At 64.7% G+C, this 54633-nt stretch carries 58 protein-coding genes, 1 tRNA gene and 1 pseudogene (2 of these 60 running past the window's edge); 14 read left to right on the top strand and 46 right to left on the bottom strand.

Annotation, left to right across the window (positions count from 1 at the left end):
* From fliP to ACX80C_RS10325, 6 genes are all read right to left on the bottom strand, one after another.
* Positions 1-745, bottom strand: the 5' portion of a protein-coding gene (fliP, locus tag ACX80C_RS10350; protein WP_459326410.1) for a flagellar type III secretion system pore protein FliP. Its footprint begins 29 nt before the window's first position; only the first 745 of its 774 coding nucleotides appear in the window; it begins with the start codon at positions 743-745; its stop codon lies off the left edge, out of view.
* Between the two features lie 62 nt (positions 746-807).
* Entirely contained in the window at positions 808-1395 is a 588-nt protein-coding gene (fliO, locus tag ACX80C_RS10345) for a flagellar biosynthetic protein FliO (RefSeq protein ID WP_459326382.1), read from the bottom strand.
* Entirely contained in the window at positions 1396-2106 is a 711-nt protein-coding gene (gene fliN / locus ACX80C_RS10340) for a flagellar motor switch protein FliN (RefSeq protein WP_459326381.1), read from the bottom strand.
* Positions 2107-3090: a flagellar motor switch protein FliM gene (locus tag ACX80C_RS10335; protein ID WP_459326380.1), complete on the bottom strand. Its 984-nt coding sequence runs from the start codon at positions 3088-3090 to the stop codon at positions 2107-2109. It lies immediately after the preceding gene.
* Between the two features lie 90 nt (positions 3091-3180).
* The gene (locus ACX80C_RS10330) at positions 3181-3615 is read right to left on the bottom strand and encodes a protein-tyrosine phosphatase family protein (RefSeq protein ID WP_459326379.1); all 435 of its coding nucleotides are present in this window, start codon (positions 3613-3615) and stop codon (positions 3181-3183) included.
* 236 nt (positions 3616-3851) lie between these two features.
* Entirely contained in the window at positions 3852-4214 is a 363-nt protein-coding gene (locus ACX80C_RS10325; RefSeq protein WP_459326378.1) for a hypothetical protein, read from the bottom strand.
* A gap of 107 nt (positions 4215-4321) precedes the next feature.
* On the opposite strand from ACX80C_RS10325, the gene ACX80C_RS10320 reads away from it, so the two are divergent.
* Positions 4322-5290, top strand: a complete 969-nt coding sequence (locus tag ACX80C_RS10320) for an N-acetylglucosamine kinase (RefSeq protein ID WP_459326377.1) — start codon at positions 4322-4324, stop codon at positions 5288-5290.
* Between the two features lie 140 nt (positions 5291-5430).
* Here the strand turns inward: ACX80C_RS10320 and ACX80C_RS10315 are convergent, their stop codons facing one another.
* The 4 genes from ACX80C_RS10315 to ACX80C_RS10300 are packed head-to-tail and all read right to left on the bottom strand — an operon-like array spanning position 5431 to position 8482.
* On the bottom strand, positions 5431-6534 hold the full coding sequence (locus ACX80C_RS10315) for a lactonase family protein (protein WP_459326376.1): 1104 nt from the start codon (positions 6532-6534) through the stop codon (positions 5431-5433).
* Between the two features lie 29 nt (positions 6535-6563).
* Positions 6564-7373, bottom strand: coding sequence for an OmpA/MotB family protein (locus ACX80C_RS10310; protein WP_459326375.1), 810 nt, complete (start codon positions 7371-7373; stop codon positions 6564-6566).
* On the bottom strand, positions 7370-8191 hold the full coding sequence (locus ACX80C_RS10305; RefSeq protein ID WP_167990717.1) for a motility protein A: 822 nt from the start codon (positions 8189-8191) through the stop codon (positions 7370-7372). Before ACX80C_RS10305 ends, ACX80C_RS10310 begins: the two co-directional genes overlap by 4 nt.
* Positions 8192-8482 (bottom strand): flagellar FlbD family protein, encoded by a 291-nt coding sequence (locus tag ACX80C_RS10300; RefSeq protein WP_459326374.1) that lies wholly within the window; start codon positions 8480-8482, stop codon positions 8192-8194. It lies immediately after the preceding gene.
* Positions 8483-8632: 150 nt separating this feature from the next.
* Here ACX80C_RS10300 and ACX80C_RS10295 point away from each other — a divergent pair, with 150 nt between their 5' ends.
* Positions 8633-9487 carry an AraC family transcriptional regulator gene (locus ACX80C_RS10295; RefSeq protein ID WP_459326373.1) on the top strand — a complete coding sequence of 285 codons (855 nt, stop codon included), beginning with the start codon at positions 8633-8635 and terminating at the stop codon, positions 9485-9487.
* Positions 9488-9557: 70 nt separating this feature from the next.
* Complete coding sequence (locus ACX80C_RS10290) at positions 9558-10151, top strand: hypothetical protein (RefSeq protein ID WP_459326372.1); 594 nt, start codon at positions 9558-9560, stop codon at positions 10149-10151.
* Positions 10152-10201: 50 nt separating this feature from the next.
* Here ACX80C_RS10290 and ACX80C_RS10285 read toward each other — a convergent pair whose 3' ends face one another.
* Positions 10202-11056, bottom strand: a complete 855-nt coding sequence (locus ACX80C_RS10285) for an isocitrate lyase/PEP mutase family protein (protein ID WP_459326371.1) — start codon at positions 11054-11056, stop codon at positions 10202-10204.
* A gap of 1009 nt (positions 11057-12065) precedes the next feature.
* Here ACX80C_RS10285 and ACX80C_RS10280 point away from each other — a divergent pair.
* On the top strand, positions 12066-13625 hold the full coding sequence (locus tag ACX80C_RS10280; protein WP_459326370.1) for an HNH endonuclease signature motif containing protein: 1560 nt from the start codon (positions 12066-12068) through the stop codon (positions 13623-13625).
* Positions 13626-13899: 274 nt separating this feature from the next.
* Here the strand turns inward: ACX80C_RS10280 and ACX80C_RS10275 are convergent, their stop codons facing one another.
* From ACX80C_RS10275 to ACX80C_RS10185, 19 genes are all read right to left on the bottom strand, one after another.
* The gene (locus ACX80C_RS10275; RefSeq protein ID WP_459326369.1) at positions 13900-14205 is read right to left on the bottom strand and encodes a hypothetical protein; all 306 of its coding nucleotides are present in this window, start codon (positions 14203-14205) and stop codon (positions 13900-13902) included.
* Positions 14206-14252: 47 nt separating this feature from the next.
* Positions 14253-14678, bottom strand: a complete 426-nt coding sequence (locus ACX80C_RS10270; RefSeq protein ID WP_459326368.1) for a hypothetical protein — start codon at positions 14676-14678, stop codon at positions 14253-14255.
* A gap of 170 nt (positions 14679-14848) precedes the next feature.
* A complete protein-coding gene (locus ACX80C_RS10265; RefSeq protein WP_459326367.1) occupies positions 14849-16024 on the bottom strand; it encodes a flagellar hook protein FlgE in 1176 nt (391 codons plus the stop codon).
* A gap of 23 nt (positions 16025-16047) precedes the next feature.
* Positions 16048-16491, bottom strand: coding sequence for a flagellar hook capping FlgD N-terminal domain-containing protein (locus ACX80C_RS10260; RefSeq protein WP_459326366.1), 444 nt, complete (start codon positions 16489-16491; stop codon positions 16048-16050).
* 15 nt (positions 16492-16506) lie between these two features.
* A complete protein-coding gene (locus ACX80C_RS10255) occupies positions 16507-18066 on the bottom strand; it encodes a flagellar hook-length control protein FliK (RefSeq protein WP_459326365.1) in 1560 nt (519 codons plus the stop codon).
* Positions 18063-18791 (bottom strand): C40 family peptidase, encoded by a 729-nt coding sequence (locus tag ACX80C_RS10250; RefSeq protein WP_459326364.1) that lies wholly within the window; start codon positions 18789-18791, stop codon positions 18063-18065. Before ACX80C_RS10250 ends, ACX80C_RS10255 begins: the two co-directional genes overlap by 4 nt.
* The gene (locus ACX80C_RS10245) at positions 18778-19203 is read right to left on the bottom strand and encodes a flagellar FliJ family protein (RefSeq protein ID WP_459326363.1); all 426 of its coding nucleotides are present in this window, start codon (positions 19201-19203) and stop codon (positions 18778-18780) included. The genes ACX80C_RS10250 and ACX80C_RS10245 overlap by 14 nt, the downstream gene beginning before the upstream one ends.
* Entirely contained in the window at positions 19200-20555 is a 1356-nt protein-coding gene (locus ACX80C_RS10240) for a FliI/YscN family ATPase (protein WP_459326409.1), read from the bottom strand. The genes ACX80C_RS10245 and ACX80C_RS10240 overlap by 4 nt, the downstream gene beginning before the upstream one ends.
* Before the next feature lie 5 nt (positions 20556-20560).
* Positions 20561-21232, bottom strand: a complete 672-nt coding sequence (locus ACX80C_RS10235) for a FliH/SctL family protein (RefSeq protein ID WP_459326362.1) — start codon at positions 21230-21232, stop codon at positions 20561-20563.
* Positions 21222-22322 carry a flagellar motor switch protein FliG gene (gene fliG, locus ACX80C_RS10230; protein ID WP_459326361.1) on the bottom strand — a complete coding sequence of 367 codons (1101 nt, stop codon included), beginning with the start codon at positions 22320-22322 and terminating at the stop codon, positions 21222-21224. Before fliG ends, ACX80C_RS10235 begins: the two co-directional genes overlap by 11 nt.
* Complete coding sequence (gene fliF / locus ACX80C_RS10225; RefSeq protein ID WP_459326360.1) at positions 22319-23923, bottom strand: flagellar basal-body MS-ring/collar protein FliF; 1605 nt, start codon at positions 23921-23923, stop codon at positions 22319-22321. The genes fliG and fliF overlap by 4 nt, the downstream gene beginning before the upstream one ends.
* Positions 23923-24216 carry a flagellar hook-basal body complex protein FliE gene (gene fliE / locus ACX80C_RS10220; RefSeq protein WP_167990681.1) on the bottom strand — a complete coding sequence of 98 codons (294 nt, stop codon included), beginning with the start codon at positions 24214-24216 and terminating at the stop codon, positions 23923-23925. The genes fliF and fliE overlap by 1 nt, the downstream gene beginning before the upstream one ends.
* Before the next feature lies 1 nt (position 24217).
* Entirely contained in the window at positions 24218-24610 is a 393-nt protein-coding gene (locus tag ACX80C_RS10215) for a flagellar basal body rod protein FlgC (RefSeq protein ID WP_459326359.1), read from the bottom strand.
* Positions 24610-24951, bottom strand: coding sequence for a flagellar basal body rod protein FlgB (locus ACX80C_RS10210; RefSeq protein ID WP_459326358.1), 342 nt, complete (start codon positions 24949-24951; stop codon positions 24610-24612). Before ACX80C_RS10210 ends, ACX80C_RS10215 begins: the two co-directional genes overlap by 1 nt.
* Before the next feature lie 289 nt (positions 24952-25240).
* Positions 25241-25546 (bottom strand): hypothetical protein, encoded by a 306-nt coding sequence (locus ACX80C_RS10205; RefSeq protein ID WP_459326357.1) that lies wholly within the window; start codon positions 25544-25546, stop codon positions 25241-25243.
* Entirely contained in the window at positions 25533-25973 is a 441-nt protein-coding gene (fliS, locus tag ACX80C_RS10200) for a flagellar export chaperone FliS (protein ID WP_459326356.1), read from the bottom strand. The genes ACX80C_RS10205 and fliS overlap by 14 nt, the downstream gene beginning before the upstream one ends.
* On the bottom strand, positions 25970-27358 hold the full coding sequence (gene fliD, locus ACX80C_RS10195) for a flagellar filament capping protein FliD (protein WP_459326355.1): 1389 nt from the start codon (positions 27356-27358) through the stop codon (positions 25970-25972). Before fliD ends, fliS begins: the two co-directional genes overlap by 4 nt.
* Before the next feature lie 143 nt (positions 27359-27501).
* Positions 27502-28677, bottom strand: coding sequence for a flagellin N-terminal helical domain-containing protein (locus ACX80C_RS10190; protein WP_459326354.1), 1176 nt, complete (start codon positions 28675-28677; stop codon positions 27502-27504).
* Positions 28678-28784: 107 nt separating this feature from the next.
* Positions 28785-29594, bottom strand: a complete 810-nt coding sequence (locus ACX80C_RS10185; protein ID WP_459326353.1) for a sigma-70 family RNA polymerase sigma factor — start codon at positions 29592-29594, stop codon at positions 28785-28787.
* A 216-nt stretch (positions 29595-29810) separates the two neighbouring features.
* Between ACX80C_RS10185 and ACX80C_RS10180 the strand changes: the two genes are divergently transcribed.
* The 4 genes from ACX80C_RS10180 to ACX80C_RS10165 are packed head-to-tail and all read left to right on the top strand — an operon-like array spanning position 29811 to position 32939.
* Positions 29811-30296 (top strand): flagellar protein FlgN, encoded by a 486-nt coding sequence (locus tag ACX80C_RS10180; RefSeq protein ID WP_459326352.1) that lies wholly within the window; start codon positions 29811-29813, stop codon positions 30294-30296.
* Positions 30293-31693 (top strand): flagellar hook-associated protein FlgK, encoded by a 1401-nt coding sequence (gene flgK, locus ACX80C_RS10175; protein WP_459326351.1) that lies wholly within the window; start codon positions 30293-30295, stop codon positions 31691-31693. Before ACX80C_RS10180 ends, flgK begins: the two co-directional genes overlap by 4 nt.
* Positions 31694-31695: 2 nt before the next feature.
* Positions 31696-32571: a flagellar hook-associated protein FlgL gene (gene flgL / locus ACX80C_RS10170; protein WP_459326350.1), complete on the top strand. Its 876-nt coding sequence runs from the start codon at positions 31696-31698 to the stop codon at positions 32569-32571.
* Entirely contained in the window at positions 32568-32939 is a 372-nt protein-coding gene (locus tag ACX80C_RS10165; protein WP_459326349.1) for a flagellar assembly protein FliW, read from the top strand. Before flgL ends, ACX80C_RS10165 begins: the two co-directional genes overlap by 4 nt.
* A 213-nt stretch (positions 32940-33152) precedes the next feature.
* Here ACX80C_RS10165 and ACX80C_RS10160 read toward each other — a convergent pair whose 3' ends face one another.
* Positions 33153-33992 carry an aldo/keto reductase gene (locus ACX80C_RS10160; RefSeq protein ID WP_459326348.1) on the bottom strand — a complete coding sequence of 280 codons (840 nt, stop codon included), beginning with the start codon at positions 33990-33992 and terminating at the stop codon, positions 33153-33155.
* Positions 33993-34102: 110 nt separating this feature from the next.
* Here ACX80C_RS10160 and ACX80C_RS10155 point away from each other — a divergent pair.
* From ACX80C_RS10155 to ACX80C_RS10145, 3 genes and pseudogenes are all read left to right on the top strand, one after another.
* Positions 34103-34246: pseudogene (locus ACX80C_RS10155) on the top strand (hypothetical protein); the annotation flags it as partial.
* Positions 34247-34257: 11 nt separating this feature from the next.
* Positions 34258-34629 (top strand): RNA polymerase sigma factor, encoded by a 372-nt coding sequence (locus ACX80C_RS10150; protein WP_459326347.1) that lies wholly within the window; start codon positions 34258-34260, stop codon positions 34627-34629.
* Entirely contained in the window at positions 34626-35729 is a 1104-nt protein-coding gene (locus tag ACX80C_RS10145; protein ID WP_459326346.1) for a hypothetical protein, read from the top strand. The genes ACX80C_RS10150 and ACX80C_RS10145 overlap by 4 nt, the downstream gene beginning before the upstream one ends.
* Here the strand turns inward: ACX80C_RS10145 and ACX80C_RS10140 are convergent.
* The 11 genes from ACX80C_RS10140 to ACX80C_RS10090 all read right to left on the bottom strand — a co-directional run bounded on the left by ACX80C_RS10140 (position 35726) and on the right by ACX80C_RS10090 (position 46023).
* Positions 35726-36184, bottom strand: a complete 459-nt coding sequence (locus ACX80C_RS10140; protein WP_459326345.1) for a hypothetical protein — start codon at positions 36182-36184, stop codon at positions 35726-35728. The two genes, ACX80C_RS10145 and ACX80C_RS10140, sit on opposite strands and share 4 nt — an antisense overlap.
* Positions 36185-36201: 17 nt before the next feature.
* Positions 36202-36879, bottom strand: a complete 678-nt coding sequence (locus tag ACX80C_RS10135; RefSeq protein ID WP_459326344.1) for a bacterial proteasome activator family protein — start codon at positions 36877-36879, stop codon at positions 36202-36204.
* Positions 36880-36902: 23 nt separating this feature from the next.
* The gene (locus ACX80C_RS10130; RefSeq protein WP_459326343.1) at positions 36903-37148 is read right to left on the bottom strand and encodes a hypothetical protein; all 246 of its coding nucleotides are present in this window, start codon (positions 37146-37148) and stop codon (positions 36903-36905) included.
* Between the two features lie 111 nt (positions 37149-37259).
* The gene (locus tag ACX80C_RS10125; protein ID WP_459326342.1) at positions 37260-37436 is read right to left on the bottom strand and encodes a YbdD/YjiX family protein; all 177 of its coding nucleotides are present in this window, start codon (positions 37434-37436) and stop codon (positions 37260-37262) included.
* Positions 37436-39742: a carbon starvation CstA family protein gene (locus ACX80C_RS10120; protein WP_459326341.1), complete on the bottom strand. Its 2307-nt coding sequence runs from the start codon at positions 39740-39742 to the stop codon at positions 37436-37438. The genes ACX80C_RS10125 and ACX80C_RS10120 overlap by 1 nt, the downstream gene beginning before the upstream one ends.
* 127 nt (positions 39743-39869) lie before the next feature.
* Entirely contained in the window at positions 39870-40109 is a 240-nt protein-coding gene (locus tag ACX80C_RS10115; protein WP_459326340.1) for a hypothetical protein, read from the bottom strand.
* Positions 40110-40334: 225 nt separating this feature from the next.
* Complete coding sequence (locus ACX80C_RS10110; protein ID WP_459326339.1) at positions 40335-43076, bottom strand: ABC transporter permease; 2742 nt, start codon at positions 43074-43076, stop codon at positions 40335-40337.
* A 2-nt stretch (positions 43077-43078) separates the two neighbouring features.
* Positions 43079-43801, bottom strand: a complete 723-nt coding sequence (locus ACX80C_RS10105) for an ABC transporter ATP-binding protein (RefSeq protein ID WP_459326338.1) — start codon at positions 43799-43801, stop codon at positions 43079-43081.
* Positions 43798-44418 carry a PadR family transcriptional regulator gene (locus ACX80C_RS10100; protein WP_459326337.1) on the bottom strand — a complete coding sequence of 207 codons (621 nt, stop codon included), beginning with the start codon at positions 44416-44418 and terminating at the stop codon, positions 43798-43800. Before ACX80C_RS10100 ends, ACX80C_RS10105 begins: the two co-directional genes overlap by 4 nt.
* 76 nt (positions 44419-44494) lie before the next feature.
* Positions 44495-45025, bottom strand: a complete 531-nt coding sequence (locus ACX80C_RS10095; protein WP_459326336.1) for a tetratricopeptide repeat protein — start codon at positions 45023-45025, stop codon at positions 44495-44497.
* A gap of 26 nt (positions 45026-45051) precedes the next feature.
* Positions 45052-46023, bottom strand: a complete 972-nt coding sequence (locus ACX80C_RS10090) for an NAD(P)H-quinone oxidoreductase (protein WP_459326335.1) — start codon at positions 46021-46023, stop codon at positions 45052-45054.
* Between the two features lie 77 nt (positions 46024-46100).
* Here ACX80C_RS10090 and ACX80C_RS10085 point away from each other — a divergent pair.
* Positions 46101-46188, top strand: a tRNA-Ser gene (locus ACX80C_RS10085).
* A gap of 67 nt (positions 46189-46255) precedes the next feature.
* Here ACX80C_RS10085 and ACX80C_RS10080 read toward each other — a convergent pair.
* Genes ACX80C_RS10080 through ACX80C_RS10065 form a run of 4 tightly spaced genes read right to left on the bottom strand, consistent with a single transcriptional unit; the run spans position 46256 to position 50271 of the window.
* A complete protein-coding gene (locus tag ACX80C_RS10080) occupies positions 46256-47101 on the bottom strand; it encodes an ABC transporter ATP-binding protein (protein ID WP_459326334.1) in 846 nt (281 codons plus the stop codon).
* Positions 47098-48171: a FecCD family ABC transporter permease gene (locus ACX80C_RS10075; RefSeq protein ID WP_459326333.1), complete on the bottom strand. Its 1074-nt coding sequence runs from the start codon at positions 48169-48171 to the stop codon at positions 47098-47100. The genes ACX80C_RS10080 and ACX80C_RS10075 overlap by 4 nt, the downstream gene beginning before the upstream one ends.
* A complete protein-coding gene (locus ACX80C_RS10070) occupies positions 48168-49211 on the bottom strand; it encodes a FecCD family ABC transporter permease (RefSeq protein WP_459326332.1) in 1044 nt (347 codons plus the stop codon). The genes ACX80C_RS10075 and ACX80C_RS10070 overlap by 4 nt, the downstream gene beginning before the upstream one ends.
* Before the next feature lie 13 nt (positions 49212-49224).
* The gene (locus ACX80C_RS10065) at positions 49225-50271 is read right to left on the bottom strand and encodes an iron-siderophore ABC transporter substrate-binding protein (protein ID WP_459326331.1); all 1047 of its coding nucleotides are present in this window, start codon (positions 50269-50271) and stop codon (positions 49225-49227) included.
* A gap of 150 nt (positions 50272-50421) precedes the next feature.
* Here ACX80C_RS10065 and ACX80C_RS10060 point away from each other — a divergent pair, with 150 nt between their 5' ends.
* Positions 50422-50910 carry a septum formation family protein gene (locus ACX80C_RS10060; protein WP_459326330.1) on the top strand — a complete coding sequence of 163 codons (489 nt, stop codon included), beginning with the start codon at positions 50422-50424 and terminating at the stop codon, positions 50908-50910.
* A 415-nt stretch (positions 50911-51325) separates the two neighbouring features.
* Positions 51326-54633: the 5' portion of an ExeM/NucH family extracellular endonuclease gene (locus ACX80C_RS10055; RefSeq protein ID WP_459326329.1), read on the top strand. The gene runs 1165 nt beyond the window's last position; 3308 of the gene's 4473 nt are visible here — the first part of the coding sequence; it begins with the start codon at positions 51326-51328; its stop codon lies off the right edge, out of view.

The raw sequence follows: 54633 nt of genomic DNA, 5'->3' as shown, positions 1-54633 counted from the left end.
TGATCAGCCCCCACCCGTCCACCAGGACGAAGAGCAGGATCTTGAACGGGAGCGAGATCATGACCGGCGGGAGCATCATCATGCCCATCGACATCAGCGCGGCGGACACCACGAGATCGATCACCAGGAACGGCACGAAGATCACGAACCCGATGATGAAGGCGGCACGGAGCTCGGAAATCATGAACGCCGGGATGAGGGTGGTGAGGGGGACATCGGAGGGGTTCGCTGGATTATCAATGCCCGCCGCCCGGGTCATGAGCGCGATGTCCTCCTCGCGAGTGTGCGCGAGCATGAAGGTCTGCAGCGGTCCGGCGCCGTCCTCCAGTGCCTGCGTGAAGGTGGTGTCCCCGTTGACGTAGGGCTGCACCGCGATCTCGTTGATTTCGGTCAGCACCGGCGCCATGATGAACAGCGACAGGAACAGGGCCAGACCCGCGAGCACCTGGTTGGGCGGGATCGACGGCAGGGACAGTGCGTTGCGGGTCATCGCCAGGACCACGAAGATCTTGGTGAACGAGGTCATCATCAGCAGGAGCGCCGGCGCCACCGACAGCAGTGTGATGCCGATGAGGGTAAGGACAGCGGCGCTCGGACCGCCGTTGATCCCGTTGATGTCGATGGACAGCCCGTCCTCCCCCGGCTCAGCGGGAACGGTCGGGTCAACCGGCGGTGCGGGCGGAAGCGGTTCGACGACGCCCGCGTGGGCCGGTGCACCGTTGGCCGCGAGGAGCAGGACGATCATGAGTACGCCGGCGAGTAGCAGGACTGCGCGGCGCACGGATACTGCCCGGAGTACCGGGACTCTCACCCCAGCCCCTGCCGGAAGGCATTGGCGGTCTGCTTCCAGGTTTCCGGTGAGAGGATTGAGCCCGCGAGGGGCGAGGTCGACGACGGCGCTTGCGGGTTGCGTGCGGCTCGGCGCCCGCGCTGCGTCTGATTCGTGCCGCGCCCGCCCTGGCCCGTGCTGCGTCCACCCTCACGTTGAGTGCTGAGATAATCGCCCTTAGCGGACGCTATTCCGCCATTATCTCCACACTCAGCGGGAGTTTGTTGCGCGCTCGAGCGGGACGCAAGGGTGAGGACCTTCGCGAAGGCGGTGGCGGCCTCGTCGTTCTCTGCATGTGGGACCGCAGTCAGCGCGGCCGGAGCGTCGCTGGTGTGCAGCACGTTCACGGACTGCTCGGTCACCCCGAGGAGGAATCGTTGCCCCTCCGCCTCGACGATGACCACCGATGCCTTGGGGCTGATCCCGTGCCTGGCCACAACGTTGACCGGGCTGACCTTGCCCCCGCGGCGCTGCGAGCGGGAGATCCTGCGGTGCATGTACCAGAGCAGACCGAGGACGACGGCGAGGGACAGCAGCACCCTCAGCGCCAGGATCACGGCGTCCATTTAGAGCGGGCCCTCGGAGACGTCGAGGATCTGGGTGATTCGGACGGCGTAATCCTGGTCGACGACCACCACCTCGCCGTGGGCGATCAGCCTCCCGTTCAGCAGTACGTCGGCGGGAGCGCCTGCCGAGCGGTCGAGTTCGATGACGCCGCCCGGCTCAAGGTCCAGCACGTCGCGGACCGACATGCGGGTGCGGCCGATCTCCACGGTCATCGCCATTTCGACGTTGCTGATCCGGCTGAGCCGGCCCGCGGCGTTACTCGCGGCCGAGCGGCGGGTGTGGTCCTGTGCACGGACGCGGATGGCAAACCAGGCGCGGGTGGCGCCGTCGTCGTCGTTCAGTTGGAAGAGGTGGGCGTCCGGCGCGGAAAGCAGCGCGGTTGCGTCGCCGGTCTCGGCGTCGCCAAGGACACCGTCACCGAGCGCTCCGGCCGCTGCCTCCAGCGCGGGCGTGAGAACATCCGCAGCTGAGATGAGGGTCGAATCCGTTCCGGCGGCGTGAGCGAGGAAGGACGAGTCGGCGAGCGCGATCGCCATCTCGGCTGAGTGCGCGCCCACAAAGGAAACGACGACGGCGGCCGCCGCGGCTGCCGCCGGTACCTGCGCCCCATGCGCGGACACGGCGCGCACCGGGCGCGGAGTCGGGAGCAGGGAGGCAAGGGCGTCAGCGGCTGCGCCTTCGCGGCGGGCAGAGGCGGGTGCGGTGGTCATTCAGGCGTTCTCCTCGGTATTCACGACGACGCAGGCGAGCCGGGATCCGGAGGATCCCACGGCCGCGTGTGCCAGCCGGTGGCCATTGACGACGACGTTGAGTGGGCGGTGCTGTGGGTGCGGCAGGGAGAGCAGGTCGCCGACGGCGAGGTCGAGGACATCGCTGGGCAGAACACCGACGGGCGCGAGCTGCAGCGAAACGTCGACCGGAACGTTGACGAGCTGCGCTTCGAGGAGGTCCCGGGCATTCTCGGTGGTTGCCGTCGGGTTCGCTTCGCCGAGTTGCGGGATGAGCAGGTCCGCGGGAATGGCCACGCTGGCCCGGCAGGCGCTGTCCCCCACCCGGATCTCGAACTGCGCCACGATCATGAGGTCCGCGGTGGCAGCCGCCTGTGCGAACTGGGCGTTGTACTGGACCGAGTGGAAGCCGAGTTCTGTGGTCAGCAGCGAGCCGAGCGAATAGTGGAGACCCTCAAGCGCGTCATCCATGAGCTTCTGGACGAGGGCGTGCTCAATGGAGGTGAACCTGCGCTCCCCCGGGAGGGCACTTCCCTGGCCGCCGAGCATGTGGTCGATCCAGTGCAGTGCCGCCGCGGCGGGGAACTGGATGACTGCTTTCGCCTCAACCTGATCCGTTGCGCACAGCACCATGGCCGTGGTGGGCGGCAGGGAGGCAGCGTACTCGTTGTAGGACTGCATGAGCACCTGTTCCGAGGTGATCTGGCAGATGAGGCGTATCTTCGCGGTGAGCTGTGTGGCCCATTGGCGGGCGAACGTCTCGAAGGCGACCTCGAGGACGCGGGAATGTTCACGGGCGAGGGTGGTGGGGCGGCGGAAGTCGTAAACGTGGATCGGCTTCTCGGGCGCCCTGTCCACCGCTTCTTGGGACCCTCCCTCGGGCATCGGCGCATGCACGCCCGTCCCCGCCGTTTCCGGGCGCGGTTCTGCGGGCACGCCAATAGCGGGGTGTTCCTGGACCGTCACGCAGGGCACTATCGGCAGGCGAGCGCAGTTCGTTAGGTGGTGGTGTTCTTTATAAGGGCCTCATCACGACGACGGCGGGTACCTGTTGCGTCAACTGGCCCTGAAACGCCTCACATGTTTCCGCTGCCAGGGAGTTTCGACGGCGCGGGCGTTGTAGTTTTCCCGCACGAAAGTGACCGCTTCGCGTGCCGGGACACCGTCCAGGACTGCGATACAGGCGAGCGCGGTTCCGGTCCTTCCTCTGCCGCCCCGGCACGCGATTTCCACGCGTTCGGCTGCAGCACGATTCCAAGCTTCTTCGAGGACCTGGCGCGCTCTGGTTCGATCTGCGGGTAGACGGAAGTCGGGCCATTGGATCCAGCGGCTCTCCCAGATCATTGGGTCCGGTTCCCTGTCCAGCAGGTAGACGGCGAAATCGGGGTGCGGACCGGGCGGCGTCGGCTGGCTAAGTGCACGACCCCTGATCAAGCGGCCGGAAGGCAGGTGAAGCACTCCGGGCGACGTCGGTTCCCACAAACCGTTCATGGGTTCGAGACTAGCGGCGGTTGTCATGAAATCGCGTCGATGCCGGCGGGGATGTGTGTGTTTGGGAAATGCCTCGTCTGCACTCGTTGCCTGCAGTGCCTGCAGAGCCTGCACTTTTCGAAAAGGGATAGTGCCACCTTCCGGCGTTTGCGCCAGCGGATTGTCGGCGTCGGCGCTGGCGTCGGAGTCCGCGTCGGATAATTGCGGTTCAGCCTTCCGGCGGTTCCCAGCCCAGTTCAATGCATGCTGCGCCAGAGCGCTTCACTTTCGACCGTCATCGCGTCAGTGTCCTCGGTCTCGATCGCTTCAAGGAAGGATCGGGCGGCAACGGGCACGGCGCCCTCCTCTGCGCTCGCGAGACTTTCTGTGATGTTCCGTTTGGCCCGACTCAAGAAATCCGTCGGCCTGCCCGTACTGATCCAGGACGCGTTGGTATTGCAAATGTCCGCGTGTGCGATCGGCGGTCCCGGCTTCCCGCATGCAGCCACCGTCAACAGGACACCGGCAAGTACAAAATGCGGAACGCGAGGGGCCAGCACCCGCCGTTTAGTGGGTGATCCGTTTGACACCGGTTCTATAGTCAGGCGGTCAGGCTGCATCTCGGGTGCTCCTGCTCGATGAGGGGCTCTGGTTAATAGTTACACTGTCCTACGACCGCACAGGCATCACAACCAGGCGCTGTTACAGCGCCCAGCGAGGACCGATCATGACTAACCGGGGTATCTGCGGCGTCGACATCGGCGGTACAGGGTGCCGCGCCATTGCCGGAAATATCGCACACGAAACCGGCGAACCGGTGCGGGTAGACGGCGGCGTGCGCATCGGACCTGAAGGCATCAGGATCCCGGAACTGCTCGACGTCGTCGGGCAAGCTGTGGAAGCCGCCATACACGCGGCCGGGGTGGAGCGACTAGATGTCCTCGCCCTCGGGCTTGCAAGCGTGCAATCGCTCATGGACGACCCGACACCCCTTCACACCGCACTCGCCGAGAGATTCGGCGTTCCCTTGACCATTGTCGCCTCGGACATCCTCACCTCGCATGTGGGCGCGCTGTCGTTCGAGCCGGGCGCTGTACTGGCTGCGGGCACGGGGACCAATGCCCTCGGAACCGACTTCGCATCGGTGTGGCGGCGCGTCGACGGTTGGGGCCATCTCCTCGGTGACACCGGGGGCGGCGCCTGGATCGGCAGGCAGGGACTCGAATCCGCATTCCGCAGCTTCGACGGACGGGGTGGATCCTCGCTTCTCCTTGAGGCGCTCCGGGCCCGGTTCGGCTCGCCGGAGATTCTACTCAAGGACGTGTACACGCGGCCGGACCGGTCGAAGATCCTTGCTTCCTTCGTTCCCGACATGGCGAAACTGGCCGACGACGGCGACACCGACAGCGCACGGATCTTCCGAGCCGCCGGACGCGAGCTGGCAACCACCGGAACTGCCGCCGTCGGCGACGGGATACCCCCGCGACTCGCGCTGGTGGGCGGGCTGTTCGACGCGACTCCGCTTCTCATGGAAGCGCTGAGAAGCGAACTGGACGCGCAACGCCCGGAGGTCGAACTGATCCCGGCGCGTGGTACGGCCATCGACGGCGCGTTTGCCTTGGCAGGTTCAGCAGCGGCTGACCCCGGTACGGCACTGAACCATCCGCCGTACGTGACCTCCCGCAGGCACGAGTAGCAGCAGCCTGCGCCCTGCCGTCCGCGATTCCGTGCAGGTCTGCGCCGCTCAGCAGCGTGTCGTAGCGGGACACGCCGAGAGTTGCGGAGCATTGCTCGGCATACCTGCGCGGAACGGGCGTGCACCCGCCCCGGTGCAGCTTATGCCGGCAGCACGCAGGCCGGCACGGGCAGCTCCAGTGACTCGACCTGAACCGCCCGCCCGGACGGATCACACCGGAGCACGTCCAGCGTTGACGAGTACTGGTTCGCGACGACCACCAGGTCCGCGGCGCCGTCGGCGGCGGCAACCACGGCGAAGTGCCGCGGCCACTGCCCGCCGATCGGGCTGTCAGCGAGGTGGGTAAGAGTCGCGCCCTCCCCCACCGCGAACGCCGACAGCACATCAGGTCCGCGGGTTGCGGCGTACAGCAGGTTCGCCGTGGCGGAGGAAACACCGACTCCGATATGCGATGGCTGACTCGGCTTGTCCTCGGAAGCCTGCGTCATGAGCGCGGCCTGACTGGACAGCACAGCACCATCCGGAACCGAGAGCACGTGCAGCCTGGCGTCCAGTTCTCCAACGACGACGACGGCACCCTCCCGCGCACCGGCACCCTCGCCGGCACCCTCGCCGGCACCGGCACTGTCGGCCCCGCCCGGCAGCGCGACCGCATGCCGGGGCCCGGTTCCGGGCGGCAGAACCGCGGCAATTCCGTCCGGACCGGCGGAGTTGAAGCGGCGAAACTCATCGGTGCCGAGGTCGCTCACCCACAGTTCACCCTGACCAGCGCCGGACACGACTTCGTGGACGAAGTGCGCGTGCGGGCCCTCCTGCCGGTCCTTGTTCACGCCGGAACCCGAGTGTTGGTGCGCTTGAAACTCCCCGGTTGGGACGCCGTCGTCGTCGAGGGAAATCTGCGTCACTACGCCGTCGCCGTAATTGGCAACCCAAAGCGTGTGCTGCTGCGCCTGGACATGGCAGGGCGAGCTGCCGCCGGTGGGGACGGTGCGCAGGTGCGTCAGCCCGCCGTCGTCGTGCGCGAATGCCGAGACCTCGCCCTGGGCCGTTTCGGCGACCGCGTACAGCACCGGGCTGGAAGGGTGGAAGGCGAGGAAGGAGGGCGACGGCGTCGTAATGGCCAGGCTGGCATCGCTGAGTTTCCCGGTCCGTCGGTCCAGTGTGACCTGCCAGATTCCTTCGCCGGAACCCGGCTCAGTGCCGTTCGCGGGGTAGGTGCCGATCCATAGCTTCGCGGTTTCCATGGCGACCATTCTGCCCCACTTCTGGGAAGCTACGGCGTTTCCCCGACAAGCTCGGGAATCAGCGCGCGTACATTTTCGGGCTGGTTGGACAGCGCAACGATGTCCACGCGCCGGTTCAGCTGCAGCTCCTCCTCGGTCATGCCGGCGGCCAGCGGACGAGACTCGCCGAACCCGACGGCGGCGGCCCGGTTCGGCTGCAGGCCGGACTTGCCGACCAGGTGCCGGACGACGTTCACGGAACGCTCCGTGGACAGCTCCCAGTCGAGCGGTTCGGGCGATCCGTCAGGCAGTTTCGCGGTGTGGCCTTCGACGGAGACCTTGTATTCGGTAGGCGTGAGCGCGGGCCCGATGATGTCCAGCACGTCGACGGTCTGCGGTGTCAGCACCGCACTGTCCGGCAGGAAGAACGTCTTCGAGCTGACCAATCGAACGGTGAGTCCACGTTCGTCGATCTCGTAGCGGACGGCGTCCTGCAGGTTCTTCTCCGTAAGGCCGGCGTCGATTTTCTCCTGCAGTGCGCGCAGGTTCTCCACCTCGATCATCGCCAGATCCAGGTCGGTCAGCTCCGCGGCCGGCCCTTCCTCGTTCACACGTTCTGGAGGAACCACGATGCCCTCAGCGGTATCCACTGCGGCCACTTCGACGGCGCCGAATCCCGTCGCAAGAGAGTTGCGCAGCTGCTCGAACTTCTTCTGATCCACCGTGGACATCGCGAACAGGACAATGAACATGCACATCAGCACGGTGACCATGTCCATGTAGGAGGCCATCCACCGTTCGTCGGGATGCTCCTCGCCCTCGTCAGCAGAACGACGACGGCGTCCGGGCCGCGGACTCATGCCGCTTTCGCGGCGGGCGGCTGATCCGCCTTCCCGCTCTTGGCTTTGTCTTTCGCCTTGGACTTCGAACGCGCGTGGTCCGGAACCATGGCGAGCAACCGTTCGCTGAGCAGGCGCGGCTGGCTTCCGGCCTGGACGGCGAGGATACCCTCCATGAGGAGGTTCATGCGGTCGGCTTCGAGGTCGGAGAGCCGCTTGAGACGGGTGCCGATCGGCAACCAGAGGAAGTTCGCGGAGAGCAGGCCCCAGAGTGTGGCGACGAACGCCGTCGCAATCATGGGCCCGAGCGTGTCCGGGCTGGAGAGGTTCTCGAGGACGTGGGTCAGCGAGACGACGGTCCCGATGATGCCGATGGTCGGCGCGTATCCGCCCATGCTCATGAAGAATTTGGAGGCTGTGCGGTCTGACTGCTGTTTGGTGTGGATCTCGTCTTCGAGGAGGGTTCGGAGTTCTTCGGAGTCGGTGCCGTCGGCGACATTCTGCAGGGCATTGCGCAGGAACGGGTCCTTGACGTTTGTGGCTTCCTGCTCCAGGGCGAGAAGCCCTTCGCTGCGGGCCTTCTCCGCGAACCCGACCACGCTGTCGATGACCTGCTGAGGTGGGGTTGGTTTGCCGATGAATGCGCGGGGCAGGGCCTTCACCGCGATGATGAAGTCCTTCAGTGTTCCGCCCGCTATTCCGACCGCGATTGTCGCGCCGAACACCAGAACCATGGGAGCCGGCAACAGGATGGCCTCGACGTGCGCGCCCTCGAGTTTGATCATCGCGAAAAGCGCCCCGAACGCTACAACGAGGCCGATGATTGTGGCCGGATCCATCTACTGCCTCCCGGGCCGCAGCGGGACGGCGGCCGTCGTCGTCGTTCCTGTGCCCGGCACGAGACCGAGTGCGCGCGGTGCTTCGGTTCCGGTGGGGAGGTCGCGGGCAAGTCTGATGATTTCCGCGCGGTAGGACGCGATCATCCCGATGACCTGGTCCATGGATTCCCGCACCACGAATTGGGCTCCGTCCACCAGTACCAGTGTGGTGTCCGGGCTGGCGTGGATCCTCTCGATGAGGTCGGGGTTCACCGCGAACTGGCTGTCATTGAGCCGGGTGACAACGATCATGGGCACGTCCTGGGCAGTTTGGATAAGGCCCCTGATGGCCTCAGCCTTTACTGTCGGACGGCGGCGCCTTTTTGTAAGCCCCGCGGGACTGATCTGTTTGGGCACGGATTGTCGGGTGCTGGGCAGCGCCGCCCCGATAGCGTGATTGGTATGCAGGACTGGAACCGGGCCATCGAGCTCATCGAAGCGGATCTGACGGCGACGATCGACGTCGGCGCGCTGGCGCGGGTCGCCCTCACCTCGGAATATCACTTCCGGCGCATGTTTGCTTCATTGGCCGGCATTCCGCTGTCGGAATACATACGACGACGACGGCTCACGGCGGCGACTGCTGAGATCCTCGCCGGTGACCCGGTATTGGATGTGGCCGTTCGCTACGGATATGGGTCCGCGGAGGCTTTCACCCGGGCGTTCAGGACTGTGCACGGGCTGACGCCGTCGGAGGCGCGGCGCCCTGGGGCCGTACTGCACTCACAGCCCCAGTTGAGATTTCATCTTCGAGTTGAAGGGAGAAGCAATATGAAACACCGCATCGTCAAGAAGGAAGCCTTCCGGCTGATCGGAGTTCGGACGCGTGTAGGGCTCGTCTACGAGGGGCCCAATGCGGATATCGAAGAGTTCGAGCGGAGCCTTGACCCTTCGGTCCGGTCGCGGTTGGCTGATCTCTCGGATGGTGAGCCGACGGGATCTCTCGCTGTGACGGACAACATCGAGGAACCGGGTACAGAGGGCAGCGTGTTGGATTACTGGCGGGCTGTCGCGAGTTCACAACCGGCGCCGGACGGGTTCGAGTCGCAGGAGGTTCCGGCCGGTATGTGGGTGGTGTTCGAGGCCGAAGGGAAGTTCCCGGAAGCCCTTCAGCATCTCTGGGCCAACGCCGCTACCGAGTGGTTCCCGGCCAACCCCTACCGGTGGGCGCCCGGGCCGCAGCTGCTGAGCGTGCAACCAGAGCCCGACGGCGTCAGCGGGCGCGGGCAGTTGTGGTTGCCTATTGAGGCGGCCTAGTTCCTCCGGCGGGTAGGCTCGTGCCGATGTCATGCTGACGGCATCGGCACGGGCGCAGGGGGAGCTTGGAATGGCTGACGAGTCTTACACGTGGTACCAGCGGCTTCTGCTGTACTTCTCGACGACCAAGCGGAAGGTCTCTGCGGTCGTTGTAGCTGTGGCTATTGTGCTGGGGCTTGTGTATTTTGACTTCGGATCTCACCTCTTCACGTACGTGATCGTTGGTGTCCTCGCCGTGCTCTTCACGCAGGGTGCGCTCCTTCGCCGGCCCACCAAGTTACCGCCGGACATCATGCTTGACCATGCCACCAAACGTTTCACCAAGAACCAGTCCTGGCCGTCCCCGAAGGACAAGACGGAGGCGCTGGAGAGCCTTCAGGAAGCGTTCACCCAGCCGGGCGTGACCACACGGACCTTCAACGACAGCCTGTGGATCGAAATGGACAAGGATTGGGACCCAGGGAAGAAGCTAAGGCATGCCGAGGTGGCAAAACATCTGAAAATCCTTCCGCCGGCGCACTTCTTTGTGGCTTCCGACGGCGCAGGGAGCACCATCACCGCCTACAGCCATGACAACCGCCTCGTGGGAATGTGGGATGTCATGCAACTCTCTGACGAAATGGCGGATGCCGCCGTCGAGCTCGCGAAGGATGCTACTTCCTGATTGTCGCCTTGCCCTGGTTGTCGTCTCTCGCGGTCATTGTCGTCTTGCCATCACTGTCGTCCCGCCAGCGCGGAGTTGAAGGTGGAGAAGTCGAGTGCCGGTTGCAGTGCGTCGTAGGTCCCGGTTGTGAGTAACTCCCCGGCCGAATCCTCAATGAGTGCGTAGGCCGCGAGCGCACCGGCCATTCCGATCGTGACTCGTCCGGCGCCTGATTTCAGCAGCTCCCCTGTCGTGGGGCTACCCGGTGTGACCATAACGTTCAGCGGTACGCTCAAATTTTCGGCGAGATGTGTGACCGTGGGGAGGTCGGTTACTCCGGGGACGAAGATGCCGTCAGCACCTGCTTCGACGTAGCGGGCAGCGCGGCTCAGTGCTTGTTCGATAGGGTCCCCAACACCGAGCAGGACGGCGTCGATTCGTGCATTGATGAAGAGCTGAGCTCCTGTGCGGTCCGCTGCGCGGCGAACGGTAGCTATGCGTGCCGCCTGCGTTCCTGCGTCCAAGAGCTGTGCGGCCCGAGAGTCCTCGACGTTGATTCCGGCGACTCCGAGGTCGAGGACCCGGTCAATTAATCTATTTAGACCTGCGTCCTCAGGGTAGTAACCGTTCTCTAGGTCGGCGGTGACGGGCAGATCCGTTGCTTTGACGATGTTACTGAGGGCAGCTATCGCTTGGTCCGGGTGAAGGCAGCCGCCGTCGGGCACGCCTGCGGCCCATGCGATGCCGGCGCTCGTCGTCGCAATCGCGGAGGCACCGGCGCGTGCGATACAGATGGCTGATGCGGCGTCCCACGCGTTGGGTAGAACGAGGTCTTTCCTGTCGCACAACCTTCTAAATACTTCGACCTTATCGGGTTGCCTGGGTGAGCGGTTGCTGGCGAGTGGCGCGTCTTGTTGGGAGATCATGAATTCATCACAGCAGGAGGGGCGTTCTCGGGCTGGCGGAAATCAGACGACACCACTCGGATGGGCCGTTCAGGTGCGCTGGGAGGAATCTACCTGTTTACGCAGGCCTCTTTGCTCGCGTCCGCTTTGTCGCGCTCTTTCCACGGCAACAACACGCTGCTCAGCAAGCACAGGACACCGCCAACCCACAGCGCCATCTGACCGCTTGTGATCGCTGCCAACGCGCCGCCTGCCGCGATAAAGATTGGCTGCACTGTCCGCGAGCTGATCGACCAGGCAACACCCACTCGGGCCATGTAGCGCTCGCAGCGCTGAAGATCACAGCGGCGGTCGCCCGGATCGCCGCAATGACGCACAGGTGAGTGAAAGTGAGGCCATCCGCGATAACAGCCGCTGGGATGGACAGTAGCGAAACGAACCGAAGAAGGTCGACAGCGATCATGGTCGGGCGCTTGGCTCGGTGCTCAATCGAGGACCCCAGCGGCAAGGAGACGGCCGCTGCGGATAGCGCACCCACTGCCGCGAGAAGTGACACCTCCAGCGCTGAAGCACCCAAGACGAGGACTGCGATGAGGGGAAATACTCCCATGCTTACGGCGGTGCCGAGAGAGCTGGCTGAGTAGGCTGCCCATAACCACCCGAAGTCCCGGCCGTGCGGCGCGCTGTTCATTCCGACCACGCTATGGCGAACGCGTGGCCCCGCAATGGAAGCGGGTGCTTCGAGCGCGCCTCGAGGCGGGTCGCGGTTCCTGTTGTGTGTTGACATTAACGGTCGGAGCGCCTCCTAACGGACCTTCAGATTGCTCGAGATTCGGATGTTCGCTGTGGGCATAATCTGGTCGCTCTTACCGGACCGAATTCCGTCAGTGGCAGGTGATGGACTGAAGTCATGAACGGATCAGCGACTACGGGAGCCGGTTCCCCTGCCGGGGAGGCCGGGGGTACTACCTGTGCGTGCCCGCGGGATGCTGGTTGTGATGGTCTGTTCTGCGCCGGCCGGGATTCCTTCATGAACGGTTCCTCCACGGACGATTACTCCACAAACGATGCCCATGTGGGTGATTCCTTCGTGGACGGGTCCGGTGTCAGCTCCTCGGCGGATGAGGATGCACCCGAAGGTGTCGAAGCCGCCGGACCGGAGGCGCTGGTACGGCAGCTCATCGAGCAGAGTCCACGGCTACAAGGGTTACCGGACGCGTTGGACCTGCTGAAAGCTGCTGACCGGCTCACCTCGTGGGTTGCCGCGCAACAGGCGGAACTGATCGCCCAGGTCCACCACCACGTGAACGGGCACGAGATGTTCCGCACCGGCCAACAGCACCCAGGGACAGGTTTCACCTACACCGCCCAAGAGATCGCACCCCTGCTGCGGGTACCGGGCCGGACAGCGCAGCAGATCCTCAGCGAAGCGCTCACCCTGTGTAAGGATCTACCGGCCACCTGGGAAGCCCTCGAAGCCGGAACTCTCAGCCCCGCCCAAGCCCAAGTGATCGTGCAGGAATCCGGGACCATCCCCACCGAAGCAATACCGGATTACGAGGAGCAGATCCTGGACACCGCCGCCACGTTGACCCGTCCCAAACTGGTCCAGCGGTGCCGCCGGCTACGAGAGGAACTACACCCGGAGTCGATCACCGAACGCCGCAAACGCGCGGTGAAGGACCGCGCCGTCACCCTCCAACCGGAGCAGGACGGTATGGCCTGGCTCGGCGCGTACCTGCCCGCGGAACAGGCGCACGGGATCTTCAACCGGGTCAACACCGCAGCCCGCTCCCTCCAGGGTCCGGACGAGGCTCGTACCCTCACTCAGCTCCGTGCAGACGTCTTCACCGACGTCCTGACCCACACCTGCACCGGAAACCCGAAGAACGGCACCGGCCACCGCGGCATCGGGGCGAACGTGTTCCTCACCGTCCCCGTCATGACCCTCCTCGGACACCGTCGGGAAGATTGGCAAAACGCCTCACCCGCCGACACCGGCGGCGCGGCGGGAAGCACTCGGAGGGAGCACACGAAGGACGGGGCGCGAGGCGCCGCGGACACCACCGCCAGTCACCACGACGGCCACGCGCCGGGCGAAGCATCAATCCTCGCCGACCTTGAGGGCAGCCCACGTGTCGGCGCCCCCGACCTGGAGGGTTGCACCAACGGACTGCTGGACGGATACGGGCCCATCGACCCGGAAACAGCCCGAAACCTCGCAGCCCACGCACCCAGCTTCACCAGAATCCTCGTCCACCCCGAAACCGGTGCCGTGCTCAGCGTCGGCAGGGAGAAATACCGTCCACCAAAGCACCTGCAGGACTGGGTACGGATCAAACACCCCACCTGCGTCCATCCCGGATGCAACCGATCCGCCTGGACCTCAGAGATTGACCACACCACCCCCTGGAATCACGGCGGCACCACAGAATTGGGCAACCTACGGCCTCGGTGCAAACTCCACCACGCCCTCAAAACCAACGGCATCTGGACAGACTTCACAACAGACCCATCCGGTGCAGTACACAGCACCTCACTCGCCGGCAAAACCTACACCACGCTCCCCGAACCACCACCACCCTTCTAGAGAACGAGTAGCCACGCGCGGGACGAATGGGACGAGAAGCGCCTTCAGTGATGCGCTTCGTCCTGCCTCAATGCCCTGCCGATACGGACAAGGGGCTAAGTGAGCGTTGAGTCATGTTCACGCTCCGTGCAACTGGCAGGCCTTCACCCGTTGACCAACGGCACCGCGTCAACACCCGCCAGCTGATCAGGTGGCTATCACCCGGCCCGACCAGCTGTGATGATCCGGCTGCCGCGTCCCGCCTGGAACACGACAGGCACATGCTCGCGATCAGCTAGTGAAGGTCCGGGCCGGCGTCGTCGTCGTCCTCGTCTGGGGCGCCCAACGCCTGCAACCGCTTGTCCCAGTACTTCATCACCAGCGCGGCTGACACCAGCGCCGCAGAGAACGGCAGCAAGGCAACGCTGCCAATCATGGACAGCCTCGTCAGAAAGAAGAAGAACCCGTTCGACGCTTGGAAGGAGACGGCACCATATTGGAGCAGCAGATAGTCGCCGACGAGAATGATGAGAAGCCCTAACACCCCCAACACAATTCCGACGGTCAACGTCCGTTTGTGGAGCCGTGCGGCGTCGTTCATGGGTTCCCCCTACTTCTAGTCGTACACACGAATCAGTACAGCAGGCGTCAGACCCGCGCTGGCTCCGTCGACTTCCTAGTCTTCTCAAACATCGAACCAGTCAGCGCGAACAACAGCGGAACAGTCAACATCACCGGTCCCTGTCCTTCGACACCACCGGTCCAGTCCGTAGCCACTGACCAGTCCGTGGCCGCCGCAGCGATTCCCACGATAGAGCCGATAGCGAAAAACCAGGTGCCCTCCATCAACCGTGCCGGCCCGAGGCCCACTCTGCGAGCAACCACAGCGCCGAAGCCTACGACCGTCGCTATCGCCCACCAGAGCAGGAACAGGTCAGCAAGCTCCTCAGAACGGGCGAATCCCTCCCGCCCTCGGTTGACGGAATACAGCGACGCAACCATAACGACGACAAGAGCCAAAAACGCCGCATTCAATGCCTTGCGTCCAGAACTTAGCGTCTGATGCGTCATCATTTACTCCGATTCCCCGCAGTTGGGCCGATGCTGACGCCCCCATTCGTCCCGGCGCACAAGCAATCGACGGCTTAAGTTCCTTCAGCCTTACGCCTGCTGCTCACTTTGTCAGCCCTGGAGAGCCCCCAACACCCGAACGTTACTGAACGGTAATGCCATAGACGGCGTAACTAGCGCTTCAGGTTCGACAGCTCCTGCAACACCTCATCCGACGTCGTGATGATGCGCGCATTCGCCTGGAAGCCGCGCTGCGCCACGATCAGGTTGGTGAACTCCTGCGACAGATCGACGTTGGACATCTCGAGCATTCCTCCGGCCAGCGATCCCAGACCGTCCTCACCCGCTGCGCCTACCGCGGCATCGCCGGAATTTTCAGTCACCCGGTACGACGACGATCCTGCCTTCTCCAGGCCCGCCGGGTTCACGAAGCCAGCCAGTGCAATCTGACCCAACGGCTGCCTGCCGCCGTTGCTGAAGGAACCGATCAGCGTCCCATCCTCGGACAGGCTGAAGGACTCCAGCGTCCCCGCGGGCCGACCGTTCTGCGACTCGATCGACACTGTGGACAGCTCCGCATACCCGGTCAGCGCACCCAGGTCCACGCCGATACCGCCAAGCGCCAGGGTCCCTCCGCCGGTCAGGTTACCGCTCGCGTCAAAGGTGATCGCCCCGGTGCCGCTGGCACCGCCGCCGTCGTTACCCGCGACATCCCAACCCGCCGCGGTCTTCGTGAAGGTGAGCGCCAGGGTGCGTGGATCGCCGCCGCCGTCGTACACTTCAATGTCCTGCACCAGGGAAGTTCCAACGGCCGCGTCGGAGGGCAGATTGCCCGTCACGACTGCAGCGTTGGTGGCCGCCGCGGGCGAGACAGCATCGCGCGGCACCGTGATGTCGCCGACGGCGGCACCCGGGTTGATCTGCCCGTTCACCGCCGACCGGCCCTGCACAATGCCGCCATCCGGGGCTACGAGACGACCATCGGCGTCGAACTCGAAAGCACCCGCACGGGTGTAGAGCGTCTCGTTGCCGGAGCGGGTGATGAAAAAACCGTCGCCGGCGACCATCATGTCCGTGGCCCGGCCGGTAGCCTGCGCCGAACCCTGCGCGAAGTTGGTCGAGATTCCGGCAACCTGCACACCGAGACCAACCTGCGCCGGGTTGGTGCCGCCAACAGCTGCCTGCGGCCCGCCCGCCCCCTGCGTCAGCTGGGAAAGGGTGTCCTGGAACTGTGTGGAGGATGACTTGAAGCCCGCGGTGTTCACGTTGGCGATGTTGTTGCCGGTGACATCGAGCATGGTCTGGTGCGAACGGAGACCGGAGATTCCGGAGTACAGAGAGCGAAGCATGAGGAACGCCTTTCGGAGCGAGGTTAGACGAGAGTTTGAGGTTCGACGGGAAGCGTGTCGCCAACGATTCCGGCAATGGCGTCGAGCGCTATCGCCTCACCGTCGACGGTCACGATCGGGACAGGCCCGGCGTAGGAGACGGCGGTCGCGGTGCCGGTGAGGGTCTCGCCGTCGTCGTCGAGGTAGCTGACCTCACGGCCAATCAGGTCCGCGGCAGCCGAGCGCATACTGAGGAAGAACCCCTCCTCAGTGAGGGAGGCAACCTCGTTCATCTTCTCCATCATCGCCAGCTGGGTGGTCTGGGCGATCATGGCATTGGTGTCCATGGGCGAACTCGGGTCCTGGTTCCGCAACTGGCTGACCAGCAGGGACATGAACACCTCGCCGTCCATCGCCTGCTTCGGCGAACGCTCCGCAGCCCCGGGTTGGAAGCTGGGAGGAGCGGCGCTGACTGGATCAACGGGCATAGAAGTTTCCTTTCGTCACGCCAGCAGGTCGATGGTTGAGGTCGAGTGCCACGTTCGCACCGTCCGTTCTGGTTGGGGTTCGTCGGGCTGTGCAGGACTGGCGGTCTGGTGGCGGAGGTCGAAGTCGCGGCGCTCCCGCCTGCCGTCGGCGCCGCCTGATCCGGTGTCGGTGTCCGCATTCTGCGACGAAACATCCACGGTCGCGGACGCAGCGCCCCCGAATTCCCGTCGCAGTTCGGGCAAGACGGCCTTGAGCGCCTCACGCCCGGCGTCGTTCGGAGCGAACAGTTCCACGCGCATTCCGTCATGCGTCACGAACGCCTTCACCGTGACCGGACCAAGGTTCTCCGGCGCCACCTGGACTGTGATCGCGTATTCCCCGGGCGCGGCCTGGGCGAGTGAGAATGCAGGCTTCAGGATCTGTCCGGCCAGGGACGGGTACGACGACGGCGCCGCCCCCTGCGCGGGCCGCGCACCTTCCGCCGGCGTGGGCGCGGCCTCGGAAGACACCTTCGCGATGAGCGCTGCGACCTGAGGATCGGCCGGCTTTACCTCTACGTGAGCAGGCGCGGCGCTAACGGGGTTCGGCGGTACGTGTGTTTCTGCCGGTGCCGCGGTCGTACTCGCTGGAGGCGCGAGCTGTTGGTCGGTTGGGTTCAGAGCTCCGGCCGGGGAGGCCTGAGCTGAAGCCGCTGGAGTGGAGGATGCTGGCGACGCCGCCGACACGGTCGGGGTGCTGGACCCGGAACCGGCATCCGCTACCGCAGCGGAGAGCGCGCCTGCACCGATACCGGACGCGGCGTTGCCGGTCGCGGTCGCGTTGGCTGGCAGAGGTCCGGGGGCCGGTGCAGTGTTGGACGCAATGCTGGAAGTAGATGAGGCCCCCACCACGCTCGTGCTTCCGGCTGCAGGGGCAGTACCGGACGCAGGCTTGGTGCCAGACGCCGCGCCCGACGAAGACTGGTCAAGCGCAGCAAGCTCGCTGGCCGCAGGCGAACTGCCGGGTGCTGTTGACCCACCGGATCCGACCGCAGAAGTTCCGTTCGGCATCCCTCCCCGCTGCCCTACCTGAGCACCGGAGGACGCACCGTTCACAGCGCCCGACCCGGTCGCGGTGGCCTGAAGCGGGTGAGAACCAGCAGCGTCCGAAGTCGCGGCGGTCCCGGTCGGCGCACCCGTAAGAGCTCCGTCGGCACCGTGCGCGTCGCCACCGTTGGAAGCCGCCGACCCAGCCGACCCAGCCGAATCAGCCGTCGAAACCGCACCCGGCGCATGAGCATCGGAACGTGTCCGCGCGGATTCCAACGAACTACCCACCCCGGAGTGCACCGAACCGCCGGCCTGCTCTGCGTCGTCCGCTTTACCGGCAGCATGGCGCGCAGCAGCATCCGCAGCATCACGGTACCCAGCTGATGAGGCGGGTTCGCGCTCGGGGCGGATGCCGCCGTCGTCGTGCAGGTGATCACGCTGCCCCACGTGCGCCGCAAACGTCTCCCCGAAAGCGTCCCCGGGCGTGCCCGGCTTCGATGCCGCGGGAACCGTCGTCTTGGCGAGCGAACCGGCTACCGGCATCATGGCGTGCCGCCAGTCACGAGTGCAGCCTGTGCGGCAGCGGCGAGGGCTGCGGCGTCATCGGCCGGGAGGATACGGCGGATAGCGGTGACATTGGCGTCGGTCTCCCAGGCGTCGCGAACGGCGATCGTGTCCCCGGGCTGCGGAGCATCGATCGCCTTGCCGTTGCCAAGGTAGATCGACACGTGACCGCCGTCGAAGCTGAAGAGCAGGTCACCCGGCCGGGCATCAGCCATCGACGCAACCGCCGTACCTTCCTTCATCTGATCCCACGTCACCCGCGGGAGCTCAATGCCGATATCCCGGAACGCACGTTGCACAAAACCCGAACAGTCCAGCCCGACGGCGGGGTCCGTCCCGCCCCAGACATACGGCAGGCCTTCGTACTGCATGGCGGCGTCGATCAGCTTCTGCGCGTCAACCCCGGCGGGGCTTTCGGGCCCCTGAGGAACGAGCGCGGCAATCGCCCCCGCAAGATCGGGAACCCCAGCTAGGTCCGGAGCCGCGGATGAACCGGGAGCCGCGCCTAGACCCGCACCGGTCCCGTTCAACGCCTCGGCCAGACCAAGGACCGGAGCGGCGGAGGCACGCGGGGAGGCCGTTGCAGCCTGCGCCGCGAGCGCTTCCGCGAATGCCGCACCGGAGTTCGCCGACCGAACCGGCGTGGCGAGCTGGGTGAGTGTGGACTGGATCTGCTGGACCCGCCCCACGGTGTCAGTGAGCGTCATTCTTCCCCCGGGTACGTGATGCGAGTTCGTCGAGTGTCTTCTGTTCGGTGCGCAAGTCCTCCGCCGAGACCTCGGCCGCGTGTCGTTCTTCGAGCTTCTCGAGCCCGATCGTTTGAGTGCGCGCGGCGTTGAACGCCTCCTGGGCGCGGGCCGCCTCGGAACGGAGCCCATCCTCGACGGCGGCGAGCTCCGTCAGCATCCCCCGGGCAGCGGATCGTGCGGCGGCGATGGCGTGCAGTGCGGCTGTGTCGGCGATGTGCGCGGTGCTGCCATCGAGCGCCACGAGGGCCTGCCGTCGTCGTGCGCTGCTTTCGCGCAGGCGGCCGTTCGCTGCCGCGAGGTCCGCGGCTGCCTGGTCCTGGCCGACCTGGCGCAACCGGAGCAGCCCAGCGAGCGGGAAGCGGCGGTTCATTGCAGCACCCCGCTGTTCGCGACAACTCGGTTGAGGCGGTCCCAGGACTGCACGGCGGGGCTCTGCTCAGCCATGCCCTGCTGGAGGAAGGAGTTGATCGCGTCCTCATGTTCCAGTGCGGCATCGACCAGGCGGTTGGTACCTTTCTGGTACGCCCCGACGTCGATCAGGTCCTGCGCCTTACGCCGCGCGGCGAGCATCTTGCGCAACGCCGACGCCGTTCTGGCCTGCTCGGGCGAAGTCACCCGGGATGCCACCCGGGACACGGAAGCGAGCGGATCGATCGAGGGAAAATGGCCGGCGACGGCGAGCGCACGGTCCAGCACCACGTGACCGTCGAGGATGGAGCGGGCGGTGTCGGCAATGGGTTCGTTGTGGTCATCGCCGTCCACCAGCACCGTGTAGATGCCGGTTACTGATCCGGTGGCACCGGTACCCGCGCGTTCCAGCAATTGGGCGAGTAGCGAGAAGGTCGACGGCGGGTACCCGCGGGTTGCGGGCGGCTCACCGACGGACAGGCCGATCTCGCGCTGCGCCATCGCAACCCGGGTGAGCGAATCCATCATCAGCATGACGTCTCTGCCTTCGTCGCGGAACGATTCGGCGATGCGTGTGGCCACGAATGCGGCACGCATCCGCATCAGTGCGGGCTCGTCCGACGTCGACACCACCACGATCGAACGGGCGAGCCCCTCCGCACCGAGATCGTCCTCGAGGAACTCCCGCACCTCGCGGCCGCGCTCCCCCACCAGCGCAATCACCGAAACGGCGGCATCCGTACCGCGGGCAATCATCGACAGCAGCGACGACTTCCCCACACCGGATCCCGCGAACAGGCCCATGCGCTGGCCCTTCCCGACCGTGGTCAGTGTGTCCATCGCCCGCACACCCAACTGGAGCGGTTCGGTGATGCGTGTGCGCTGAAGTGCCGGCGGCGAGACATTATCGAGCGGGACAGCCCCAAGTCCGGCACCTCCTGCGAGCGGGCCCTTCCCATCGATCGGCTCGCCCATGCCGTTCAGTACCCGCCCCAGCAGGCCGCGTCCCGTCGGCACGGTGAAACGCTTGCCCGTGGCACGGACCGGCGTCCCGGCACGAATGCCCGTGAGCGATCCAAGGGGCATGCAGCGCACACCGGTCCGCGAGGTCGCGACCACCTCGGCCGGGATACCGGCGGCATCTCCCACGGTCACCAGGTCCCCAATCGCGGCATCCAGCCCGACGGCGTCGACCCCCAGCCCCACAATGGACTGCACCATGCCAAGGCGCTCGGGCGCCGCCGCCGCCTTCGCGGCGTCGAGCCGGTCTGCGAGCCCTTCCGGGAGCGGTTCAGGGAGCCGTTCAGCAAACACTGTTCTCACCAGCGCGCTCCGTTCCCGGAACTTTCGTGCACCTCTGGCGAGTTCCACGACGGCGAAGCCACCTCAGCTGCACGAAAGTTCCCAAGGAGCGCTTCCTTTGCCCGCTGCAGCGCAGTGCCGATCCGCGCGTCGAGGTAGCTCTCGTTCGTCTCGGTCATGGCGTCCCCGCGGGCCAGCGACGCATCCGGTACCAGTTCGACGCCGGCGGGATGCTCCACCCCTGACAGTTCGGCAAGATCCAGCGGGTTCAGGCGAACCCTCAGCGCAGCACCGGAGTCCACTCCCGAAAGCGCTCGGCTAACTGCGGCCCGCGGTGCGGTGCTTCCCCTGTCGAGTTCGACGCCGATGATCGCCTCAGCCAGCTCGAATGCCGCGACCGCGAGCGCATTCATCGAAGCCGCCGACGACGCCGCGAGGCGCCCGTTCAGCGCATGGGTGGCCGCACCCAGGGTGACCAATACGCGCTCGAGCCGGCGGCCGGCGTCGTCGTTCATGGCCTGGTATTCGGTCTCAAGGACCATCCGGCGCTGGGCCAGTTCGGCCTGTGCGGCGCGCATGCCCTCCGCATATCCGGCCGCGTGCCCCTTGGCAACGCCGGCCTCGCGGGCCCTGTCGGCGTCCGGGCCTGCAAGGACGGGGTACGAGGCGTGGGCGAAGTCAGTAGACATACTCGTCCTCCTCGCTGCGCTGGATGGTGATGGTGCCCTGCGCCTCCAGGTCCCGGATTGCGCGCACCACTTCGGCGCGCGCCTCCTCCACCTGGGAGACCCGGACCGGCCCGGCCGCGCTGATTTCGTCGTCGAGCAGTTCCCGGTTCCGTTCGGAGACGTTGGTGCGGATCATCTCGTTGACCGCTTCCGAGGCTCCCTTCATTGCCAGGGCCAGCACACCAGCGTCGATTCCGCGCAGCACCAGCTGAATGTCGCGCCGTTCGAGGTTCACGATGTCGGCGAAGGTGAGCATCCGCGCGCGGACCTCTTCGGCGAGGTCCGGGTCGCGCTGTTCGAGGCTGTCGAGCAGCGCCCGCTCGGTTGCGACATCGGACCGGTTGATGATGTCCACCAGCGGCTGGATCCCCCCGATCACCGCGGAGGACTGGTGCGGCGACGCCACGGCCCCGGCGCGGACCAACAGGTTCTCGACCACCACGCTGACGGCTTCCGGTGTTGCCGATCCCATGGTCGCGATGCACTGCGCGACGTCGGTCCGCAGCGGATGATCCAGCCCCGCCAACACCGCCGATGCATGCTCCGGCCGCAGATGCGCCAACACCAGGGCGATGGTCTGCGGCAGCTCGCCCCCGAGCAACGTTTCAACCTGCCCCGGCTCCACCGACTCAAGGAACTCGAAGGACTTCCCAGCCATGGACGAGGCAAGCCGGTCCATCACCCCGGCTGCGCGCTCCGCCCCGAAGGATGATTCGAGCAGACCGATTGCCACCTCGCGCCCGCCACGAGGACGACGACGGCCGCTCACCGTAAGCTCGTGGAATTCCGTGAGTGCCTGCTCGGCAACAGCAGCGTCAACCCGTCTCAGGCGGACGATTTCCGCCGCGATCTCCTCGGCCTCGGAATCGCTGAACTGCTTGAGGACTTCCGAAGCACGCTCCTGGTCCATCTGCATCAGCACCATGGCCGCCTTCTGCGTTCCGGTCAGCCGAGCCTTGTTCAGCTGTGCTCCGGGCTGCAGCGCACCAGGCTGTTGCTCACCACCCTGCTGCGCTTTGGCCTGCTGCCCCGCGGTCAGCTGCTCGGTCATACCGGCTGCCTGTCATCCATGAGGCTGCGCAGGTACTCCGCCGTCTTGGCCGGGTCCCGCTGTGCCATTGCCTCGATGTCGGCCCGCTTGCGGTTGATATCCGTCTCCGGTGCTTCGATTCCGGCCAGGGGCATGGAGCTGATTGCCGTCGTCGCCGGTTCGGAAGCCGGGAGGGCCACGGCCGCTCCGCCGCCGCCGAGTGCGGGATGAACTTCCTGCAGTTCGCCTAGGTCCAACGGCTCGCGGCGCTGGCGGCGGGAACGCCGGGCGTAGATGATCAGGCCGATGATGAGGACAATCAGCACCCCGAGTACTATCATCCCGGTCTGTAGCAGCTGCGCCCGCTGCTCAGCCTGCCTGGCCTCCTCCGCTGCCGCGAGGGCTTCGGCCGCTTGTGCGGCGCCGGCGGTGTTGAAGGGGACCAGCTCAACGGTGACCTCGTCACCGCGGTCGGCGTTGATGCCGGCGGCGCTGGCGACCAGCGCGGTGAGGTCGGCGACGTTGAGGCCTGCCGCGGCGGCGTCGTCGATAGCCACTGACACTGTCTGACGCGTGATGTCGCCCGCTGGAATGATCCGGGATTCGGTCACCTTGTTAACCGCGTTGTTCCGCGTGCTTTCCTCGGAGGAGAACGTTCCCTGCCCGGCACCGCCCTCCGGCACGGCGATGTTGTCCGGGCCGAGCACTCCAGCGCCCGGCCCGCCTGCACCCTCGTACTCTTCGGTGGTGGTTGACTCGTTGAGCGCAGGAGCGTCCTCGGGTGTGGTGAAGGTTTCCTCGACGCGCTCGGCGGATTCGTAGTTCATGTCCGCTGCGACGGCGACTGTCGCATTGCCCGGCCCAACCACGCGGTCCAGCATCGACTGCACGGAGGCGGTGATCCGGGTCTCGTAGTCGGAGGCCTGCTGATCCGCCGAGCCTGCAGCGCCAACACCCACAGCCGAGAGGACGTTGCCTTCTGAATCGATCACCGCCACGTTTGCCGGATCCATGCCGTCGATCGAGGCACTCGTGAGGTGGGTGACGGCCTGGACCTGCTCGGTGGTCAGCGCGACACCGGCATCCGTCTCGATAAAGACCGATGCCGTGGGCTCGCCCTCCTCGGACACGAAGACCGTTTCCTCCGGAATGGCGAGCCGGACGGTTGCCGTCTTGACGCCGTCGAGCGCTGATACCGTCGCCGCCAGCTCACCCTCGAGCGCGCGCTTGTACGTGGTGGACTGCTGGAACTCCGAGGACGTCACGCCCATGTCGTCCAGGAGGCTGTAACCGCCTGTTGAAGCACTCGGCAGGCCGGCGGCCGCGGACTTGAGCCGCTGGTCATACACCTGGGCTTCGGGGACCAGGATGGTGGCACCGCCGTCGGCCAGTTCGTAGGGAACGCCGTCGGTCTGCAGCTGCTCGACGATCGCGCTGGCGTCCTCACCACCCAGCCCCGAGTACAGCGGGCTGAACGCCGGCTTGCTGGCCCAGGTCACTAACGCTGCGGTACCGAGCACCAGCACCGCAATTCCGATCAGCGCTATGGTCCGCTGCGCAACGGTGAAGCCGCGTACGGTTGCGCCCAGCCGCGCGAAGGCGGAGTTCATGGCCCGGGGCATCAGGCCTGCATCCTCATGATCTCGTTGAACGCGTCAACGCCCTTGTTGCGGACCGCGGCTACAAGCTCAAGCGTGACCTGCGCACGGGTGGAAGCGAGGGTCGCGTTGTGGATGTCGGAGAGATTTCCGGTCACGGCCTGCACGGACAGCTCGTTCGACGCCGACTGCAGCGACACGAGATTGTCGACAGCGCCCGTCAGCGCGGTGGCGAAACCTTCGTCAGTGCCCTGAGGCCGCTGAACCTGTGGAAGGTACCCGGTTGCGCTTACTGCCTGGACGGCTTCGATGGGCATATTAGTTGCGTCCGATCTGCAGTGCGGCTTCGTAGGTGGTTTTGGCGCGGTCGACGACGGCGGCGTTCGCCTGGTAGCCGCGCTGCGCCATGATCAGGTACCCCATCTGGGCTGACATGTCGATGTCCGGGTAGCGGACGTAGCCGTCCTCGTCCGCTAGGGGGTGGTCCGGCTGGTGCACGAGCCGACCTTCGGCATCGCCGAACTCCGCGCCTGCAACGTAGACCCCGCTCGTGCCCTCCCCCTCCTGGGCGAGGACAAAGCGTTCCTGGAATGCGGCGCCGTCGGTCGCTGTCGCGTTGTTGGCGTTGGCCAGGTTGTCCGCGACGGCGTCGAGCCACTTGCGGTGGACCGTCAGCCCGGTTCCGGCGATCCCGATCGCGTCGAAAGTCATCAGGTTGTCCTCATCGCTGTGCGCACGCTACTGAAAGTGCCCTCTACCGCCCGGGCTGCGAACTGGTAGCGCAGGACCGTGTCGACATTGGAGAGGGTCTCGGTGTCGAGGTTCACGTTGCTGCCGTTGAGCCGCGTGGGTTCGAGGGAACGGTCCATGGACGCTTCCACGACGCCGTCCCCGCTGGCTACCGATCGGGCGAGGATGTCCTCAAAACTGACCCGCTGCGCCTGGAATCCGGGCGTGTTCACGTTGGCGATGTTGTTCGCGATGGCGCGTTGTCGCAGCGACAGCGCATCGAGTGCGCTGGTCAGCGCCATGGTCGTCACGGATTCAAACACAGCAGAGCAACCCCTTCATACCGACAGGTGCGTTCGGCCGATCCATGGCCCTGGGATGAGCGATCCGTGCTCAGAATTCCTTATCGGACGGGTTTCGGGATGCGTTAGTTGTTCGCCGCAACTTCCGTGAAGCGTTCTCGCAGTCTTTCGTCGCTGCTGCGCGAAGGCGACGGACCCGTTGACTCCCCGCGAAAAGGGGTGACTTCATGGCGCGGCGTCCGCGTCAAGGCAACGGAACCGTTGGCCGGGTGAACCGCCCACGCAATACACGGCGAAGGGTGGCGCCGTGTCAGGCGGAGACGTCCAGGTACGCTGACCGTTTCGCGGAACCGGTGCGCCCCGCCGCCGCGTTGACGGCGTTGAGCAGGTCTGCCTGGGCGCGGGCGGAGGTCAGGGAGGCCCGAAGCCGGTTCTCGGCCTGCACCTGCAGTTCCCGGACATACCGCGCGCGGCCGATCAATTCGAAGGGGATGGGCCCGAAGGTCGCGGGCGCGGACCAGCCAGCACCCGACGACGACGGCGCAACGGTCCCGGAGGCAAGCGCTGCGGCTTCGAGCTCGTCGAGCATGGCAGCCCAGCGCTCAACCGACTCCAAGGGTCCCGGTCCCGGTTGGCGCGGGCTGTGCAGGCAGGGACTCCGCGGCTTCGTGCCACGCGTTCCGAATGGGATCGAGGAGTTCCACACACTCGCGGGTGCGGTCCACGCTGCGGCCAATGTTGGCCTGGATCAGCGCGGTCATCACGTAAGCGTAGAGGGACTTCAGCCCCTCCGCGCCGTCCCACTCGTCCGTCTTCAGTGACGAGGTGAGCTCACCAAGGATTGCCTGTGCGTGCAGCAGCTGCTCCGATGCTTCCGCCCACTCACCCTTTTCCTGCGCCGACTCGGCCCGTGCAAGATCGAGCATGAGGCGGTCATACAGCATGGTCAGCAGGCGGACCGGGCTCGCAGAGAGAACCGAATTCCGCGCATACTCATTGGCCGCCGAGGAGCGCAGCGCTGAGCTGCCGTAAGTAAGGGTCACTTGTCTTTACCTCCAATGGACGGCAGGTTACCCAGCTGCGAGGAGAGCCAGTCCCCCTGGGACTGCAGCGCCTGCAACTGGACTTCGAGCGAAGACCAGGTCCGCTCAAGTGTGGCCCGCCGCATCTCCAGACGCCGGTCCCAGTTCTCGACCTCGTCATTGAGGTTACCGACGCTGCGCTCCTGGCCCTGGATCCGGAGGGTCAGGGCGCCGTCGAACTTGTCAGATTGCCCAGTCGCCGACTCAGCGACGCGTCCCGCGATGGTCTGCAGCACATGAGCCACCCGTGCAGGGTCCTCGGCAATTGCCTGGTCAAATTTCTCGGCGTCGAACTCAACGGAGCCGTCGCGGGTGATGCTGATTCCGATTTCAGAGGGCGACCGCCCATCCACCGGTCCCGTTGCGGCGTCAAGAATGCTGCGCTCAACATCCCGCACGGCGCTGTCGCTGGTGAAGACGCCGCCGACTGCAGCGTCCTCACCGGGTGCTGATGGTGTGACTGTGGAGTTGGCCGAAATGAAGGACAGCACGCCGGTAAGGCCGGACACAAGGTCCTTGGCCACTCTTTGGGACGCCGCCTCATCCCGGGCTACAGTCACGGTCACGGGTTCCGTGGAAACTGCCTTGGCGGTTACATCGACACCGGGGAGCAGCGAGGTGAACGTGTTCGACGACGACGTCACAGCCTGTGCAGCCGCTGTTCCCGCCCAGAGGGTCACTTGGGCGTCCTGAGCGGTACGGACGTGCGCGGCACCGGGGTCGGCGAGCAGGTCCGTCGCTGTGCCGGCCGTGACATCCGCGGCCGATCCGCGGTGGACGGTGAAGGCTCCAGCCACGCCGGATTCAGCAGCGCTGAGCTGCAGCCGGAAGAGAGGTTCGCCGGTAGTGGGGTCCGTACCGGCGGCAACCTTCAATGCGGTGACACCGGTTTCGGAATCATTGATTGCTGTGACGATGTCATCGAGCGACGCCGAGGCTGGGGACACCTCAGTGGCGGTGCCGTCAGACGCGGTAATGGTAAGGGTGGCGGGGTTATCCGGCCACGTGGTCATGGCCGCGGTGACGGAAACCTGCCGCTGGGCGAGGCGGTCGACGGTGAAGTCGAGGGAACCTGCGCGTGCGGAGCTGGAGGCTTTGGCGGTGAGGTCCTCGGAGTTCGTGGTTGCCGTGTGAAGGCTCAGTGCGTCGGGCTTCGCGGTCTTCTCGGCCAGCTCGCCGAGCGATGCAAGCCTGGTGTTGAGCTGTTGCAGCCCGGAGATCAAAACTTCCGTAGCGCTGACCTTGTTCTTGATGAGGGTCTGTGGCCGGGCTTCCAGCTGCATGAGCTGATTGATCATGGTGGTCGTGTCGAGGCCGCTGGCGATGCCGTCAATGGAGAAGGCCATGTCGGGCTCCTTTCGGTTCAGCGGGTGGGTACAAGCAAGTCGGTAAGAAGGTATGCCTGGCGGCACAGGGGTGTGAGGTCCAAGTCAGTTTTCCAGTGCCGCCAGACGGTTATTACCTTCGGTTCATCGGATCAGCGCTGGGCTTAGCCGAGGAGCTGAAGGACACCCTGGTTCATCTGGTTGGCCTGGGCCAGCATTGCGGTACCGGCCTGGGAAAGGATGCTTGACCGGGTGAAGTTGGACATCTCCTTCGCCATGTCGGTGTCGCGGATGCGTGACTCTGCAGCAGACAGGTTCTCAGCTGAGACGTTGAGCGAGTTGATCGTCGACTCGAACCGGTTCTGCACAGCACCAAGCTCAGCGCGGGCGGTGGAGATCGTCTTTATCTGCTCATCAATCATTTCAATGGACGCCTGTGCGTTGGCGGCATTGTCAAAGTTGAGCCCTCCGGTGACCGAAGTTCCCTCAGCCCCGGCACCGAGGCCCGTCCCCGCGGCGGCATTGTCAGCAGTCGTCAGCGTCCCGCCATTGAGCGCGGTCACCACGATGCCAACTCCGGCTCCGTTGGCGTCGGTCTCAACTGCGACGCTGAAGTTCGCGGCAAATGCAGCATCCTCACGCAGTGCGGCTGCATAATCCTCGACACTATCGAAGGACGCTGCGGCACCAAGGTCACCGGTGGTAACAGTGGTCGCTACGCCATCCTTCGAAGTGGTGAATGCAGCAGCACCGGCCAGGACCGCGACATCATCGATTGCGAAGCTTGTGCCTGTAGTGGTCAGGTCACCACCGGTGAGCGTATTTGCAACGGCCTGCACGTTGGCCGAACCCAGGTTGATGGTGATCTGGTTGTTGACGTTTCCTTCGGCACCAACCTGGAACGCCATGCTGGTGGTGGAACCGTCGAGTAGCCGGTTGCCGTTGAAGTTGGTGGTCTTCGCCATGCGGTCCAGCTCAGCGGCCAGGCCCGCAACCTCCGTGCTGATCGCTGCACGTGACTCTGCGTTGTTCGAGTCGTTGCCGGCCTGAACGGCGAGGTCACGCATACGCTGCAGGATGGAATGTGTTTCGCTCAGCGCACCTTCAGCGGTCTGGATGACTCCGATGCCGTCCTGTGCGTTACGGGCTGCAACGCCCAGGCCGTTGACCTGCGAACGCAGGCCTTCAGCGAGAGCCAGGCCGGCGGCGTCGTCGGCTGCGCGGTTGATCCGAAGACCGCTGGAAAGCTTCTCCAGGGACTTGGACATGTCGTTCTGTGTGCTGGACAGATTGCGGTAGGCATTCATGGCCGACACGTTGGTGTTGATCTGGAAACCCATTGTGTTACTCCTCCGTGAGTGGGTCTAATTCACTGGCCCATCCATGGGCCTGCACAGAAGAGCTATCGGACGAAGGAGCCGGGCCGTTAGCAACCCGGGAAGACTTATTACGACGCCGCCGGGTCCAGCAGGCGGGCAGCGCGCGTGATACCGCCCATCGTCTGGTCCGCCAGTGTCGCCAGGTACGCCGTGCGTCGGTTCGGCGAGACGCGGGACTGCGGCGTGTAGGCGGCGTCGGGCTCGTCGGAGTAGTGGGTGGCGAGGCCGTCCTGCATCAGGCGGATGGCCTCGGAACGCTGCTGCGACACGGCCGAGTGGGTTGAACCCAACTCCTCGGCGAGGTCTTTGACGGAACGGTCCTCGAAATAGATCTGCTCGATGATGTAGCGCATCTTCTCCGGCAGCGAGGCAACGGAGGCGCGCAGGTAGGCGATTCGTTCGGCCGCCAGCGTTGCGGCTTCCGGGGTCTCATCGCGGGAGACGATGAAGTCCGCCACGTTGTCATCGAGGGAGCTGACCGTGCGGGAAGCATCTGCGAGCGCAGCGTCCGCGGTAGCGCGGTCCACGCCCATGGCTGCGGCGAGTTCCTCAGTGGTGGGCGGGCGGAGCAACGCGCCGGTCAGGGTCTCCTGGACAGCGAGGGCTTCACGGATGCGTTTACGGGCCGATCGCGGGGCCCAGTCATTGGACCGCAGCTCATCGGCGAATGCGCCGGTGATGCGACGCCGGGCATAGGCACCGAACGGCACGCCTAGACTGGGATCGTATGACTCGGCGGAGGTGATCAGCGCGAGCGCACCAACCGATGCGAGGTCATCACGCGAGAGGTGCGTAGCCTTGGCGCAGAGTTCGGACACCAGATAACCAACAAGTGGCAGATTGTTTACAACGATCTGGTCACGCTCAACTTTATTCATTAACAGTTCCCCAACTGAATATGTACGAGAGCCGCTTCAGGCGCATAACAGGTGCAAAAACTGTGCGAATCCTGAGGAATCGTACGAGAATTACCCCAGGACGCCGCATTTACCAAGCGACATTAGGTGCAACGTATCACTAACGCCGGTCTTTGCAATGCCGATAGTGAAAACGGATTGTCTTTTCGGCACATCCGAACAGGAAGGGTGGCCGGGATGGGAGCGCACGAACTCTCTGCCCTGCTGTGGCAGGAACGTGAACTACTGGAGTTGCTGGTGTTCAAGCTGGAGGAGGAGCAACTGCTCCTGACCGCCGGCCGCACCCGCTGGCTCCAGCATGCCACCCGCGAGGTTGAGCAGGTTTTGGAACGCCTGCGGAGCGCTGGCCTGGCCCGCACTGTTGAGGTTTCCGCGCTGGCCAAGGAGTGGGGCACCTCCGAAGACGCCACACTGCGTGAACTGACAAGCCATGCCGCCAACGGCCCGTGGGGCGAGATTCTCGCATCCCACCTCAAGGCAATGACCGAACTGACTGCCGAGATCAAGGAACTTCGGGACGCGAACCAGCAGTACCTGCGTGCCGCCGCGCGGTCCACCCAGGAGACACTCGCCGGGCTCAACCCGGACGCCGGAACCTACACCTCGTCCGGCCGGTCGGACTCCCCGGCTGATACCTCGCACATCGTGGATAGGGACCTATGAGCACGTTCAGTGGACTCAACACCGCCTACACCGGGCTTGTTGCGGCGAGCCGGGGACTCGACGTCGTCGGCCAGAACATCGCAAACGCCAATACCGACGGCTACACCCGGCAACGCGTCAGCACTTCGGCTGCCCACGCGGTGCGCGCGGGGATGTTCTCCGGGCCGGTCCGTCCGGGGCAGGGTGTCTTCGTTGACGGGATTGCACGGCTCGGCGACGCGCACCTGGACGCACGGGTACGCGTCACCGGGGCGGCGTCCGGGTTCGCTACGACCCGCGCACAAGCACTCGCCGCGCTGGAGACGACGCTCAATGAACCCGGCGAGAACGGCATTTCCGCCGGACTCGGCGAGTTCTGGGCTTCCTGGCAGAACCTCGCCAACAACACCGGCAAAGCATCCTCCGCCACCGTAGTCCTCGACGCCGCCGGAGTGCTCAGCAACCGGATCGCTACCGGTTACCGCGAAACGCAGGCCCAATGGGGTTCGCTTCGCCGAAGCACTGAAGCGATGGTGGCCGAGGTCAACAGCGCCGCCACCCGCATCGCTGAACTCAACGTCGCCATCCGTACGACGACGGCGGCCGGCACCTCAGCGAACGAGCTGATCGACCAGCGCGCACAGCTTGCGGCGTCGGTGGCGTCACTGGCCGGCGGCACCGTACGGGATGCCGGGGACGGCACCATCGATGTGTTGATCGGCGGGAATGCGTTGGTGTCCGGGGATACCGCACGGCCGTTGCAGGTTGCCGGTGCGCGCGGACTCGAAGGCGCGGCGGCCGACGTCGTGCGCGTTGAATGGGCGCACCGCCCGGGCGTACCGGCGGCGCTCGACGGCGGCGAGATCGCAGGCGCCCTCACCATGCTCGCGCCCACGGGGGCCATCGCCGAGGCGGCCGGGTTCTACAACACGTTCGCGCAGGACCTTTCGAACCAGGTCAATGCCGTCCACCGGACCGGGGCAACTGCCGACGGCCGAACAGGGCTGGATTTCTTTACGGTTTCCGGCGATCCACCGGCGCTGAATCTGGGCGTTGTACCGGGCGGTGTGGAGGACATCGCTGCGGCCGGCCCGGGAGCGGGAGCCCTCGATGGAAGCATCGCCGACGCGGTGGCGGGCCTCGGCGCCGGTGCCTCCTCCCCCGACTCCGCCTGGACCGCTTTCGTCACTGAGCTGGGTTCTGAAACCCAGACCACGCTGAAGGCGGCGACGCTCGCCGGGCTGGCGGCGTCGTCGGCCGTTGAACGACAGTTGTCAGGCTCCGCGGTGAGCATGGACGAGGAGCAACTGAACCTGCTGACCTTCCAGCACGCATACCAGGGTGCGGCGCGTGTGATGACGGCTGTGGACCAGATGCTCGACACCCTGATCAACCGAACCGGAATTGTAGGAAGGTAGCGATGATCGGCCGCATAACCAACCAGACCATGGCGCAGACCGCCCAGCGGAACCTGCAGGCCAACCTCGCGCGCCTGGCCGAACTGCAGGACCAGGCCTCCAGCCGCAAGGCGATCAACCGCCCCTCGGATGATCCGGCTGCCGCGGCCGATTCCCTGCGCGTCCGGGCAGACCTGCGGGCAACCGAACAGTACGCGCGGAACATCGACGACGGCGACGCCTGGCTCACCACGCTGGACGCGACCCTGGGGTCCACGAACACCGTTCTCGGCCGCGCACATGACCTGACCCTTCGCGCCATCAACGGTTCCATCTCCCCCGCCGCCCGCGAAGCGCTGGCCGTGGAAATCGAATCGCTGCGGACCGAGCTGTTTTCCCTGGCCAATACGCAATACCAGGGGCGCACGGTGTTCGCGGGCAATTCCGACGCCGGAGCCGCCTTCAACGGCGACCTCACCTACAACGCCTCCGGCCCGGTGGAGCGCCGGATCGACGCCGGGACCACCGTCCGGGTGGATGCCGATGGTGCTGCGGTGTTCGGTGTCGGGAACTCTTCGGCGTTTGCGCTGCTTGATACGATTGCCGCGGACCTGCGCAGCGGAGGCGGTGTCTCCGCACACCTGACAGCCCTGGAAGACAGGCTCGCGGCCGTCCGGGCGGAGGTTACGTCGGTTGGATCGCGTCACGGACGCATACTGGGGGCACAGGAGGCCACGGTGGAGAAGTTGGGCGCGCTCGAGGCGCAGCGCGCAGGGGTCGAGGACATCGACCTGGCGCAGGTCATCCTCGACATGAAGCTCCAGGAAACCTCGTATCAGGCAGCGCTCGCCGTGACGGCGCGGGTTCTGCAGCCAACGCTCATGGACTTCCTGCGATGAGCGGCCTGCGCTTCACCTCCCCGCCGCCCGGGCTGGCACCCCTGGTGGACTTCAGTCTTAGGCCGATTGACGGCGCCGAAGGGCTTTTCTCGCTGGAATCCAGGGACCAGGCCGGTCTCCGGATGTTCGTGCTTGAGGCTTCCCGCTACTTTAGGGACTATGTGCCGGCCGTTCCCGAGGCGAAGCGCGTGGAGCTGGGGCTATCAGAGGCCGACGAGCCGACCGTCCTCGTCGTCGCGAACCCGGGCGGGGACGGCACAACCGTGAACCTCATGGCGCCGATCCTGGTCAATCCGGCCACCGGCGCTGCCACGCAAGTGATTCTCGACGGCGGCGAATGGCCCATGCGGGCGCCATTGGCGGCTTAGCGGGTTCTGCCGGCCTCACTTGCGCCAGAACAGGTGGTGGGTCACGGGTAGTGCAGTGCGGCAGTACCCTTCCGCAAATCTGGCTGCACTGCATGCGTTGCATGCCAACGCATGCAGTGCAGCCAGATTTTCAGGACAACCACTCCATGCCTGAGGCGCCTGACGAGCTTCAGCCAGGCGCCGTCGTCGTTGCTCTCCGCGAAGGTACTTCCCTTAGGCGAAGTCCGCCGTTGCCGGGTTGGCGCCGATGCGGCCGGCTTCGCCCTTGTCGAGCGCGTTGATTGCCTCGATGTCATCGTCGGTGAGGGCAACGTCCAGCGCGCCCCAGTTTTCGATGATGCGGGACTCGGTCACCGACTTCGGAATGACCACGCTGCCGAGGGCCAGGTGCCATGCGAGGACAACCTGCGCGGGGGTTGCGTTGCGCTTCTCGGCGATGCCGGCAAGCACGGGATCGTCCAGCAGGCCCTTGCCGGAGCCGAGCGGCGACCAGGATTCGTGCAGGATTCCCTTCTCGGTTTCGAAGGCGCGCAGCTCGGCCTGATTCAGGTACGGATGCGTCTCAACCTGGTTGATCGCCGGCACCACGCCGGTCTCGTCGATGATCTCCTGCAGGGCCTCGACCGTGAAGTTCGAGACACCGATGGAGCGCACGCGGCCACGCTTCTGCAACTCGATGAGGGCCTTCCACGTGTCACCGTACTTGCCCTGCTTCGGCTGCAACCAGTGGATCAGGTACAGGTCGAGGGTTTCGAGACCAAGGCGCTGCATCGACGCTTCGAATGCCTCGAGGGTGCTTTCATAGCCCTGGTCGGCGTTCCACAGTTTGGTGGTGATGAACAGTTCGTCGTGGCCAAGACCGGAGGAGGCGATAGCACGCCCCACACCCTCTTCATTGCCGTAGATCTTCGCGGTGTCAATGTGACGGTAGCCGGCCTTGAAGGCGCGCCCGACGACGTCCTCCGCAGTGGCGTCGTCGACCTGCCAGACGCCGTAGCCGAGCTGGGGGATGGTGCGGCCGTCGTTAAACGTCAGGTTTGGTGAGGTACTCATGTATCCCTTTCAATTGCTGCTTGCCTTCCGAAGGGTGGCAACCCGGGCCGGATGGGAAGTATTCCTGCGCTGCCTGTAACAGATCGCCCGGCAACCGGACATTAACGGGTATGGTCACACAAACCGCAAGGGGGACACCGATGACTTCGGCGACGAAGGCGCAGCATCGTGAGCGGCTTTTCGCGCAGACGCACAGGGAGCATCATGACCGCGTGTATCTGTACCTCCGCCGCCGGACGGAATCGCACGAATCCGCGGAGGACCTGTGCGCAGAGACTTTCCGGATCGTGTGGCAAAGCTTGCCGCTGATTCCGAAGTGCCCGGAGCGGTTCTGTTCGGGATCGCCAAGAACGTGCTGCGGAATCATCAGCGATCCCAACGACGGTTCGCCCGGCTGGTCGACCGCATTCGTGAGGGCTTCGACCGGACGGGGCACCAGCCGGACCACGTCCACGCTGCACTGGCGCGGCTCAGAGCTGCGGACCGCGAGATCCTGATCCTCACTTACTGGGACGGCTTTCCGCTCTCAGAAGCAGCCGCCCTGCTCGGCTGCACGCCGGGAGCCGCCCGCGTGCGGCTCCACCGTGCCCGCAAGGCATTCGCCAGTTACCTCTCACGCACGGGAGAAACACCATGAACATCGAACGCATTCTTTCCGAAGCGGACCCGGCACGCAACGTTCCCGAGGACGAGTTGGCGGCCAGCCGCCGTCGTGCTTTCGCACAGGCAACTTCCGACGGCGCTGCCCACTCGCTCAACGACGGTGCGGTCATAACGGACTCACCGAAAACGCCGGGCGATTCGACCGCGTCGCATTCGCCGCTGTTCGCGCGGTTGGCTGCGGCCGCCGTCGCGATCGTTGCAATTGTTGCTCTCGGTGTGACGGCCACGCTGTTTCCGCGTTCCGGTGTTGATGTCGCGGAAAACACCGTGGCCGTGGAGAAACTCTTCCAGGACGCTGCAGCGGTTGTTGTGGGCACACCCTTGAGCGCGCTAAGTCAGGGAGGCGCGGACTCTGAGACGCTCCGCTTCCAACTTGAGGTTGACGTTCAGCAGGTCCTCAAAGGGGGAATCCCCACCCAATCCGTCCTGTTCGATGTCACCGGCCATCCGGCCGCCAACGCTGACACGATCGGGGAAGCGAACAGCGGAAGTCTCTACAAGCGCGCGCACCTGTTCTTTCTGGACGGAACGAACAAACTCGTTGAAAGCCCGCTCGCCATGCTCACCGTGACCAACAAGCGGACCGGGGCCGTCGTAGATTCTTCGGGGAACCCGGTAGCGCTACCCGAGCAGGTGCGCGATCAGCTGACCCTGCTGCCCGCAACCGAGGTTCCGTTGGAAACGTCCGGTGTGGGAGCCGGTCAAGCCGTGGACGGTGAGGTTCTGGGCCGGGTTCCAGTTGCGGCCGAGAGAGACCCGGCTCTGGGTATCATCCAAGGCTACGTGGGCGACGATAGCGCCTGCTTCTGGTACGAGTTCGAAGGACAGCGCTGGTACCTGCTCTGGCCGGAGGGTTTCACCGCGCACGTCCCTGACCTTCCGAGGGCCTTCATGGCCAATGGCCCAACTCCGATGGTCCTCAACGAGGCCGGCTACCCCTACGTGGTATCGGGCTTTCCAACGCCGTTCATCGAGGGACGGATCCGGTCCAGCGAGGAGCGCACCTGTAGCGGCCTGAGCATGCCGGTGGTCGAAATCGCCGTGGAGTCAGGTTCGACGCTGCTGGGGTTTTAGTTGCTGGTCGCGCCGAGTAATCGTTCGGCCTCGGCCACGTCTTCGCCGACCACGCCGGCACGGCGCCGCACGTTGTCCAGTCCGGCCGACGCGATGCCCCAACGCTCGCCGTCGAGGCGGGCCATGGCGGCCGCCTCCGCCGTCGTCGCGAGCGCGTTACCGGCCCGTGACAGCGCCCGGTGCACCTGGAGGAGCGCGCCGGGAATGTCGAGGCCCTCGCTCGGAGACTGGGACTGCGCCGCAACGCAAACATCCCGCACGCGCGGCAGCAGCTGAACCAGTTCATTGGCGAGCTCGGTCAGCTCGTTGTACACGGCGTCGTCGTCCACGCCCTCAAGAATCTGGTGGTAGCGGTCGAGGCCCCTGCGGAAACGGTCGTGGGCGCGCCGCCACACACCCGAGCCCAGCTCGGCGTCATCCTTACGGCCCTGCCGGGCCGCTGCGAAAAAAGCCATCGTGTCCGGAAGTTCGTCTAGAGGTACTGGCCGGGACCGTGTGTGTCGGGCTTCTGCCCGGCGGCCTGCCTGGCGCCCGGCGCGCGCCTGGGTTCGCCGTCCTCACCGACGACCACGCCGGGAGCGATCACAGTGCCGGGAGGCAGCTGCTTGAGCTGAAGCTGCGCGGCCAGCTGCTGGTTGACCATCTGCTGGGCCGCGAGCGCAGTCTGGATGCCATGGAACAGTCCCTCCAGCCAGCCGACCAGTTGCGCCTGGGCGACGCGCAGCTCAGCGTCAGTGGGCACGGAATCGTCGGTGAACGGCAGGTTGATCCGGTGCAGTTCCTCAACCAGCTCCGGAGCCAGACCGTCTTCGAGCTCGCGGACCGAGCGCTCGTGGATCTCGGCCAGACGGGTGCGTCCAGCGTCATCCAAGGGCGCGCTCCGGACCTCTTCGAGCAGCTGCTTGAGCATCGTGCCGATGCGCATGACCTTCGCGGGCTCATCGACAAGCTCAGTGAGCTTCGCAGGCTTGCCCTTTTCGCTGGGGGAAGCACCGCTGCGGGAGGCGCCGTCGTCGTCGTTCTGTTCGGGTAGACCACGGCCCGAATCCAATTTGCCGAGGAGGACCGCGCCCTCCTGGTTTTCCTTCGCCGCCTGTTCGGGAGTGACGGTGAGGTGCTCGGGGTGCTGTTCCGGCTGCTGTTCGGTCATGAAGCTATGCTCTCACGGCGGGGTTACTCCCTGTCTTCGAGCTCTTCCTCACGGCCTTCGGCGTACTCGCCGGCCGGGCTTTGTCCCGGAACCTGCTGGCCGGCGTTGAGCTGACCCGAGGTGAAGTGTTTCCTGGAGAATTCGGGGCCGCCGTCGTTCTCTTCCTGGGGGATGTTGACGTCCTCGCGCAGGTGTTCGTCCTCGGATTCAGCGGCGGGCGTGGGCGCGCCGATGTCTTCGCGCAGGTGTTCCGGGAGGTTCTCAGTCATTCATCCAGCCAACCATAGCGGCCCGGTTCCGCGCTAGGGACTTTTGTGCACGTTTGGCGGGTTCGGTGCGCCCCGAACCCGCCAAACGTGCACGAATCTTCCCTCGGAGGGTCAGCAGCAGCGGCCCTCCGGATTGGCGTCCTGGCGGTCTGTCTTGTCCCGCCAGAACTGCCGCTCAGTCATTGGTGGTTCACCGCTGTGCGTGGTGGCGTGATGGTTGAGGTACTGCTGGTACGCGTTCTCCCCCATCACGCCCTTGAAGAGCCAGATCATCTCCTTCACGCTCATCAGTGGCCTGCCCGCGCCGGCCTCTTGTCACTCGGCAGGTCAGCCCACTCCTTCTCGAGTTCCTTCTCCTCAGACGTCGCTATCAAGCCCGCCGGGGCGAAAGTACGCGATGGGACTGCGGGATCTTCCATGCTCGGTCCGCCGCCTGCCCGGTACGCCTTGATGGTGGCGATGATGGCTGTCGCGATCACGACGATCGACAGGACCACGAACACGATCGACAGGGTTCCCTGGATGAAGGTGTTGCGGACAACCGCCTCCATGGCCGCCACGGTTGGTGCGTTTCCGAAGCTTTCCTCGCCCGCGGCAAGCGCGTCGCGGAAGGCGAAGTGCTGCGCCCAATACCCCACGGTCGGGACCGGCGAGAAGATCTTGAGGAACGACGCCGAAATGGTCACCACGGCGGCGAACGCCAGGGGTGCCGCCGGAATCCACAGGTACTTGAAGGCGCCCTTCTTCGCACAGATTGCCATGCAGACCGCAAGTGCGATTGCCGCGAGCAGCTGGTTCGCTATGCCGAATAGCGGGAAGAGCGTGTTGATGCCGCCGAGCGGATCGGTGACGCCCATGATCAGGATCGCTCCCCAGCCGGCCACCATGATCGCCGTGCAGATCCAGGCGCCGGTCCGCCATGAGGTGTCCTTGAACTTCGGAACGAAGTTGCCGATGCTGTCCTGCAGCATGAAGCGCGCAACGCGGGTGCCGGCGTCGACGGCTGTCAGGATGAACAGCGCTTCGAACATGATCGCGAAGTGGTACCAGAAGGACATCATCCCTGCCCCGCCGACGAGGCCCTGCATGATCTGGGCGATACCCACGGCGAGCGTTGGCGCACCGCCGGTGCGGGACACGACCGATTCTTCGCCCACATTGGTGGCAAGGGTGCTCAGGGCATCCGGTGCGAGGTTGACGCCGGTGAGCCCGAGGCCGTTGACGAATGCGACTGCGCCCTCGATGGTGCCGCCGGTGGCAGCTGCCGAGGAGTTCATGGCGAAGTAGATGCCACGGTCGATCGAGAGTGCGGCAACCAGTGCCATGATTGCGACGAAGGACTCCATGAGCATTCCGCCGTAGCCGATGAAGCGGGTTTGGCGCTCCTTCTCGATCATCTTCGGCGTTGTACCGGAGGAGATCAGTGCGTGGAAACCGGATAGCGCTCCACAGGCGATGGTGACGAAGAGGAACGGGAACAGTGTGCCGGGAACCACCGGGCCGTCCGCGCGTCCTGCGTACTCGCTGAAGGCGGGTACGTTGATTTCCGGGCGGACGATGATAATGGCGACCGCGAGCATCACGATCGTGCCGATCTTCATGAAGGTGGAGAGGTAGTCGCGCGGTGCGAGCAGCAGCCATACCGGGAGGATCGCGGCGATGAAGCCGTAGATGATGATGCCCCAGGCGGTGGTGATGCGGTCGAGTGTGAAAACGGCCACGCCCCACTCGGTCTCGGCGATCCAGCCGCCGGCAACAATAGCGAGCATCAGGAGCGCGAAGCCGATCAGCGATACTTCAGTGACCTTGCCCGGACGGATGAACCGTAGGTACACACCCATGAACAGTGCAATGGGGATGGTCATGGCCACCGAGAACACACCCCAGGGGCTCTCGCCGAGTGCGTTGACGACCACAAGGGCGAGGATCGCGACGATGATGATCATGATTGCGAGTGTCGCGATGAGCGCGGCTGTTCCGCCGATGACACCGAGTTCCTCACGTGCCATCTGGCCGAGCGAACGGCCACCGCGGCGCATGGAGAAGAACATGACCAGGTAGTCCTGGACGGCGCCTGCGAGTACGACGCCGAGGATGATCCAGATTGTGCCCGGCAGGTAACCCATCTGGGCAGCGAGCACTGGGCCGACGAGCGGGCCGGCTCCGGCGATGGCTGCGAAGTGGTGTCCGTAGAGGACGCGCCGGTCGGTGGCGGCGTAGTCCTTGCCGTCAGCCTTGTATTCGGCGGGTGTCGCCCGCCGGTCGTTGGGCTTCAGGAGCTTGCGCTCGATGAACTTGGAATAGAACCGGTAGGCGATCAGGTAGGTACAGACTGCCGCGAAGACGAACCACATCGCATTCACGGTTTCGCCTCGGACAACCGCGAGCACGGTCCAGCTCACGCCACCCAGCAGCGCGATTCCTACCCAGATGGCAATCTTCAGCGGGGTCCAGCCGCCGTTTTCCTTCTCCGGATCCACCGCCGTGGGTGGGAGGTGCGGATCCTGGACGACGACGTCGGCGTCGTGGTTTTGGCGGTCTTCGTTTTGCTGGCCGCGTGCCCCCGCGCCCCGGCCGGGGTTCTTCTCACTCATGGTGCTCCCTCGAAAGTTGAGTGCTTAACTCATCGAAAGTAGCGCCTTCACGATCGAGCGACCGCCCCCTTTTGGAGGGCGGTCGCTCAATGGTGCAATTTCTGAGATGAACGGTTGGTGCTACGTATTAGTGCGACGGATCGTCTCGTCCGTCACGTGCGTTGGAACCTTCGCTGAGGCTGGAGTGCGTTTCGGTGCGGGGGTCTGGGCCCTCGTTGGCGGTGTCGCGTTCGTTGTTCTCGACGCCGTCGGGCACCTGGTCCGCCATGTTCTCGGCCCAGTTCTCTGCGGCGCTTTCCAGCCCGGATTCCTGGTCCTTGCCCGGTGCCGCCTGATCCGGTTCGCCGTCTGCCCTATGCTTGGCCATGATTTCCTCCTTGGGACGTCAGTGAGGATTAGCTTGTCATACCGTCCCGGTTATACAAAGCAGCCTTATTGTCTGGTTACTGTTTGCGCGTAACGAACTGCAGGCAACCGGCGAATCCGTTTCCTCCCCGCAAACGACGGTGCCTCGAATCTACGTCACCCGCAGGAAGTGAACGGTTCCGTTGCCTGCGTACAGGAACGCGTCGCTTACTGCAGCAGCCTTTGATTACTGCAGCAGCGCCCGCCGGGTCATCGGGAGCTTCGCGCGGGTGAACAACCACGCCGCGCCGGCGCCGATCAGCGGTACGAGCAGCACCAGTGTGAGCAGCTGCGGCCATGGAATGACGAGCTGGTATTCCTGCATCGCCGTCAGGACCGCCAGCGACGGCACTATCCCAGCGGCCAACCCCAGCCCGACTCCGAGCAACGAGGCAAACCCGGTCTGGGCCGCCGCTAGACGCTTTCGCAGTGCGGGCGCGGCACCCACGCCTGCGAGGGTTGCGTGATCACTACGACCGTCTGCGAGCGCCAGCCCGGCTGTGATTCCTGCGGACGTGAGTGCTACCAGGGCAGCTATGCCGCTGATGGCCCACAATATCTGCTCGGTGGGTTGCCCCGGATAGTTGTAGTTGAAGTAGGTGGAGGCGCCGACCGTTTCGATGAGTTCGGCGCTGATCTCGTCGCCGACGGAGGTGGTTGGCTGTTCAGGAAGGTCCATCACAACGACGCTCCTCGTTACCTCGAAGCCCAACTCCTCCGCGGTCTCAGGCGACACAATTCCGCCGATTGCGAGGTTGGGCGCATTCGGGATTGCAAAGGCCTCAACCTCGTAGCGGTTCTCCTCGGCGACCTCGCCAGTCTCAAGTGAGTGAGAAATGCCAAGGATTGTGACCTTACCGTCAGCAATCCATGCCGGGTTGAGAACCGCCATTTTTCCTTCCCCCAACGCTGCAAGGGTTTCGGCCGATGGCTCACTTCCGGTGATCGCCTCGACAGCTTCGGTCCCGCCTGCCACAAACTGCGGCATCATTGCGCCGTAGCTGTAAGGATCGCGACAGGTAGCTGGATCGGCGGACCCTTCCTCGATGAGAGCCGTGCAGGTGTTGGCGGCCGGAAGCTCGAGCTGAAGCTGGGTACAGGCCTCGAGTTGCGAACTGCACCTCTCATCAACGCCGGTCAGAACGGTCCCGGGACCCACTGATGAGCCCATCACCTTCTCCACAGCCTCTACCGCAGCATCAGGATCTTTGGTGCCAACAACTTCGCCTTCGTTGTTGTACTCGACAAGCGGCACCGCACCCTGCTGGTCACGCAGAGGCTGTTGTTGTCCGTACTCGATGTCGTGCGCGAACGTCGCTGAACTGATCATGACGATTGCTGCAACTGCTGTTGCAGCAAGGACTGCAGCCACTGAAGGTACGGACCGGCTCCTGTTGCGCGACGCGTCCCGCGCGGCCATCCGAACGGACGCGGTTGTCCGTCTGGCAAGCTTCGCAAAAAGGTCGATGATGCGGCCTGTGCAGAGGAGCAGTCCCACGAGAAGGAGCACGGTTCCTAACCCCATGAGCGGGACGAAGAGGATCGAGCGCGCTGCCATCTCTTGGCCCAGCGATGCGGTGACAGCGAGCATCACCCCAGCCCCGCCAGAGATCAACGCCAACGCCAGGCAGATGAGCCCTGCTAGTGGTACCCGCCGTGCCGGCTTGGAAGCGGAATGCGCCGCCCTCACTGCTGAAAATACGTTCTGTCGTGCGACAGCAGAGGCGGGTACAAGCGCCGCAATGACCGCTGCCACGAAACCCAAAATGGCGAAGACCGCAATGGGCCACCAGATGAGGTGAAATCCAGGAAACGCGGAAGAGTACGTCCACAAATGCCAGTGAACCCAGACAGCAGCCACGGCGAGGCCAATGAGAGCGCCGGACACAGCGCCTATCGCGCCCAGCACCACGCCTGAAGCAGTGACAACGAAGCGAACCGTAGACTTTTCCCCTCCTGCGGCCGCAAGCAGCGCCAGCATGCGGCGCTGGCTTTTAGCACCGACAGCAAAGGCAGCACCGGCGAGCAGCCCTACCTCCGCGAGAACCAGCACTCCGATCACGCTGATCGCAAGGATTCCCATGAGGACCCCTTGGCCCTGCATGGACGAGTAGCCCGGTGGAAGCTCCGCGGCACCGGGCGGGTTGAGCAGCACGTGCCGGGACAACGCGGCCACTCCGACCTCGTTGAGCTCCTTCACTTCCACCCATGTCAGGGGGTCCTCGCCCAGGAGAAAGACCTGGGCCTCCATCTCTCCCGAATCTTGCGCCAAGGGATGGCCAGGCAGAGCAAAAGCGACATCAGGGAAGTAACGCATATCCGAATGCCGGATGATCCCCGCAATCGGATAGCTATCAGGCCCAACCTCCAACGAATCGCCCACGCCGAGCTCCATCCGCTCAGCCAGGGCAACGCTGAGATACACCGCATCAGCGGGGCCGTCCGAGGCGCCCTCGGTCAATTCGTAGCGGGAGGCGAATGCGGAATTGAACAGTTCGGTGGTGTGGATCATCGCGTAAATGGGCACCTTGCCCTTGAACAGTTCAAGCGGCGCTGATCGTTCCACGATCGTTTCATAACCGTCCGGGACGGCATCGACGGGCGATGTTGCCACGAAGTCGGGATCCGGCTCACCAATCGGAATGCCGGCCCTGGGCTCAGTTGGGTCCTGAATGTATCCGTTGCCAATGCCCTGCACCAACACGGCCTGGGCCGTGCCAAGGTCGGCGTCTATGCGCTCCTGCGGTGTCATCTGCGAGCTGGTTGCCAGCAGCGCGACCATAGTCATCCCCGCCACCGGCAACGCGATCAGCGCCACAATCAGCGCACTGCGCCCCTTGTGCTTTCGCGCATCGCGCCAGGCGAGCCGCAACGCCATGAGAAAGGCCTGTTTCCGGGCTCCCTTGTAGGCACCGACCTCCACGCCCATTTCTAGAGCCCGCTCTGCGCGAGCAGCGACGCCGGGTCCTGAGCCGCTTCCGACTCATCGATAATCCGCCCGTCACGGATAAAAATCACCCGGTCCGCCCACGCCGCATGCCGAGCCTCATGGGTCACAAGCATGACGACGGACCCCTCATCCGCCCGATGCCGAAGCACGCCCATGATCTCGTCGCCAGTGGCGGAGTCCAGAGCCCCGGTTGGCTCATCGGCCAGGATCAGATGTCTGTCCCCGACGATCGCCCGCGCAATCGCCACGCGCTGCTGCTGGCCACCGGACATCTCGTCCATGAACCGGTCAGCAAGCGCCTCGATTCCTACCTGTCGCAGCGCGTCTTTGGCCTGCCGCTGCGCCTTACGGGTGGGAACGCCATCGAGCTCGCGGGGCAGCGACACGTTCTCGGACGCAGTCAACGTGGGCACCAGATTGAAATCCTGGAACACGTAGCCAACGGCCCGACGCCGGAGCCTCGCCAACTCGTTCAGCGTCAGCCCGCTAAGGGGCGTGCTTTCGACGAAGATCTCACCCGCCGTCGGCCTGTCCAGTCCGCCGGCGAGCGCCAGCAGCGACGACTTGCCGGACCCTGACGGCCCCATGACCGCGACGAACTCACCCTTGCTAATGGTGAGGTCGACATCGCGAAGGGCAGCCACCGACGTCGCGCCTTCGCCAAACGTCCGTCCAACCCCTGCAAGCTGCAGCACCTGACTCATTTTCTTCCCCCATGGATGTGTAAGTTTCCCTCCGCCGCGGCCCCGGACGCGGAGTCCCCCACACTCCGCGTACGAGGCCGGGCGGCATTTTGCGCACTGAGTTGCAGCATCCGGGATTCGCAGTGGTCAAGCCACCGGACCTCGGCTTCCGTGCTGTAGATCAGGGAATCCAGCACGAGGAGCCAGGCCGTGTCTTCCGGCCGATCGTGCGCCGCAGTGGTGCGACGCGCTTTCGTGTAATCCTGCAGCGACCGCATTGACGCGGCGCGCTGCGCCTGGATTACCGCCTGCACATCAACCCCCGGGAGGGTGACGGCGAGCGCCAGCTTGATGGCCAACTCATTGCGGGGCGGATTCGTTGCGGCGACCGGCTTCGCGAACCAGTTCCGCACCTCCTCCGATCCCTCTGCTGTGAGCCGGTAGATTACGTGGCCGTCGCCGTCGTCGCCGTCGTTGGTCACAAGACCATCGCGCTCCAGCCGGTCCAGCGTTGTGTACACCTGTCCAATGTTCAGCGGCCAGGTTGAGCCCGTTCGTTGCTCAAACTCAGCGCGCAATTGGTAGCCGTACCGCGGCTGCTCCTTCAGGAGCGCCAACAGACTATGGCGCACGGACACGAGATCCCCTTTGCATACTCAGTATCTAACTGGATCAGTTTTACATACTGGGTATGCGGTTGGGAATAGCGACGCGCTATTGGGTCAGCAAGTCCTCCGCGTAAGCACGGGCGGAACGACCGAAGCGCGGCAGATGATCGGCAAGCGCGGTCAGCGCAACCGAGAGGGCCTCGTCCTTCCGACCGGCGGAATGCATTGCGAGGGCGAGAAAGACCGCCGTTGCGTCGTCACGTTCCTGACCATCGCTCAGCATGGCGACGGCGTCGTCCGGCCGTCCGACATTCCGCAGGGTGCTCGCGTGCTGGATCCGCATCTGCGCGGCCCGGTCGGGATCGAGACCTTTCACGAGTGCTCGCTCGTAGTACTCCAGCGCGTCATGCTCCCGCCCGACGGAATCGAACGCGCCACCCAGCTCGTAGTCGGCGCGCCCGTCTTCGTACGGGCACTGCGATACGAGTTCGCGCATGAGCGCGACCATGTCATCGGCCTTATCACCGTCGAAGTCTGCCCAGAAAGCCGCGATCCGGTCCTCCCAGTTGCTTCCGGAGGTGTCTCCTGACTGCTCGGGAGAAGGGGCAGCGTCGAACGGATCCTTCTGTGCAGGCATGTGCCAACTGTAGCCATGGCCACTGACTAAACGGTCAGCAGCACCTTTCCCCGGTGCTCACCCGAGTCGAAGTACTCGTGCGCGGCGACCACCTCCTCCAGCGGGAAGGTCCGGTCAACGGGCACCTTGATGGACCCGCTGGAAATCAGCGGCCAGACGTATTTCCGCACGGCTGCCATGATCGACGACTTCTCCTCCACAGGGCGAGACCGCAAAGTCGTGCCAGTTACCGAAGCGCGCTTCGATAGAAGCATCCCAAGGTTCAGTTCCGCATTTGCCCCACCCTGCAGCCCGATGACCACCATGCGACCACCGAGAGCAAGCGCATCGACGTTGCGCTCCAGGTACTTGGCCCCGACGACGTCGAGAATCAAATCCGCTCCCTTACCGCCTGTCGCTTCGCGAACCTCGTGCACGAAGTCCTGTTCCCGGTAGTTGATGCACACATCCGCGCCGAGGGAGCGAGCGAAGTCCAGCTTCCCGTCTGACCCGGCGGTTACGAGCGTCCGCGCGCCCAGAGCACGGGCAAACTGAATCGCCATTGTGCCGATGCCGCCGGATGCTCCGTGGATCAGCACAGACTCGCCGGATTGCAGCCCGGCAGCCATCGCGAGGTTCGAATATACGGTTGCCGCGACCTCGGGCAACGCAGCCGCGGAAACCAGGTCAACGCCGTCGGGCACTGGAAGTACCTGCCCGGCAGCTACCGCAACCTGCTCCGCGTAACCGCCGCCGGCCAGAAGCGCGACGACGGTGTCGCCCACCTGAAAGTCCGAATCTCCGGGATCATTGATCCGCCCGGACACCTCAAGCCCCGGATAATCGGGGGCCCCGGCGGGCGGCGGGTAGAACCCCCGCCGCTGCTGAACGTCTGCCCGGTTGAGCCCGGCGGCAACGACGTCGATCAGTACCTCCCCTGCTTTTGGCTGGGGAGGTACGACGTCGGCAACCTCCAGTACATCCGGATCACCGAATTTTCGCAGCACAACGGCTCTCATGAAGCTTCCTTTCCGTCGCAGGATGGCTTGCGGGGGTTTTGAACGCACCTACCCTGCATGAAACACTATTCCCGTAAGGAAGGTTGTCCGAGCGGCCGAAGGAGCTGGTCTTGAAAACCAGTGGACGGTAACCCCGTCTCAAGGGTTCGAATCCCTTACCTTCCGCACAACAGCAAGTCAGAGGCGGCTTCCGCTGGTCCAGAAGGGCCCGCGGGGCCGCCTTTGCTGCGGGTCAGGCCGAATCGGTAGCCAGGTCCCGTTCCCCGGCAGCGTAATCAGCGTGGTATCTGCCCACCGGAATCATCAGGGGCTTGCCCGACACCGGATCAGTGATGACGGTACTCGTCATACCGAAAACGTGCTTCACCAGGCTCGGCGTCAGCACCTCCTCGGGACACCCGCTTGCGGCAAGTTTCCCCCCGGACAGTGCGATGAGGTGGCCGGCGTACCTCGCCGCGAGGTTCAGGTCGTGAAGCACCATGACGACGGTAGTTCCGTGGGTGCGGTTGAGCTCGGTGAGCAGGTCAAGGACTTCAATCTGATGGCTGACGTCGAGGAAGGTGGTCGGTTCGTCGAGCAGCAACACCTCAGTCTGCTGCGCCAGAGCCATTGCAATCCATACCCGCTGCCGCTGGCCGCCGGAGAGTTCGTCGACGGCGCGGTCGACGAGGTCGACGGTGTCGGTCGCCGCAAGCGCGCGGGCAACTGCCTGGTCGTCTGCCGCACTCCAGCGGGCAAACGCACGCTGGTGCGGGTGCCGTCCCCGCCCCACGAGATCGCCGACTGTGATCCCCTCGGGAGCGATCGGCGATTGGGGTAGCAAGCCAAGCCTTCGTGCCAGTTGCTTGGCCGGTATCTTGTGTAAGGCTTGTCCGTCGAGCAGCACGTGGCCTGCCACAGGGGACAGCAGCCGCGACATGGAACGCAGCAGCGTCGACTTGCCACAGGCGTTGGGACCAACAATGACCGTGATACGGCCCGGCGGAATAACCAGGTCAAGGTTTTCGATCACCGCCCCGCCGTCGCCATAGCCGAGGGTAAGGCTTTCAATGAACAGGTGCGGCTGCGAAGAAGTCACAGCATGCCTCCAACCCGGTTGATTCGGACAATGAGGTAGACAAGGTAGGGTGCTCCCAGGATGCCGGTCACTACGCCCACGGGAAGCCGCACACCGAACGCATATTGCCCGGCGAAGTCCGCCACCAGGGTGAGCAGTGCACCTACCAGCGCGGACGGGACCAACAAGGAGCCGTGGGGACCCACGATGCGTGCGGCGATTGGCCCGGAAAGGAATGCCAGAAAAGCGATCGGCCCGCTGGCCGCGGTGGCGACACAGGCGATTACGACGGCGGCGCTGATCGTGAGCAGTCGCATCCGTTCGACCCGCACCCCGAGGCCGGAAGCGGCGTCGTCTCCCAGGCGCGAGACGGACAGGTTCCGGCTCTGGATGAGGATCGCCGTGCCGAGGACCACGAGGACCACGAGAACTGGCCCCGCATCGCTCCACAAGGCCCCGTTCAGGCTGCCAGTGAGCCAGCGCAGGGCCTGGGCCAACTGGGTGTTGGTTGCCCGCTCAAGCTGCCAAGCGATAACACTTTGCATCATCGCTGCCACACCGATGCCAATCAGTATCAGCCGGGTACCGGCGGCGCCGCCGCGACGATAAGCGAGCAGGTAAATCGACAGGGCGACAATGAGGCCCGCGGCCACAGCCAGCCCGGAGACGGTCAGCCCACTCAGCGCGAACGACACGATGGCTACAGCCGCAGCGGCACTGGCACCCTCGGTGACACCGATGACGTCGGGGCTGGCCAGTGGATTCCGCAGCAGGGTCTGGAACGTCACCCCGGCAAGGCCAAAGCTCAGGCCTACCAGTATGGCCAGGACGGCACGCGGGAGCCGGAGCCGGCCCACTGTGAAGGAAACACCGGGAACCTCCTCACCGAGGATTACCCTCACTACCTCGTGGGGAGGGTAATTGGTCTGGCCGAACATCAGGCTACCGGCAAACGCAGCGATGACCAGCAGTGCCAGGAGGGCGGTGACCCGACGCCACCGACGGGTGCGGGTGTGGCGACTGGCGCTGACCCTCTGGACAATGGGCCGGAGCGCTGAATCTTCGGGCAGGGCGGTGTGAGGTGCGATCACAGCGGACGCATCCGTCGTTGACGCACCACGGCAATGAAAATGGGGGCGCCCAGCAGTGCGGTGATAATGCCGACGTCCACCTCACTCGGCGACGCCACTACCCTACCCACCACATCGGCTGCAACGAGCAGGCAGGCGCCGCCAAGGGCACTGAAGGGCATGAGCCAACGGTGATCGACGCCGACAATCAGGCGACAGAAGTGCGGCACCACCAGGCCTATGAAAGCGATGGGTCCTGTAACCGCGGTGGTGGCACCGCACAGCACCACACCGCCCGCGGCCGCGATCAGGCGGGTACGGGTGACGTGCTCGCCCAACCCGGAGGCCAGATCGTCACCCAAACCGAGCATGTTCAGACCGCGCGCGGTCCCGGCACAGATCAGCGTTCCGACCACTAGGAATGGCAACAGACGGAGGAGCCCTTCATCGGTTGCGCCTCCCACGCCTCCGATCTGCCAGGAAACCACGTTCTCCGAGATGTCCGGACGGGGCAGGACGACGGCGGTCACGAAGGACGCGAGAGCAGCGGCAGTGGCTGCCCCTGCAAGGGTGAGCTTGAGAGGGGTGGCGCCACCGCGCCCGAGCGAACCGACCAACCAGACGAAGGTCGCGGCGACTGCCGCTCCTGCTATCGCCGTCCAGATGTAGCTTTCGGGTGATGCGAGCCCGAACCACGCGATTCCCGTGACGATCGCAAGGGATGCGCCAGCGTTGACGCCCAGGATGCCGGGATCAGCCAGCGGATTGCGGGTAATGCCCTGCATGACCAAGCCCGAGACAGCCAGCGCTGCGCCGGCCACTGCAGCGAGGAACGTGCGCGGTATACGTTTGGCGACCGCCGCTTGATCCATGCCTTCGGTTGAGCCCGTAAGTCCGGCCCAGATGTCTGGGAGGCCGACTTCCCGCGAACCGAAGGCGATCGAGGCGGCGCAGATGACTGCCAGGATGCCAATCAGTACAACCAATGCAACCCCGCGCACCCGTCGGGATTGGCGCAGGGTTGCAACGGTCCCGAGGGGCGCGTCGGTGGTCTTGTTCACGTGGCGGAGGTACTTACTTGCCGGCGCTGCCCGTTACCGCATCGGCGAGCAGTGCGACATAGTCCTCAATGAGGTACGGCAGCGACAGGGCGGTGGGGTTGGCCGCGGTGCCGATCGGCTTAGTACCGTCGAGGTTGACAATGGCGTCATTCTTGACCGCCGGCAGTTGGGAAAGGACCGGGTCGCCCTTGAGCGCATCGATCAGCTCCTGACCACCGTAGGTGACCATTACATCGGCGTCGGAAAGCTCGTCGGCCCGCTCGGTGCTGATTGAGCCGGAAAATTCCCCGCTGTCGCCTGACGCCTTCACAATGCTCGGAGCAATTGCCATGCCGAGGTCTTCGAAGAACTTGGTGCGGGTGTCGGCGGCACTATAGAAGTTGATCTCGCTCAGATCGGTGGGATCGACGTGCGTGATGAACATGCCGTTGGCACCTTCAAGGTCGGGGTGCTCGGCGACAGCGTCGGCGATGGCCTGCTCAAGGTCGGCGACAAGCTGCTCGCCTTCCTCCTCCTTCCCAAGCGCTGTGGCGTTGATCTTGATCGACTCCCGCCATGGGGTTGCCCACGGGTCGTCCGGATAGGCCACGACGGGCGCGATCTCGCTCAGCGTCGCGTAGTCCTCCTCGGTCATGCCTGAGTAGCCGGCGAGGATCAGGTCGGGTTCGGTGGCGGCAACGGCTTCGAAGTCGTAGCCGTCGGTCTCGTCGAAGAGCACGGGGGTCTCCGCGTCGAGCTCCTCAAGCTTGTCCTCTACCCAGGGCTGGACCCCGTCGCCGTCGTCGTCGCCCCATGTCATCTTCGACATGCCGACGGGCACAATGCCGAGGGCAAGGGGGACCTCCTGGTTGGCGTAATCAACCGTGGCGACCCGTTCAGGTTGCTTCTCGATGGTAGTAGTGCCGAGCGCATGCTCAACGGTGATTGGCGTCCACGCAGCACTGGAGTTACCGTCACCAGCTGAGTCCTCCTGTGAGCCGCCTTCCGAACCGCACGCGGCTAGGCTGAGGGTGAGCGAGATGACAGCAAGTGGCGCCGCGAGCATGCGGGAGCGAATCAATTGAACCTCTTTAGGTCAGAGCGAGTTAGGCAAGCCTTACCATACCATTGTGTTGGCGCAGCCCAATTTTTGTGACCCGAGATGGCCCGGCCGGCCTGATCGGATAGGCTCCCCCAAGTGCCGAAACCAATGCCGAGGAGCCCTTCAACGATGAACAAGCGATTTCTGCTTGCCGCCGCCCTGGCCCTTTCCACCGCCGTGCTGAGCGGTTGCACCGCTTCAACAAATGACGACGACGGCGCGGCGCCGCCGAGCACACCCGCTCCTTCACAGGCCGCCGTTTCCGAGAATGAGCTGGAGGCGGGTCAATGCATGACAGACTCCGGTACCGCGGCGGAACCGAACATCGAGGTCCTGCCCTGCACCGAGGAGCACGCGTTCGAAGTCTTCGCTACCACCGAGCTTCCGGAAGGGGACTACCCCGGCCTCGGTGAAGCCGATGCGCTGGCTCAGGAGTTCTGCCGCAGCGAGTTCGACGGGTTCATTGGCGTCGAGTACGACGCTTCAGAACTCGACCTCCAGTACTTCTACCCTGTGGAGGAAGAGTGGGCCACCGAGGGCGGCCGCAGCGTCATCTGCCTGGTCGGCCAGCCCGCAGGTGCTTCCACCACAGGCACCTTGAAGGGCTCTGCCCGATAGTTCCCAACGGCAAGCAGGCGTGTTTGAATGTGTGTGGCGTCTGTGTGGTCCAAGTCACTAAAGAGCGATCTGGGCTGGACGCTGCAGTCCGACACCACCGGACCGACGATGGGAAACGCTCACATGCCTGTTGCGAACTTGGCACATCTTTCACCGCGGCACATTCGGGGGATCTGCCCGCTCTGAAGACGCTGACGTACAACTAAACGTTTCCGCCGTTGATGGTCTCGACCCCGCCGATCCGTTCCCGCACGGTAACCACCCGTTCATACCGGAGTGGTTTGCTTTGTGGCGACCGAATTGTCACCGGCACCATCTATCGTCACTCTCGTGGCCACATCCGCCGACGCTCAACGCCGAAAGCGGGTATCACTCGCGGCCGTCAACCGGCCAAAGTCAAGGAGAAACATAACGGATGAAAAATTCGTGGAGGGGCGCGCTGTGCTCGGCGCTGTCGGTAGGGCTGCTCGCCTCACCGGTGGCGGCCTTGCCTGCCAGCGCGGAAGAAACCGTCGAGGCCCAGGCAGGCTCCGGCGTCGTCATCAATGAGGCCTATGTGAACGGCGGCAGCGCCAACGCGCCGTTCACCCACAAGTTCGTGGAGCTTTACAACACTACGGATGCGCCGGTCAGTCTTGACGGCTGGTCTCTGCAATACCGCGCGGCGGGTACCGTCACTGCGCCAACCGGCGTCGCGGAGCTTAGCGGAAGCATTCCGGCGAACGGCTACTTCCTGGTTCAAGGCGGCAGCAATGACAGTTTCGGTGCTGCTCTTCCTGCACCGGATGTAACCACTGCTCTGAACTTCAGCGGCACACGCGGAACCATCGTGCTGTCGAACCAGCCCGGCGCCGTCGATCCGCTTGCGGTTGGCTCCGTTGTCGGTGCATCGGGTGTTGTGGACCTGCTGGGCTACGGTTCATCCAACACCTACGAGACAGCGGCGGAAGAGGGGCCGGGCGGGACCACCAACCCGCTGTCCATGAACCGCGCAGACTTCGTGGACACCGACAACAACAAGGTTGATTTCACTGCGCTCGACGCCGTGACTCCCACGAATGCTGCCGGCGACCAGGCGGGAAACGAACCGGAACCCGACCCTGATCCGCCGACGCCCGGAGAAGTGATCCCCATTGCGGAGATCCAGGGCAACGGTGCCGCCACCCCTTACGCGGGCCAGACTGTCACAACGCGCGGCGTCGTCACGGCTGCCTACCCCACCGGCGGATTCGATGGGTACTACATCCAGACTGCAGGCACCGGAGGAGACCTCGGCTCTGACCACGCGGCATCGGACGGCATCTTCATCTACTCGCCCGAAACCGTGGAGAATGTCGCCGTCGGTGATTTCGTCGAGGTGACCGGTGTTGCAGGCGAATACTTCGAGCTGTCCCAGATCACCGTGAACGCCGGCGGCATGACCAAGCCCGCTGAGCCGGCTGAGGCCGTCAAGGCGTCATCGGTGGCCTACCCGGCGGATGACACCGCCCGCGAAGCACTCGAAGGCATGCTCGTTCACCCGACGGGCGGATTCACAGTCACCGACAATTATGCGTTGAACCAGTACGGTGAAATCGCGCTGGCGGTGGGCGATTCCCCGCTGGTGCAGCCGACCGAGATCGCGCCTCCCGGAACCCCCGAGAACGCTGCGGTTGCCGCCGACAACGCGGCCCGCGAAGTGTTGCTCGACGACGGCGCCACCACCAACTTCCTGAACAGCGCCAACATGGACCAGCCGCTGCCCTATCTCACGCCTGAGCAGCCCGTTCGTGTGACGTCGTCCGCGACATTCACGGCACCTGCCGTCCTTGATTTCCGCAACAGCTCCTGGAAGTTCCAGCCGCTGACCGCCCTCACCGCAGCCAATGCCGCGGAAGTTCAGCCCGTCGCCTTCGAAGGGACCCGCCCCGAGGCGCCGGAAAGCGTTGGCGGCAACGTCAAGATCGCTTCATTCAATGTGCTGAACTACTTCACAACTACAGGCGACCAGCTCACGGGCTGCACCTACTACGAGGACCGCGATGGAAATCCCATCACGGTGCGTGGAGGCTGTGACGCCCGCGGCGCCGCCAACGCAGAGAACCTCGAACGCCAGGAAGCGAAGATCGTTGCGGCGATCAACGGGCTGGATGCCGACGTCGTCTCCCTCGAGGAGATCGAGAACTCGGCGAAGTTCGGCAAGGACCGTGATGAGGCCCTCGCGACGCTCACAGCGGCGCTGAACGAAGCGACGCCTGGTGTCTGGGATTATGTCCGCTCCCCCGCCGACCTCCCGGCGCTGGAGAACGAGGACTTCATCCGGACCGCATTCATCTACAAGAAGGCGGTTGTCGAAACGGTCGGCGAATCGGTCATCCTCGATGACAACGAGGCGTTCTCGAACGCCCGTAAGCCCCTAGCGCAGACCTTCAACGTGGTGGACGGTGGTGAGTCCACCACGTTCCTCGTGATCGCGAACCACTTCAAGTCGAAGGGTTCAGGTACCGGTGAGAACGCGGACCAGGGCGACGGCCAGGGCGCTTCGAACGCTGACCGTATTGAGCAGGCAACCGCGCTTGTTGCGTTCGCTGACCGGTTGAAGACCGAAGAGAGAACCGACAAGGTGTTCCTCGCCGGCGACTTCAACTCCTACTCGGCTGAGGATCCCATGCAGATCCTGTACAACGCCGGGTACGTCAACCAGGGCGCGAAGACGGACGGATACTCGTACGTCTTCTCGGGCCAGGTGGGTTCGCTCGACCACATCCTCGCCTCGCCGGCTGCTGATGCAACCGTCTCCGGCGTCGATGTCTGGAACATCAACGCCGTGGAATCCGTGGCACTGGAGTACAGCCGCTACAACTACAACGCCACCAACTTCTATGAGCCGAACCAGTTCAGGGCCAGTGACCATGATCCCGTGATCGTGGGCCTGAACCTTGCCCCGGAAGACACCACCACCGAACTCAACCTGATGGGAATCAACGACTTCCACGGGCGCATCGACGCAAACACGGTGAAGTTCGCGGGCACCATCGAGCAGTTGCGCGCGCAATACGCCGAAGAGAATTCACTGTTCCTCTCGGCGGGCGACAACATCGGTGCGTCCCTGTTCGCCTCCTCTGTGGCGCAGGACAAGCCGACGATCGACGTCCTGAATGCACTGGACCTCAGCGCCTCGGCAGTGGGCAACCACGAGTTCGACGCCGGTTTCGAGGACCTGAGCGGCCGGGTCGCCGAGCTCGCGGAGTTCCCCTACCTCGGCGCGAACGTCTACGAGAAGGGCACCACCACGCCGGCGCTGCAGGAGTATGAGATTGTCAACGTCGGCGGCATTGACGTCGCCGTGATCGGTGTCGTGACCCAGGAGACGCCGTCGTTGGTCAGCCCTGACGGTATCTCCACACTCGACTTCGGCGATCCCGTTGAGGCCGTCAACCGCGTGGCGGCCCAGATCGAGGAGCAGGACCTTGCCGACGTCATTGTCGCCGAATACCACGAAGGTGCCGGCGATGGCGTCGTTGAGGGTTCCACGATCGAAGAGGAGGTCGCCGCAGGCGGCGCCTTCGCCGAGATTGTCACCGAGACCACGCCGCTGGTCGACGCCATCTACACCGGCCACACGCACAAGCAGTACGCGTGGGATGCACCGGTTCCCGGTTCTGAGGGCGAGACCCGCCCGATCGTTCAAACCGGTTCCTACGGTGAGTTCATTGGCCACATCACTCTCACCGTGGACAATGC

The organism is Arthrobacter tecti, assembly GCF_054511355.1.
Note: the sequence above shows the minus strand (reverse complement) of the source record. Positions and strands in the feature narration are given on the sequence as shown.

What these genes read in the sequence shown, in the direction of transcription:
- fliO (WP_459326382.1), bottom strand. Translation starts at nt 1,395, where the DNA reads ATGGACGCCGTGATCCTGGCGCTGAGGGTGCTGCTGTCCCTCGCCGTC.
- fliN (WP_459326381.1), bottom strand. Translation starts at nt 2,106, where the DNA reads ATGACCACCGCACCCGCCTCTGCCCGCCGCGAAGGCGCAGCCGCTGAC.
- ACX80C_RS10330 (WP_459326379.1), bottom strand. Translation starts at nt 3,615, where the DNA reads ATGAACGGTTTGTGGGAACCGACGTCGCCCGGAGTGCTTCACCTGCCT.
- ACX80C_RS10325 (WP_459326378.1), bottom strand. Translation starts at nt 4,214, where the DNA reads ATGCAGCCTGACCGCCTGACTATAGAACCGGTGTCAAACGGATCACCC.
- ACX80C_RS10320 (WP_459326377.1), top strand. Translation starts at nt 4,322, where the DNA reads ATGACTAACCGGGGTATCTGCGGCGTCGACATCGGCGGTACAGGGTGC.
- ACX80C_RS10315 (WP_459326376.1), bottom strand. Translation starts at nt 6,534, where the DNA reads ATGGAAACCGCGAAGCTATGGATCGGCACCTACCCCGCGAACGGCACT.
- ACX80C_RS10310 (WP_459326375.1), bottom strand. Translation starts at nt 7,373, where the DNA reads ATGAGTCCGCGGCCCGGACGCCGTCGTCGTTCTGCTGACGAGGGCGAG.
- ACX80C_RS10305 (WP_167990717.1), bottom strand. Translation starts at nt 8,191, where the DNA reads ATGGATCCGGCCACAATCATCGGCCTCGTTGTAGCGTTCGGGGCGCTT.
- ACX80C_RS10300 (WP_459326374.1), bottom strand. Translation starts at nt 8,482, where the DNA reads ATGATCGTTGTCACCCGGCTCAATGACAGCCAGTTCGCGGTGAACCCC.
- ACX80C_RS10295 (WP_459326373.1), top strand. Translation starts at nt 8,633, where the DNA reads ATGCAGGACTGGAACCGGGCCATCGAGCTCATCGAAGCGGATCTGACG.
- ACX80C_RS10290 (WP_459326372.1), top strand. Translation starts at nt 9,558, where the DNA reads ATGGCTGACGAGTCTTACACGTGGTACCAGCGGCTTCTGCTGTACTTC.
- ACX80C_RS10285 (WP_459326371.1), bottom strand. Translation starts at nt 11,056, where the DNA reads ATGATCTCCCAACAAGACGCGCCACTCGCCAGCAACCGCTCACCCAGG.
- ACX80C_RS10280 (WP_459326370.1), top strand. Translation starts at nt 12,066, where the DNA reads ATGAACGGTTCCTCCACGGACGATTACTCCACAAACGATGCCCATGTG.
- ACX80C_RS10275 (WP_459326369.1), bottom strand. Translation starts at nt 14,205, where the DNA reads ATGAACGACGCCGCACGGCTCCACAAACGGACGTTGACCGTCGGAATT.
- ACX80C_RS10270 (WP_459326368.1), bottom strand. Translation starts at nt 14,678, where the DNA reads ATGATGACGCATCAGACGCTAAGTTCTGGACGCAAGGCATTGAATGCG.
- ACX80C_RS10265 (WP_459326367.1), bottom strand. Translation starts at nt 16,024, where the DNA reads ATGCTTCGCTCTCTGTACTCCGGAATCTCCGGTCTCCGTTCGCACCAG.
- ACX80C_RS10260 (WP_459326366.1), bottom strand. Translation starts at nt 16,491, where the DNA reads ATGCCCGTTGATCCAGTCAGCGCCGCTCCTCCCAGCTTCCAACCCGGG.
- ACX80C_RS10255 (WP_459326365.1), bottom strand. Translation starts at nt 18,066, where the DNA reads ATGATGCCGGTAGCCGGTTCGCTCGCCAAGACGACGGTTCCCGCGGCA.
- ACX80C_RS10250 (WP_459326364.1), bottom strand. Translation starts at nt 18,791, where the DNA reads ATGACGCTCACTGACACCGTGGGGCGGGTCCAGCAGATCCAGTCCACA.
- ACX80C_RS10245 (WP_459326363.1), bottom strand. Translation starts at nt 19,203, where the DNA reads ATGAACCGCCGCTTCCCGCTCGCTGGGCTGCTCCGGTTGCGCCAGGTC.
- ACX80C_RS10235 (WP_459326362.1), bottom strand. Translation starts at nt 21,232, where the DNA reads ATGTCTACTGACTTCGCCCACGCCTCGTACCCCGTCCTTGCAGGCCCG.
- fliG (WP_459326361.1), bottom strand. Translation starts at nt 22,322, where the DNA reads ATGACCGAGCAGCTGACCGCGGGGCAGCAGGCCAAAGCGCAGCAGGGT.
- fliF (WP_459326360.1), bottom strand. Translation starts at nt 23,923, where the DNA reads ATGCCCCGGGCCATGAACTCCGCCTTCGCGCGGCTGGGCGCAACCGTA.
- fliE (WP_167990681.1), bottom strand. Translation starts at nt 24,216, where the DNA reads ATGCCCATCGAAGCCGTCCAGGCAGTAAGCGCAACCGGGTACCTTCCA.
- ACX80C_RS10215 (WP_459326359.1), bottom strand. Translation starts at nt 24,610, where the DNA reads ATGACTTTCGACGCGATCGGGATCGCCGGAACCGGGCTGACGGTCCAC.
- fliD (WP_459326355.1), bottom strand. Translation starts at nt 27,358, where the DNA reads ATGGCCTTCTCCATTGACGGCATCGCCAGCGGCCTCGACACGACCACC.
- ACX80C_RS10190 (WP_459326354.1), bottom strand. Translation starts at nt 28,677, where the DNA reads ATGGGTTTCCAGATCAACACCAACGTGTCGGCCATGAATGCCTACCGC.
- ACX80C_RS10185 (WP_459326353.1), bottom strand. Translation starts at nt 29,594, where the DNA reads ATGAATAAAGTTGAGCGTGACCAGATCGTTGTAAACAATCTGCCACTT.
- ACX80C_RS10180 (WP_459326352.1), top strand. Translation starts at nt 29,811, where the DNA reads ATGGGAGCGCACGAACTCTCTGCCCTGCTGTGGCAGGAACGTGAACTA.
- flgK (WP_459326351.1), top strand. Translation starts at nt 30,293, where the DNA reads ATGAGCACGTTCAGTGGACTCAACACCGCCTACACCGGGCTTGTTGCG.
- flgL (WP_459326350.1), top strand. Translation starts at nt 31,696, where the DNA reads ATGATCGGCCGCATAACCAACCAGACCATGGCGCAGACCGCCCAGCGG.
- ACX80C_RS10165 (WP_459326349.1), top strand. Translation starts at nt 32,568, where the DNA reads ATGAGCGGCCTGCGCTTCACCTCCCCGCCGCCCGGGCTGGCACCCCTG.
- ACX80C_RS10160 (WP_459326348.1), bottom strand. Translation starts at nt 33,992, where the DNA reads ATGAGTACCTCACCAAACCTGACGTTTAACGACGGCCGCACCATCCCC.
- ACX80C_RS10145 (WP_459326346.1), top strand. Translation starts at nt 34,626, where the DNA reads ATGAACATCGAACGCATTCTTTCCGAAGCGGACCCGGCACGCAACGTT.
- ACX80C_RS10140 (WP_459326345.1), bottom strand. Translation starts at nt 36,184, where the DNA reads ATGGCTTTTTTCGCAGCGGCCCGGCAGGGCCGTAAGGATGACGCCGAG.
- ACX80C_RS10135 (WP_459326344.1), bottom strand. Translation starts at nt 36,879, where the DNA reads ATGACCGAACAGCAGCCGGAACAGCACCCCGAGCACCTCACCGTCACT.
- ACX80C_RS10130 (WP_459326343.1), bottom strand. Translation starts at nt 37,148, where the DNA reads ATGACTGAGAACCTCCCGGAACACCTGCGCGAAGACATCGGCGCGCCC.
- ACX80C_RS10125 (WP_459326342.1), bottom strand. Translation starts at nt 37,436, where the DNA reads ATGAGCGTGAAGGAGATGATCTGGCTCTTCAAGGGCGTGATGGGGGAG.
- ACX80C_RS10120 (WP_459326341.1), bottom strand. Translation starts at nt 39,742, where the DNA reads ATGAGTGAGAAGAACCCCGGCCGGGGCGCGGGGGCACGCGGCCAGCAA.
- ACX80C_RS10115 (WP_459326340.1), bottom strand. Translation starts at nt 40,109, where the DNA reads ATGGCCAAGCATAGGGCAGACGGCGAACCGGATCAGGCGGCACCGGGC.
- ACX80C_RS10110 (WP_459326339.1), bottom strand. Translation starts at nt 43,076, where the DNA reads ATGGGCGTGGAGGTCGGTGCCTACAAGGGAGCCCGGAAACAGGCCTTT.
- ACX80C_RS10105 (WP_459326338.1), bottom strand. Translation starts at nt 43,801, where the DNA reads ATGAGTCAGGTGCTGCAGCTTGCAGGGGTTGGACGGACGTTTGGCGAA.
- ACX80C_RS10095 (WP_459326336.1), bottom strand. Translation starts at nt 45,025, where the DNA reads ATGCCTGCACAGAAGGATCCGTTCGACGCTGCCCCTTCTCCCGAGCAG.
- ACX80C_RS10090 (WP_459326335.1), bottom strand. Translation starts at nt 46,023, where the DNA reads ATGAGAGCCGTTGTGCTGCGAAAATTCGGTGATCCGGATGTACTGGAG.
- ACX80C_RS10060 (WP_459326330.1), top strand. Translation starts at nt 50,422, where the DNA reads ATGAACAAGCGATTTCTGCTTGCCGCCGCCCTGGCCCTTTCCACCGCC.